The sequence below is a fragment of the Sphingomonas sp. GW821-FHT10F11 genome (assembly GCF_058809095.1).
On sequence record NZ_JBXASH010000003.1, the window covers coordinates 229,419 to 286,689 of the forward strand.

General features: G+C 64.3%; 51 protein-coding genes and 1 tRNA gene (2 of these 52 only partly in view). 37 read left to right on the plus strand and 15 right to left on the minus strand.

What is annotated here, in order from left to right; translation table 11 throughout:
- Positions 1-288, minus strand: the 5' portion of a protein-coding gene (locus tag AC1RT8_RS11520) for a LacI family DNA-binding transcriptional regulator (protein ID WP_493075784.1). 735 nt of this gene lie to the left of the window's left edge; 288 of the gene's 1,023 nt are visible here — the first part of the coding sequence; the start codon lies at positions 286-288; its stop codon lies off the left edge, out of view.
- A gap of 202 nt (positions 289-490) precedes the next feature.
- Here AC1RT8_RS11520 and AC1RT8_RS11525 point away from each other — a divergent pair, with 202 nt between their 5' ends.
- Positions 491-2,827, plus strand: a complete 2,337-nt coding sequence (locus AC1RT8_RS11525; protein WP_493075785.1) for a GH92 family glycosyl hydrolase — start codon at positions 491-493, stop codon at positions 2,825-2,827.
- A 49-nt stretch (positions 2,828-2,876) separates the two neighbouring features.
- Positions 2,877-3,704, plus strand: a complete 828-nt coding sequence (locus AC1RT8_RS11530) for an arylamine N-acetyltransferase family protein (RefSeq protein ID WP_493075786.1) — start codon at positions 2,877-2,879, stop codon at positions 3,702-3,704.
- Between the two features lie 214 nt (positions 3,705-3,918).
- Here AC1RT8_RS11530 and AC1RT8_RS11535 read toward each other — a convergent pair whose 3' ends face one another.
- Positions 3,919-5,628: an ATP-binding cassette domain-containing protein gene (locus AC1RT8_RS11535; RefSeq protein ID WP_493075787.1), complete on the minus strand. Its 1,710-nt coding sequence runs from the start codon at positions 5,626-5,628 to the stop codon at positions 3,919-3,921.
- Positions 5,629-5,746: 118 nt separating this feature from the next.
- On the opposite strand from AC1RT8_RS11535, the gene AC1RT8_RS11540 reads away from it, so the two are divergent.
- Positions 5,747-6,586, plus strand: coding sequence for an HpcH/HpaI aldolase/citrate lyase family protein (locus AC1RT8_RS11540; RefSeq protein WP_493075788.1), 840 nt, complete (start codon positions 5,747-5,749; stop codon positions 6,584-6,586).
- On the opposite strand, the gene AC1RT8_RS11545 is transcribed toward AC1RT8_RS11540, so the two are convergent.
- The 3 genes from AC1RT8_RS11545 to AC1RT8_RS11555 are packed head-to-tail and all read right to left on the minus strand — an operon-like array spanning position 6,583 to position 9,215.
- Positions 6,583-7,938, minus strand: a complete 1,356-nt coding sequence (locus AC1RT8_RS11545) for an Nramp family divalent metal transporter (protein ID WP_493075789.1) — start codon at positions 7,936-7,938, stop codon at positions 6,583-6,585. The two genes, AC1RT8_RS11540 and AC1RT8_RS11545, sit on opposite strands and share 4 nt — an antisense overlap.
- 60 nt (positions 7,939-7,998) lie before the next feature.
- A complete protein-coding gene (locus AC1RT8_RS11550) occupies positions 7,999-8,868 on the minus strand; it encodes an S-methyl-5'-thioadenosine phosphorylase (protein WP_493075790.1) in 870 nt (289 codons plus the stop codon).
- Positions 8,865-9,215 (minus strand): hypothetical protein, encoded by a 351-nt coding sequence (locus AC1RT8_RS11555; protein ID WP_493075791.1) that lies wholly within the window; start codon positions 9,213-9,215, stop codon positions 8,865-8,867. Before AC1RT8_RS11555 ends, AC1RT8_RS11550 begins: the two co-directional genes overlap by 4 nt.
- A gap of 131 nt (positions 9,216-9,346) precedes the next feature.
- Between AC1RT8_RS11555 and AC1RT8_RS11560 the strand changes: the two genes are divergently transcribed.
- Positions 9,347-9,763 carry a DUF2147 domain-containing protein gene (locus AC1RT8_RS11560; RefSeq protein ID WP_493075792.1) on the plus strand — a complete coding sequence of 139 codons (417 nt, stop codon included), beginning with the start codon at positions 9,347-9,349 and terminating at the stop codon, positions 9,761-9,763.
- A 28-nt stretch (positions 9,764-9,791) separates the two neighbouring features.
- Here AC1RT8_RS11560 and AC1RT8_RS11565 read toward each other — a convergent pair whose 3' ends face one another.
- Entirely contained in the window at positions 9,792-10,415 is a 624-nt protein-coding gene (locus AC1RT8_RS11565) for a DNA-3-methyladenine glycosylase family protein (protein WP_493075793.1), read from the minus strand.
- A gap of 66 nt (positions 10,416-10,481) precedes the next feature.
- On the opposite strand from AC1RT8_RS11565, the gene AC1RT8_RS11570 reads away from it, so the two are divergent.
- On the plus strand, positions 10,482-10,799 hold the full coding sequence (locus tag AC1RT8_RS11570; protein ID WP_493075794.1) for a 2Fe-2S iron-sulfur cluster-binding protein: 318 nt from the start codon (positions 10,482-10,484) through the stop codon (positions 10,797-10,799).
- Positions 10,800-10,843: 44 nt separating this feature from the next.
- On the opposite strand, the gene AC1RT8_RS11575 is transcribed toward AC1RT8_RS11570, so the two are convergent.
- From AC1RT8_RS11575 to AC1RT8_RS11585, 3 genes are read right to left on the minus strand one after another with little or no spacing between them, the layout of a single operon-like run.
- Entirely contained in the window at positions 10,844-11,620 is a 777-nt protein-coding gene (locus tag AC1RT8_RS11575) for a hypothetical protein (RefSeq protein ID WP_493075795.1), read from the minus strand.
- 14 nt (positions 11,621-11,634) lie between these two features.
- On the minus strand, positions 11,635-12,381 hold the full coding sequence (gene rlmB / locus AC1RT8_RS11580; protein WP_493075796.1) for a 23S rRNA (guanosine(2251)-2'-O)-methyltransferase RlmB: 747 nt from the start codon (positions 12,379-12,381) through the stop codon (positions 11,635-11,637).
- Positions 12,381-13,991 carry a M20/M25/M40 family metallo-hydrolase gene (locus AC1RT8_RS11585; RefSeq protein WP_493075797.1) on the minus strand — a complete coding sequence of 537 codons (1,611 nt, stop codon included), beginning with the start codon at positions 13,989-13,991 and terminating at the stop codon, positions 12,381-12,383. Before AC1RT8_RS11585 ends, rlmB begins: the two co-directional genes overlap by 1 nt.
- 145 nt (positions 13,992-14,136) lie before the next feature.
- Here AC1RT8_RS11585 and AC1RT8_RS11590 point away from each other — a divergent pair.
- The 28 genes from AC1RT8_RS11590 to AC1RT8_RS11725 all read left to right on the plus strand — a co-directional run bounded on the left by AC1RT8_RS11590 (position 14,137) and on the right by AC1RT8_RS11725 (position 46,460).
- Positions 14,137-14,222, plus strand: a tRNA-Tyr gene (locus tag AC1RT8_RS11590).
- Positions 14,223-14,527: 305 nt separating this feature from the next.
- Positions 14,528-28,273, plus strand: a complete 13,746-nt coding sequence (locus tag AC1RT8_RS11595) for a LysM peptidoglycan-binding domain-containing protein (RefSeq protein WP_493075798.1) — start codon at positions 14,528-14,530, stop codon at positions 28,271-28,273.
- Between the two features lie 306 nt (positions 28,274-28,579).
- Complete coding sequence (locus AC1RT8_RS11600; protein WP_493075799.1) at positions 28,580-28,843, plus strand: RNA 2'-phosphotransferase; 264 nt, start codon at positions 28,580-28,582, stop codon at positions 28,841-28,843.
- 47 nt (positions 28,844-28,890) lie between these two features.
- Positions 28,891-29,535, plus strand: coding sequence for a transposase (locus AC1RT8_RS11605; protein WP_493075800.1), 645 nt, complete (start codon positions 28,891-28,893; stop codon positions 29,533-29,535).
- Between the two features lie 90 nt (positions 29,536-29,625).
- Positions 29,626-30,009, plus strand: a complete 384-nt coding sequence (locus AC1RT8_RS11610; RefSeq protein WP_493075801.1) for a hypothetical protein — start codon at positions 29,626-29,628, stop codon at positions 30,007-30,009.
- 1,319 nt (positions 30,010-31,328) lie between these two features.
- Positions 31,329-32,039 (plus strand): flagellar hook-basal body protein, encoded by a 711-nt coding sequence (locus AC1RT8_RS11615; protein WP_493075802.1) that lies wholly within the window; start codon positions 31,329-31,331, stop codon positions 32,037-32,039.
- A complete protein-coding gene (locus AC1RT8_RS11620; RefSeq protein ID WP_493075803.1) occupies positions 32,036-32,809 on the plus strand; it encodes a flagellar hook-basal body protein in 774 nt (257 codons plus the stop codon). Before AC1RT8_RS11615 ends, AC1RT8_RS11620 begins: the two co-directional genes overlap by 4 nt.
- 13 nt (positions 32,810-32,822) lie before the next feature.
- Positions 32,823-33,263 carry a hypothetical protein gene (locus tag AC1RT8_RS11625; protein WP_493075804.1) on the plus strand — a complete coding sequence of 147 codons (441 nt, stop codon included), beginning with the start codon at positions 32,823-32,825 and terminating at the stop codon, positions 33,261-33,263.
- A complete protein-coding gene (locus AC1RT8_RS11630) occupies positions 33,260-33,835 on the plus strand; it encodes a flagellar basal body L-ring protein FlgH (protein WP_493075805.1) in 576 nt (191 codons plus the stop codon). The genes AC1RT8_RS11625 and AC1RT8_RS11630 overlap by 4 nt, the downstream gene beginning before the upstream one ends.
- A 5-nt stretch (positions 33,836-33,840) precedes the next feature.
- On the plus strand, positions 33,841-34,959 hold the full coding sequence (flgI, locus tag AC1RT8_RS11635) for a flagellar basal body P-ring protein FlgI (RefSeq protein WP_493075806.1): 1,119 nt from the start codon (positions 33,841-33,843) through the stop codon (positions 34,957-34,959).
- Between the two features lie 12 nt (positions 34,960-34,971).
- Positions 34,972-35,319 carry a flagellar basal body rod protein FlgB gene (locus AC1RT8_RS11640; protein ID WP_493075807.1) on the plus strand — a complete coding sequence of 116 codons (348 nt, stop codon included), beginning with the start codon at positions 34,972-34,974 and terminating at the stop codon, positions 35,317-35,319.
- Complete coding sequence (flgC, locus tag AC1RT8_RS11645; protein ID WP_493075808.1) at positions 35,316-35,750, plus strand: flagellar basal body rod protein FlgC; 435 nt, start codon at positions 35,316-35,318, stop codon at positions 35,748-35,750. The genes AC1RT8_RS11640 and flgC overlap by 4 nt, the downstream gene beginning before the upstream one ends.
- Positions 35,747-36,055, plus strand: a complete 309-nt coding sequence (gene fliE, locus AC1RT8_RS11650) for a flagellar hook-basal body complex protein FliE (protein WP_372852683.1) — start codon at positions 35,747-35,749, stop codon at positions 36,053-36,055. The genes flgC and fliE overlap by 4 nt, the downstream gene beginning before the upstream one ends.
- 6 nt (positions 36,056-36,061) lie before the next feature.
- Complete coding sequence (fliF, locus tag AC1RT8_RS11655) at positions 36,062-37,327, plus strand: flagellar basal-body MS-ring/collar protein FliF (RefSeq protein ID WP_493075809.1); 1,266 nt, start codon at positions 36,062-36,064, stop codon at positions 37,325-37,327.
- The gene (locus tag AC1RT8_RS11660) at positions 37,314-37,697 is read left to right on the plus strand and encodes a hypothetical protein (protein WP_493075810.1); all 384 of its coding nucleotides are present in this window, start codon (positions 37,314-37,316) and stop codon (positions 37,695-37,697) included. The genes fliF and AC1RT8_RS11660 overlap by 14 nt, the downstream gene beginning before the upstream one ends.
- Positions 37,694-38,377 (plus strand): FliH/SctL family protein, encoded by a 684-nt coding sequence (locus AC1RT8_RS11665; protein ID WP_493075811.1) that lies wholly within the window; start codon positions 37,694-37,696, stop codon positions 38,375-38,377. The genes AC1RT8_RS11660 and AC1RT8_RS11665 overlap by 4 nt, the downstream gene beginning before the upstream one ends.
- Positions 38,374-39,711, plus strand: a complete 1,338-nt coding sequence (locus tag AC1RT8_RS11670; protein WP_493075812.1) for a FliI/YscN family ATPase — start codon at positions 38,374-38,376, stop codon at positions 39,709-39,711. Before AC1RT8_RS11665 ends, AC1RT8_RS11670 begins: the two co-directional genes overlap by 4 nt.
- Positions 39,704-40,153 (plus strand): hypothetical protein, encoded by a 450-nt coding sequence (locus AC1RT8_RS11675; protein WP_493075813.1) that lies wholly within the window; start codon positions 39,704-39,706, stop codon positions 40,151-40,153. The genes AC1RT8_RS11670 and AC1RT8_RS11675 overlap by 8 nt, the downstream gene beginning before the upstream one ends.
- Positions 40,150-40,983: a hypothetical protein gene (locus tag AC1RT8_RS11680; protein WP_493075814.1), complete on the plus strand. Its 834-nt coding sequence runs from the start codon at positions 40,150-40,152 to the stop codon at positions 40,981-40,983. Before AC1RT8_RS11675 ends, AC1RT8_RS11680 begins: the two co-directional genes overlap by 4 nt.
- The gene (locus AC1RT8_RS11685) at positions 40,974-41,420 is read left to right on the plus strand and encodes a flagellar hook assembly protein FlgD (protein WP_493075815.1); all 447 of its coding nucleotides are present in this window, start codon (positions 40,974-40,976) and stop codon (positions 41,418-41,420) included. Before AC1RT8_RS11680 ends, AC1RT8_RS11685 begins: the two co-directional genes overlap by 10 nt.
- Positions 41,420-42,598 carry a flagellar basal-body rod protein FlgF gene (gene flgF / locus AC1RT8_RS11690; RefSeq protein WP_493075816.1) on the plus strand — a complete coding sequence of 393 codons (1,179 nt, stop codon included), beginning with the start codon at positions 41,420-41,422 and terminating at the stop codon, positions 42,596-42,598. The genes AC1RT8_RS11685 and flgF overlap by 1 nt, the downstream gene beginning before the upstream one ends.
- 25 nt (positions 42,599-42,623) lie before the next feature.
- The gene (locus AC1RT8_RS11695; RefSeq protein ID WP_493075817.1) at positions 42,624-43,409 is read left to right on the plus strand and encodes a FliM/FliN family flagellar motor C-terminal domain-containing protein; all 786 of its coding nucleotides are present in this window, start codon (positions 42,624-42,626) and stop codon (positions 43,407-43,409) included.
- 9 nt (positions 43,410-43,418) lie between these two features.
- Entirely contained in the window at positions 43,419-43,715 is a 297-nt protein-coding gene (locus tag AC1RT8_RS11700) for a FliM/FliN family flagellar motor switch protein (RefSeq protein ID WP_493075818.1), read from the plus strand.
- Positions 43,715-44,092, plus strand: a complete 378-nt coding sequence (locus AC1RT8_RS11705) for a hypothetical protein (RefSeq protein WP_493075819.1) — start codon at positions 43,715-43,717, stop codon at positions 44,090-44,092. The genes AC1RT8_RS11700 and AC1RT8_RS11705 overlap by 1 nt, the downstream gene beginning before the upstream one ends.
- Positions 44,093-44,190: 98 nt before the next feature.
- The gene (fliP, locus tag AC1RT8_RS11710) at positions 44,191-44,802 is read left to right on the plus strand and encodes a flagellar type III secretion system pore protein FliP (protein ID WP_493075820.1); all 612 of its coding nucleotides are present in this window, start codon (positions 44,191-44,193) and stop codon (positions 44,800-44,802) included.
- 35 nt (positions 44,803-44,837) lie between these two features.
- On the plus strand, positions 44,838-45,533 hold the full coding sequence (locus AC1RT8_RS11715; RefSeq protein WP_493075821.1) for a sigma-70 family RNA polymerase sigma factor: 696 nt from the start codon (positions 44,838-44,840) through the stop codon (positions 45,531-45,533).
- A gap of 4 nt (positions 45,534-45,537) precedes the next feature.
- The gene (locus AC1RT8_RS11720) at positions 45,538-46,104 is read left to right on the plus strand and encodes a tetratricopeptide repeat protein (protein ID WP_493075822.1); all 567 of its coding nucleotides are present in this window, start codon (positions 45,538-45,540) and stop codon (positions 46,102-46,104) included.
- Between the two features lie 131 nt (positions 46,105-46,235).
- A complete protein-coding gene (locus AC1RT8_RS11725) occupies positions 46,236-46,460 on the plus strand; it encodes a hypothetical protein (RefSeq protein ID WP_493075823.1) in 225 nt (74 codons plus the stop codon).
- Here AC1RT8_RS11725 and AC1RT8_RS11730 read toward each other — a convergent pair.
- Entirely contained in the window at positions 46,453-47,187 is a 735-nt protein-coding gene (locus AC1RT8_RS11730) for a tetratricopeptide repeat protein (RefSeq protein ID WP_493075824.1), read from the minus strand. The two genes, AC1RT8_RS11725 and AC1RT8_RS11730, sit on opposite strands and share 8 nt — an antisense overlap.
- Here AC1RT8_RS11730 and AC1RT8_RS11735 point away from each other — a divergent pair.
- A complete protein-coding gene (locus AC1RT8_RS11735) occupies positions 47,173-47,550 on the plus strand; it encodes a hypothetical protein (protein ID WP_493075825.1) in 378 nt (125 codons plus the stop codon). The two genes, AC1RT8_RS11730 and AC1RT8_RS11735, sit on opposite strands and share 15 nt — an antisense overlap.
- Positions 47,551-47,626: 76 nt before the next feature.
- Here AC1RT8_RS11735 and AC1RT8_RS11740 read toward each other — a convergent pair whose 3' ends face one another.
- From AC1RT8_RS11740 to AC1RT8_RS11755, 4 genes are read right to left on the minus strand one after another with little or no spacing between them, the layout of a single operon-like run.
- Entirely contained in the window at positions 47,627-49,657 is a 2,031-nt protein-coding gene (locus tag AC1RT8_RS11740; RefSeq protein ID WP_493075826.1) for an FHIPEP family type III secretion protein, read from the minus strand.
- Positions 49,654-50,742, minus strand: a complete 1,089-nt coding sequence (locus AC1RT8_RS11745; RefSeq protein WP_493075827.1) for an EscU/YscU/HrcU family type III secretion system export apparatus switch protein — start codon at positions 50,740-50,742, stop codon at positions 49,654-49,656. The genes AC1RT8_RS11740 and AC1RT8_RS11745 overlap by 4 nt, the downstream gene beginning before the upstream one ends.
- Positions 50,743-50,745: 3 nt before the next feature.
- Positions 50,746-51,501 carry a flagellar biosynthetic protein FliR gene (locus tag AC1RT8_RS11750; RefSeq protein ID WP_493075828.1) on the minus strand — a complete coding sequence of 252 codons (756 nt, stop codon included), beginning with the start codon at positions 51,499-51,501 and terminating at the stop codon, positions 50,746-50,748.
- 9 nt (positions 51,502-51,510) lie between these two features.
- Positions 51,511-51,780: a flagellar biosynthetic protein FliQ gene (locus tag AC1RT8_RS11755; RefSeq protein ID WP_493075829.1), complete on the minus strand. Its 270-nt coding sequence runs from the start codon at positions 51,778-51,780 to the stop codon at positions 51,511-51,513.
- A gap of 607 nt (positions 51,781-52,387) precedes the next feature.
- Here AC1RT8_RS11755 and AC1RT8_RS11760 point away from each other — a divergent pair.
- The 3 genes from AC1RT8_RS11760 to AC1RT8_RS11770 all read left to right on the plus strand — a co-directional run bounded on the left by AC1RT8_RS11760 (position 52,388) and on the right by AC1RT8_RS11770 (position 56,488).
- On the plus strand, positions 52,388-53,191 hold the full coding sequence (locus AC1RT8_RS11760) for a sulfite exporter TauE/SafE family protein (protein ID WP_493075830.1): 804 nt from the start codon (positions 52,388-52,390) through the stop codon (positions 53,189-53,191).
- 171 nt (positions 53,192-53,362) lie between these two features.
- Positions 53,363-54,763, plus strand: a complete 1,401-nt coding sequence (locus AC1RT8_RS11765; RefSeq protein WP_493075831.1) for a sugar porter family MFS transporter — start codon at positions 53,363-53,365, stop codon at positions 54,761-54,763.
- Positions 54,764-54,793: 30 nt separating this feature from the next.
- Complete coding sequence (locus AC1RT8_RS11770) at positions 54,794-56,488, plus strand: sodium:solute symporter family transporter (protein ID WP_493075832.1); 1,695 nt, start codon at positions 54,794-54,796, stop codon at positions 56,486-56,488.
- 8 nt (positions 56,489-56,496) lie between these two features.
- Here AC1RT8_RS11770 and AC1RT8_RS11775 read toward each other — a convergent pair whose 3' ends face one another.
- A protein-coding gene (locus AC1RT8_RS11775; protein ID WP_493075833.1) for an aldo/keto reductase crosses the window boundary here: on the minus strand, positions 56,497-57,271 show its 3' portion. 179 nt of this gene lie beyond the right edge of the window; only the last 775 of its 954 coding nucleotides appear in the window; its start codon lies off the right edge, out of view — the gene reads right to left on this strand; its stop codon occupies positions 56,497-56,499.

Genomic DNA, 57,271 nt, shown 5'->3' on the forward strand with positions numbered 1-57,271 from the left:
CCGGTATTTCTCGCCCTGCAACCGGTCGAGCGCGCCCTGCTGCAGCTCGACGACATAGTTGGGGCTGGGGTTTTCGTAGAGCAGGCCGAGCAGATAGGAGCGGCGACCGACCAGGCCCTGCGCGACGACATTGGGATGGTAATGCAGCGCGGTCGCGACCTTCATCACCCGCTCGCGGGTCTTCGGCGTCACATTGGGCGCATCGTTGAACACGCGCGAAACGGTCTTGATCGACACATCCGCCTCACGGGCCACATCGATAATGGTTGCGCGCCGCCCGAGATCCATATCTGCCCCGCTAGCATGGGAATTATCGCCGCGGTAGCCCGCGCGACAGGGCGCGGTACAGCGAGCAGGCCCTATACTGCCTTCCGGAACGGGCGCGAAACAAGGGATTTTGTGAGGAAGGGGCGAATTATGACAACGTTGACCTATATTTTCGACGAGGAGGGTGCTTCACCGCTCCCGGGTCCTGTGGTCTAACGCGCCGATGAATCGCCTCATGGTCATCGCCGCCCTGTGCCTCGGCACCGCGGCCAGCCTCGCCACCGCGCAGACGGTGCCGGTTTCGTCCACCGGACCGATCGAGTCGGTCGATCCCTTCATCGGCACTGGAGGGGAGGGGCACACTTTCCCGGGCGCGGTCGCGCCGTTCGGCATGGTCCAGCTGAGCCCGGACACCGAGATCAGGCCGTTCAAGCAAAGCTACAAATGGGCGGCGGGCTATCGCCATGAGGATTCGTCGATCCTCGGTTTCTCGCACACCCATTTCTCCGGCGCGGGACACAGCGATCTCGGCGACATTCTGGTCAGCCCGGTCGTCGGCGACACGGTGTCGCTCGAACCCGGTGATCCGGCGAAACCCGGTTCCGGTTATCGCTCGCATTTCAGCCATGCGAGCGAGGTTGCGACGCCCGGCTATTATGCGGTGACGCTCGACGATCCCGGCGTCCGTGCCGAACTCACCGCCGGTACGCGGGTCGGCGTGCATCGCTACGGCTTTCCCATGGGCAAGCCGGCGCATCTGGTCGTCGATCTCCGCTCGAGCATCTATAATTATCCCGGCAAGATCCTCTGGTCGACGGTTCGCGTCCGGCCGGACGGCACGATCACCGGCATGCGCGAGACGCGGGGATGGGCGCCTGCGCGGAAACTGTTCTTCGCCATGCGCTTCTCCGTGCCGCTGACCGGCCATGCTTTCGTCAGCCGCGAGGAGGATGTGCCGTACAAGGGCTTCCAGGGCCCCGGCCGCGGCGATGATTCGGTGCAGCAACTGGCCGGCAGGGCGCTCGTCGCCCGGCTCGATTTCGGTGTGCTGGCCAAACCGCTCGAGGTCCATGTCGCGATCTCCGGCGTGGACGAGGCGGGCGCGCTCGCCAATCTCGCCAGCGAACCCGGCAGCTTCGACACGGTCCGCGCCCAGACCCGCGCGGCGTGGGAGAAGGCGCTCGGCGCGGTGGTCATCGACGCGCCGGTGCCGATGAAGAAGACCGTCTATACCGCGCTATATCACACGCTCGTCGCGCCGAGCGTCTATGGCGATGCCGATGGCCGTTATCGCGGGCCCGACGATCAGGTCCATCAGGCGACCGGCTTCACCTATCATTCGACCTTTTCGCTCTGGGACACGTTCCGCGCCGAGCACCCCCTGCTGACCCTGATCCAGCCCGAGAAGCGCAACAGCGATTTCGTCAATTCGCTGATCGCCAGCCGGCAGGACAGCCCGTTCGGCATCCTCCCCGTCTGGCAGTTCAACGGCCGCGAGACCTGGACGATGATCGGTTATCACGCGGTGCCCGTCATCGCCGATGCCTATTTGAAGGGCATCAAGGGCTTCGATGCGAAGGCAGCGCTCGATGCGATGGTCGCGAGCGCCGACTATGCGCCCTATGGCGGCCTCGGCGACTATATGAAGCTGGGCTATGTGCCGATCGACCATGAGCCCGAAGCGGCCTCGAAGACGGTCGAATATGCCTATGACGACTGGACGATCGCGCGGATGGCGCGCGCGATGGGGCGCAAGGACGTGGCCGACCGCTTCGACAGGCGCGCGCTCAACTGGCGCAACAGCTTCGACGTGAAGACCGGCTTCCTGCGTGCCCGCAAGGCCGACGGCAGCTACCGCGAACCGTTCGATCCGACCGCGATCAACTATGGCAGCGACTATACCGAGGGGAATGCCTGGCAATATAGCTGGTTCGCGCCGCAGGACCAGGGCGGCCTGATCCGCGTGCTGGGGGGCGACGCGGCGACGGTGAAGAAGCTCGACGCAATGTTCGACTTCGACAATTCGAAAGTCGATTACAGCCATGCCGAGGATATCGCCGGCCTGATCGGCCAGTACATCCATGGCAATGAGCCGAGCCATCACGTCGCCTATCTCTACAGCTATGCCGGGGCACCGTGGCGCACCCAGGAACGCCTGAAGCAGATCGTCGACAGCCAGTACAAGCCGACGCCCGACGGCCTGTCGGGCAATGACGATCTCGGCCAGATGTCGGCCTGGCTCGTCTTCACTGCGCTCGGTTTCTATCCGGTCGCGCCGGGCACGGGCGAATATGTCATCGGCCGTCCGTTCGTGGACCGCGCGGTGCTCAACCTGCCGAACGGCAAACGCTTCACCATCCGCGCCGACGGGCTGTCGGATACCAACCGCTATGTCGGCCAGGTCCTGCTCAACGGCAAACCGCTGCCCCGCGGCTTCATCCGCCACAGTGAGATCATCGCCGGCGGCGAGCTTCGTTTCGTGATGCAGGCGACGCCCAACGCAGGCTGGGCGACGGCGGAAAAGGACCGGCCCTATTCGATGACCGGTTATTCGAAATGACCTTCTCCCCTCTCTTTCGGGGAGGGGAGAAAGCAAGTAGGCGCCCCGCATGTTCGACCTGGATTCCTATCTCGCCCGCATCGCCCTCAACGAACGGCCGCTCGCCGATGCCGAGGGCCTGGCCGTGCTCCAGCGCGCCCACCGCCTCGCCATTCCGTTCGAGAATCTCGATGTCATCCTCGGCCGCGGCATCCGCATCGACAGCACGTCGGTCTTCGCCAAGCTGGTGACCGCCAGACGTGGCGGTTATTGCTTCGAGCATAACCGCCTGTTCCTCGACGCGCTGGCCGCGCTCGCCTTCGAAGCGCGTCCGCTGCTCGCCCGTGTCTGGCTCGCCGCGACCGACACGCCGCCGCTCACCCATAGCTTCAGTCTGGTGACGATCGACGATCAGGAATGGATCGCCGACACCGGCTTCGGCGGCAGCTACACGCCAATCATGCCGCTGATCGACGGTGCGACGGCGGATGCCCCGGACGGCGCCCGCTTCCGGCTTGAGCGCGATCCGCTACACGGCTGGATGCTGCTGCGCGACGGCCATTCCGGCAACTCCGACGGGCGCGGCGCCGGCGAGGGGTTCCAGCCGCAATACAGCTTCACCCTCGGCCAGGTCTGGGATGCCGATCTGGAGCTGAGCAACCGCTGGACCTCGACCGCGCCGGAGAGTCGCTTCATGCAGGTGCGCATTGTCAGCATCGTGCTGCCGCGCGGCTTTGCCGGCCTCACCGACCGCTTGTACCGCCGCCGCGCGGGCGACGAGGAGACGATCGCGGAAATCGTCGATCCGCGCGTCTATCGCATGCGGCTGAGCCTGATGTTCGGCATCGACTTCACCGTCGAGGAAGTCGCGGCGCTTGAGCTGTTCCCGGAGGCATAGGGCAACGGTAAGGGCTTGATTCAATCTCGCAGCAGTTTGTCGCAACATGCTGCCGGACGGGTTCATTGAACCAGTCCAGCTCTTTCTCAGTTGTTGGACGATGATTTTCCCTGATCCAGCGGAAGAATTCCCTGTTAATTTCCCTGTTAACGCGCAGGAACAGGGAATTTTGGGGCCGGCCCAGTGCGCGCGACTCGAACGGGCTGTTGGATCACTATCCCGAGATTCGCCCCAGCTCGACCATGATCACCCGGTCGCACCGCACCAGGCTCTCGGCGCGGTGCGAGATCATCACGATGGTCGGCCGCGGGTCGAGCGCAGCGAGCCTTTCGAGCAACGCCGCCTCGCCTGCCGCATCGATCGCATTGGCCGCTTCGTCGAGTATCAGCAGGCGCGGGTCGCGGAGCAGGGCGCGGGCGATCGCCAGCCGCTGGCGCTCGCCGCCCGACAGCGCGATACCGCGCTCACCCACGATCGACTCGAGGCCCTCGGGCAGCCGCGTCACGATCTCCTCGGCGCCCGCCAGGCGCAGCGCCTCCCATAGCCGGGCGTCATCGATCCCCGCCGTGCCCCAGGTCAGGTTGCGGCGCACCGTGTCGTTGAACAGGAATCCTTCCTGCGGGACATAGGCAAGGCTCTCGCGCCAGCCCGCCTGTCGCGCTGCGTCGAGCGGCTCGCCGCCGACCAGCATCCGCCCCGTCTGCGGTTCCTGCAAGGTGGTGAGCAGCTCGACCAGAGTCGTCTTGCCCGCCCCGGACGGTCCGGTGATGCCGACGAAGGCGCCATGCTCGATTTTGAGATCGGCCGGATGCAGCCCGCCGCCACCGGGATGGAGGAACGAGGCGCCCTGCAGCTCGATCGCGCCCGGCGGCGGCACGACCGGGGTCGGGGCAGGGGTCGCACTGGCGTCCAGGTCCTGCTCGAGCTTGCGGATCGCCTCGAAGGCGGGGAGGCCGAAAAAGAAGTTCTGCACCGATTGCTGGATCACCATCGCCGGCCCGCTCATCCGTGCGAAGATTAGCACCAGGGTGATCAGCACCGCGGGCGGGATCGCCGCCGCATAGCCGGTCAGCACCACGACCGCGCCCATCAGCGCGGATCCGATCGCGAAGAACTGCCGGCTGCGCGCCTGACGCTGGATGAATTCGAGCTGGCGCGCCCGGACCGAATGCTGGATCACCGCGAATTCGTCGGCGAAACCGTGTTGCGCATTCTGCGCGGTCGCCGCCTTCAGCCCCCCGAGAAAGCCAGCCGCGCTGCCCATCATGCGGTGATTGGCATCGACCAGCCCAAGGCCGAGATTGCGGATATGCTCCTGCGCGAGCAGGACCACCGTGCCGCCGACCAGGAAGATCGCCCCGATGGTCAGCGCGAGTGCAGGTGCCAGCACAAACGCCAGCGCGCCCTGCACCAACAGCATCACCAGCGCGATGCCGCCCTGGATCAGGAATTGCGCGCCGGTTCCGATGCGGTTGACCTCGACGCTGACCAGGCTGGTGACCCGCGCATGGCTGAGCGCGGCGATCCGGCTCCACGGGGCGGCGGCCAGCGACCGGATGATGCGGTTGCGCTCGTGCTGGGCGAAGTCGCCCTGCAGCCGCCCGAGCTGCATGTCGCGCGTATAGAGTATGACCGCGCGGAGCAGGGACAGGGCAACGAACGCCGCGATCAGTGCCGCGAGCCTGCCCAAGGGGCTGTGCACGCCGAGGCTGTCGAAGATGGCGCGCGTCGGCAGATAACCGCTGTCCGGGCTGACCACCGCCTCGACGATCGGGATCAGCAGCACCAGCCCCATGCCGTCGAGAATTGCCGACAACCCGACCAGCGCAGCCGCGATCCAGCCGCGCGTGCCCGCGAAGCGCACAAAGGCCGCGAAGAAAAGGGCGGCCTGCCGCCAGAGCGCTTTCATCGAGGCGAACGTCATCACCGACCCTTTCCCACGCGCGCGGCCCGCCGTCGAGAAGCTGCGTGCAATCGAGCCGGGACTTGCATCCGGCGCACGAACTTCCTGTAAGCGGGCAAACAATTCGCAGGAGCCACCGATGATCGCCCGCCCCTATCGCAGCGCCCTGTTCATGCCCGCCTCGAACGCGCGCGCGGTGGAGAAGGCGCGCAGCCTCGATTGCGACGTCGTGATCCTGGATCTGGAGGATTCGGTCGCGCCCGAACTGAAGGCGGCGGCGCGCGACCAGGCCGTTGCCGCGGCGGCGGCCAGTGGGTTCGGGGACCGGGCGCTGTTCGTCCGCGTCAATGCGCTCGATACGCCCTGGGGTGCCGACGATTGCCGCGCGGTGGCGGGTGCCGGCTTCGAGGCGGTGGTGCTGCCCAAGGTCTCGCATCCGGCCGATCTCGAAGCCGCCAGCGCGCTGCTTGACGGGCTGCCGCTCTGGGCGATGATCGAAACCTGCGCTGGCATCCTCGATCTGCCGGCGATCGTCGCGTCGGCATCCGCCACCAGGCTCGAAGGATTGCTCGCCGGCACCAACGATCTCGCCAAGGAGATGCGCTGCACCCTCGGGCCCGGGCGCACCCCGCTGCTCGGCCATCTCGCGATGATCGTCACCGCGGCGCGTGCCGCGGGCCTGGTGGCGCTGGACGGCGTGTGCAACGTGATCGAGGATGGCCCGGTGCTCGTTGCCGAATGCGCTCAGGGGGCGCTGTTCGGCTTTGACGGCAAGTCGCTGATCCACCCCGCCCAGATCGCCGCCGCCAACCGCGCTTATGGTCCGACGCCGGAGCTGATCGCCTGGGCCGACCGCATCATCACCGCCTTCGCGCTGCCCGAGAATGCCGGCAAGGGCGTGATCCGCGTCGATGGCGAGATGGTCGAGCTGCTGCACCTCGAACAGGCGCGGCGCATCGCGGCGATGGTGCGGCTTTAGAAGAAGAAGCCGGTCAACAGCTTCACGTTCAGGCCGATCACCGTCGCTGCGATCACCCAGGCGGCGATCTTCAGCCACAGGGGATTGGCCAGCGCCCCCATCTGGCGCTTGTCGCTGGTGAAGGTGACCAGCGGGACGATGGCGAAGGGCAGCTGCAGGCTCAGCACCACCTGGCTCAACACCAGCAGCTTGGTTGCGCCCGAATCGCCGGCGATGGCGACCACGATCACCGCCGGCACGATTGCCAGCAGCCGCGTCACCATCCGCCGCAGCCAGATCGGCAGCTTGAGGTCGAGAAAGCCCTCGGCGACGATCTGCCCGGCAAGCGTGCCCGTCACGGTCGAATTCTGCCCCGAGGCGAGCAGTGCCACCGCGAACAATACGCTCGCCGCGCCCGCGCCGAGCATCGGCGTGAGCAGCTTATAGGCCTCGCCGATCTCCGCCACGTCGGTGCGCCCGGCCGTGTGGAAGGCCGCGGCGGCGAGGATCAGGATCGAGGCGTTGATGAACAGCGCCAGGGTCAGGGCGACGGTGCTGTCGATCGTCGCATGCTTCACCGCGTCGCGCTTGCCCGCCTCGTCCTGGGCGAAGCGGCGGGTCTGCACGATCGAACTGTGCAGATAGAGATTGTGCGGCATCACCGTCGCGCCGAGGATGCCGATCGCGATATAGAGCATCGCCGGGTTGGTGACGATCTGGGTCGAGGGGACGAGCCCGCCCATGATCGCGGCGACGCTCGGCTGTGCCATCGCCAGCTCATAGGCGAAACAGCCCGCGATCACGATCAGCAGCGCGACGATGAACGCTTCGAGCTTGCGGAAACCGAAGCGCTGCAGCGCCAGGATCAGCAGCACGTCGAACGCGGTCAGGCACACGCCCGCGACCAGCGGCAGGCCGAACAGCAATTGCAACGCGATGGCGGTGCCGAGCACCTCGGCCAGGTCGCAGGCGATGATCGCCAGCTCGCACAGCACCCACAGGCAGAAATTGACCACCGGGTTATAATTGGCCCGGCACGCCTGGGCGAGATCATGCCCGGTGACGATGCCCAGCTTGGCCGACAGCGACTGGAGCACCATCGCCATGATATTCGACAGCAGGATGACCGAGAGCAGGGTGTAGCCGAACGCCGATCCACCCGCGAGGTCGGTCGCCCAGTTGCCCGGGTCCATATAGCCGACCGCGACCATATAGCCCGGCCCGGCGAATGCGGCGGTCTTGCGCCAGAAACCGCCCTTGCCCAGCGGTACCGCGATGGTGCGATAGCTTTCGGACAGCGACGGGCGCTGCGGCCGCATGTCGTTCATGCCGTCATATCCGGACGCGGTGGTGGCTGAAGGCGGCGGCGACATGCGGTATCCTCTCGTATGCGCGCCATGCCGTCAATTGCCGGCGCCGCATTCGGTTGTGCCTTAGCCGAGGACCCGGCCCGCGACAGCATCGAGTTTCGCCAGCATCGCCGGATCGCGCGCCTCAGGCGCGGTGATCAGCGCATAGTCGAGCACGGTGTCGAGCGAGGAGGGCGTGCGCTCCGCCGGCAGCGCGGTGATGAACTCGAGCACTGCCTTGCGCGCGATCGTGCCATTGGCCGACATCTGTTTGATCACCTCGCTCACCTCGACGAACGCGGCTTCCTCGCGCCAGCAATCATAATCGGTGACCATGCCGATCAGCGCGTAAGGCAACTCGGCCTCGCGGGCGAGCTTGGCCTCGGGCATGGCGGTCATGCCGATCACGTCGGCGCCCCATTGGCGGTAGAGCAGGCTTTCCGCACGGCTGGAGAATTGCGGCCCCTCCATCGCCAGATAGGTCGCGCCCTTGGCGATCAATCCGCCGGCCGCATGCACAGCCTCGGCCGCGAAGGCGGAGAGGCGCGGGCAGACCGGCTCGGCCATCGAGACATGGGCGACCATGCCGGTGCCGAAGAAGCTGGAGGTGCGCGCGACCGTGCGGTCGATGAACTGGTCAACCACCACAAAATGCCCCGGCGGCAATTCCTCGCGCAGCGACCCAATCGAGGAGATGGCGAGGATATCGGTGCAGCCGCTGCGCTTCAGCGCATCGATATTCGCGCGGAAGTTGAGTTCCGACGGCGGGATGCGGTGGCCGCGGCCATGGCGCGGCAGGAACACCAGCTCCACATCGCCGATCGATCCGAACAGAAGATCGTCCGACGGATCGCCCCAGGGAGTCGAAACGCGGCCCCATTCCGGATTCTCCAGCGCGTCGATCGCATAGAGACCCGAGCCGCCGATGATCCCGATCTTCCACTTGCCGCTCATTCACTACTCCCGTTTGCCGCCAGGCGGTCGAGCCATGCCTGGGCCTGTTTCGGTTCGCCCACCGCATCGGCCTTTACCGGCCCGCGTGACGCGAGGAATTCCTGGTGGAGGGCGAAGGGCTCGATCGACAATTGCGCGCGCAGCCCGTCGATCTCGTCGCCCAGATCGATGAGTTCGTCGATCAGTGGCGCCGCTTTGGCGCGGGCCGCCTTGTCCTGGGTGTGACCGAACAGCCCCCACCGCCCGGCGGCCGTCAGGCGCAAGGCCGTGACCAGGGCCGCGCGATATTCCGCCTCGATCTCGGTTCGCCGCTCGTCGAGGCGGGCAAGGCGGTCGGCTTTGGCCATCGCGACTCCCCCTAGATAGGATCGGGCGTGCGTCAACCGCGGACAGGGCTGTGGGCTGAATCATCTTGCCCTCCAGAATGCACGCCTTATCGATACCGCGCGGGACACTGGTTCCCGCTCGGGAGCCGTACATGCGTTTTGTCTTCGTCTTTCTGCTGTCGTTTGCGATTCCAGCCATCGCCCAGGCGGCGGACCAGATCACCGGCGACTGGGTATCGCAGGACGGCAAGGGTGTCGTCACGATCGCGCCGTGCGGCAAGGCGCTGTGCGGGCACATCAGCCGCCTGACGGAAAAGGCGAGGGTGGAAGGTCCGACGACGGACAGCAACAATCCCGATCCGGCGTTGCGCGCCCGGTCGCTGGTCGGCGTGCAGGTGCTGTTCGGCTTCACCGCGCAGAGCGACGGAAAGTGGCAGGGCAAGATCTATTACCCGTTCCAGGGCAAGACCTACCGCGCCTATATCAGCCGCAACCCCGACAGGAGCCTGAAGGTCCAGGGGTGCTGGCTGATCATCTGCCGCACGGTGCAATGGCCCGCCGCGAGCTGACCCTTCCCGCTATCGTTGAACAGGCCGGTCAGATCACTTTCATGTCGGCGGCATAATGGTGCCAGGCGAAGATCGCCGCGGCGCCGCGGTGCGGTCGCCATGCTTCCGCCACCTCACGGGTCAGCTTTTCGTTCGGCCGTTCGGCATGGCCCAGGATGCGGCCGATCTCGATCTGCACCGCCAGGTCGCCCGCCGGCCAGATGTCGGGGCGTCCTTCGGCGAACAGCAGATAGACCTCGGCTGACCAGCGGCCGATGCCCTTGATCCGGACCAAGGCGGCGACCGCCTCCTCGTCGTCGGCCGGCAGATTGTCGAGGTCGAGCCGCCCGCTCGTCAGCTCGTCGGCCAGGCTGCGCGCATAGCTGGCCTTTTGCCGCGACAGGCCGGCTTCGCGGAGCTGCTCGTCGCTGGCGCGCATGATATTGCCGGGGTCGTCCAGGCTGCCGACGATCCCCTCCAACTTGCGCCAGACCGACTCGGCCGCCTTGGTACTGACCTGCTGCCCGACGATCGTGCGCAGCAAGGTGGCATAGCCGCGCGCGCGGATTCGCGGCGGCGGATAGCCCGCGCGGTCGATCGCCATGGCGAAGCGCGGCTCGCTCGCGGCAAGCATATCGAGTGCCGCGCGCAGCTGTTCGGCGCTCAGGCCCATATTGTCGTCCCTTGATTAGCGGCGCCCGGGGCGGCATGGCGACGCCGAACCCTTGAGGAGGAATGAATGCCCAAGCTTATCGTCGTGACCCGTGAAGGGGAAGAACGTGAGATCATGGGCGAAACCGGGCTTTCGGTGATGGAGGCGATTCGTGACGCCGGGATCGACGAGGTTCTGGCGCTGTGCGGCGGCTGCTGCAGCTGCGCCACCTGCCATGTCCATGTCGACCCGGAATTTGCTGCCAAACTGCCGAAGATGAGCGAAGACGAGAATGATCTGCTCGATTCGTCGTCCGACCGCGACGACCGCTCGCGCCTGTCGTGCCAGATCGAGCTGACCGATGCGCTGGACGGGCTGAAGGTCACGATCGCGGCGGAGGATTGATCTTCTTCAAGCCCCTCCCCTGAAGGGGAGGGGCTTAGTTTAGGTCACTTCGCCGCCGCCAGCCTCAGCACCGCGCTCGGCGCGTCCTTGGTCAGCGGCGTCGCCTTCCAGGTAATCGTCTTGCGCCCGCCGGCGGCCGCGACGGCGCCTTCCTCGTTGTTCTGGCTGATGATCTCGGCATTGGTATCGAGCGTGAAGACGCCGTCGAGCTGGCTCGATGCCTTGTCCATGCCCGGCATGCCCATGCTGCTGCTGCTCTTGCTGCTGTCATTGGCGAAGGCGGGCGCCTTCATCCGCACCGTGCCGTTGGCGCGCAGCTCGATCGCGATGAACGGGAACATCAGCTCCGCATCGACATTGTACGGCCACATGAAAGCATGATCGAGCGTGCCCGAGATGGCATAGTCGATGCTGAACTTGCCGTCGCCGAGATAGGTCACCTTGCGGTATCCCGCCTCCTTCGACAGCGTCTCGGCGATCGTCCGGTTCTTGGCGTCGGCCGCGGCTTTCTTGGCGGCGGCCTTCTTGCCGTCCTCGGCCTTGCTGTCCCCATCCTTCTCCTGGAAGGCGAGCTTCTGCAATGTCGCTTCGCCGTCGCCGCCGGTCGGGGCCGTCGGCGTCTCGGACGAGGAGTCGCCCAGGCCCTTCATCATGTCGTCGCCGATATCGAGCGCGAGCACTTCGCCGACATAGGTGAAGGTGAAGTGCCGATCGGCGTCGATGCGCAGGGTCGAGACGAACTTGCCCGGTGTCAGCACGCAGCTCGCCAGCGCGAACGGCATCAGCAGGACGAGCGCCAGGCGAGAGAGGCGTGCGATCATTGGAACCCCCGGGTTCAGCCCCGTGTCGTCACCGCGTAAAGCGCGATTGCCGCCGCGTTGGACACGTTCAGGCTCTCCACCTTAGGCGAGATCGGCAGGCGCGCAAGCTCGTCGCAATGCGCCGCGGTGTTCTGGCGCATGCCCTCGCCCTCGGCGCCGAGCACCAGCGCGACGCGCGTCTCGCCCATCGCCTCGGCCAGGGTCTGGGTTGCCTCGCCGGTCAGGCCGACGCGCCAGAAACCGGCTTCGGCGATCTCCTCCAGCGCGCGGGCGAGGTTCACCACGCGCACCCAGGGCACGATCTCGAGCGCGCCCGAGGCCGAGCGGGCGATCGTGCCCGATTCGGGCGGTGCGTGACGGTCTGGCGTGACGATGCCGAGCGCGTCGAACGCCGCCGCCGAACGCAGGATCGCGCCGACATTGTGCGGATCGGTCACCTGATCGAGCACCACCAGCGGCCGCCGGTCGTCGCGGCCTTGTTCGAGCAGGTCGCCCAGCCAGATATCCTCGAGCGGATCGACTTCCGCCACCAGGCCCTGATGCGGCGCATCGCCGGGCACCAGCCGCGCGAGATCGGCGACATCGGCGAAGACGATCGGGATCACCGGCGGAATGTCGAGCGAGGCCAGCGCCTCGCGCGTCGCCCACAGCTTGCGCACGACGCGCTCGGGGTTGGCGAGCGCGGCCGTCACCGCATGCCGCCCCCAGAAACGGGGGCGGCCTGCGGGGGCCTGGGATGGGCGGTGTCCTTTGCGGGCCATCAGTCGTCGTCGACGTTGTAGGCGAAGGGATCGGTCACGACCGGCTCGGTCGGCAACGGGGGTCGTGGCAGCGCCTTGTCGGCATTGGCGGCGTTGGCGAGGAACGAGGCGAGGATGATCGACCCCTGGCGCATATCGTCGCCCTTCAGATGGTCAAAGGTGTCGATGCTGGTGTGGTGAACGCGGCTGCCATAATCGAGCGGGTCCTGGATGAACTGGAAGCCGGGCACGCCGACCGCCTGCATGAAGACATGGTCGGTGCCGCCGGTCTTGCGGATCACCACATCCTTCGCCCCCATGCCCGAGAAGGGCGCGAGCCAGTCGCGGAAGATCGGCGCGACCGCCTGGTTGTTCTCGACATAGATGCCGCGGATCTTGCCCGATCCGTTGTCGAGGTTGAAATAGGCGGCGAGATCGCCCCAGCCGGCCTTGGGCGTGATCGGCCAGCGGTTCGACCAGCTATAATAGCTCTTCATGCCGGTCAGGACGGGGTCGCTCGGCTTGCCGCGGGTGGCGAGATGCTGCTCGACATAAGCGCGGCTGCCGAGCAGGCCCTGCTCCTCGCCGGTCCACAAGGCGAAGCGGATCGTGCGCTTCGGGCGGATGCCGCTCGCGGAAAGGATCCGCGCCGCCTCCATGATCATCGCGGTGCCGGCGCCGTTATCGGCAGCGCCGTCGCCCGCGACCCAGCTGTCGAGATGCGCGCCGGCCATGACATAACCCGCCTTTGGGTCAGTGCCGGGGATCTCGGCGAAGATGTTGTAGGCCTTGCTGTCGCTGTCGTCGAAGCGGACGTCGCTGTTGATCTCGACCGTTGGCGCGGTGCCGATCTTGGCGAGCCGGGCGAGGCGGCGATAATCCTCGGCGGCGATCTCGACGCCCGGCACTTCCTGAGTCTCGCCGACGCCGAACAGATAGCCTTCGCCGTGCACCAGCTTGTAGTCGAGCCGCGACATGGTGGCATAAGCGACCGCGCCCTCGGCCTTCAGAAAGGCGTCGAGCTTCTTGGCATAATCGAGCCGCTTCAGCCGGCGGTCGGCAGTCTCGGGATCATAGGTCGGCTGCTGATATTGATCGAGCTTGGCCAGTTCCTCGGCGGTGTAGCGCTTGAACGCTGCCTCGCCCGGCTCGCCACCAGTGTTGGGCTGCGTGATCATGACGATCTTGCCCTTCAGCTTGCCGCGCCATTTGTCGAAATCGCGCTCCTTCGCCATCGGGGCGACGAAGACGGGGGCGCTGATCGTGCCGTTGGTCGAGGGGGTCCAGGCTATCGGGATCGCGGTCAGCACGATCGGGCGCGGGGTGAGCATGCGCACGCTCGAGCTGTTGATCCACCAGCCGCGGCCGAACTCATAGCCTTCCTTGTGGACGTTCTTCAGGCCCCATTCGCTGAACTTCGCCTGGGTCCAGGTCTCGGCCTGGCGCATCGAGGGCGAGTTGGTCAGGCGCGCGCCGATCACGTCGGACAGATGCTCGGCGGTCAGCATCACCTGGCTGCGAGTCGTGCCCTCGTCGATGATCCGATTCACCTGGCCGCGGTCGACTGCCTGCGGAAAGGCGGGAGAGGCGATGGCGAGCATGGCGGTGGCGAGCAGGAGCGAACGACGCATTGGAACCCCCGGAGACGTTGAAAGATTGTTGCGAGGCCTATTCGTCGCCGTCGCCCCGCGCAAGGCCCCGCCCATAAGGTCTTTCGGGCGTTGACAGCATGGGTTTCGGTCGGCATGGGACCGCCTCGCTTTTGAGCGGCCCAGTGGACAGGTGGCCGAGTGGTTAAAGGCAGCAGACTGTAAATCTGCCCGTGCAAGCGTACGCTGGTTCGAATCCAGCCCTGTCCACCATTCTCCCAGGCGGGGGTTCCCGCACTAGCCAAAAACCGCTAAAACCCAGGTACCCCGCGCGGAGTTGGCCATCCGGACCTATCCGTCGCTGCCTAGGCAGTACGCAGCAGCACGGCGTTTGAGGCACTCCGCGCGAGATTTACTACATGCCGCCTGCTTCAAGGCGTTGGGTCGACCGCCTGCGCGGCGGGGCAATGCCCTATCCAAAAAGAGCTAAACTATCGGACGGATCTCCTGATCACCCTTCATCGAGCCTCGCGGAGGTGCCGCGTTCGATGGGGCTGCGTGTGACGGATGGGGGCGACATGGTTTCGATTTTCACAGGGCTCGGCGCTGGTTTCGAGCGTGGATCGGCTACAACTCTGGGATCCTCGGGCCTGCTCGGATCGGGCTCGCTGGGGCGCAACAACGAGCAGGTCTCGCTGAACGCGGCGACCGGTAACCTGCTGATTGGCCAGCGCGACGAGTTCCTGGTGGGGCTGGGGCCGGATTCGCCGATTGGGCGGACGTACAACAGCCTGGAGGATGTTGGGGACGGCGACAACAACGACCATTGGCGCCAGGGCACCACGCGCGGCATTCACGGCCTGACCGGCACGCTCAATGCGGTGGGGAGCACGATCAAGCGCACCTCGGGTGACGGGTCCGACGTCACCTATATTTGGAACGCTACCGCGTCCGCCTATGTCGCGACCGATGGCGACGGCGCTTATGACAAGCTGAGTTATGCGAGCGGGGTGTGGACCTGGACTGACGGCGCCAGCCAGTTCACCGAGAAATACGCAGCGCACGGCGTCTACGGCCTCACTGGCACCGTCAACACGACCGGCAGCACGATCACGCGTATCAAGGCGGACGGCACCAGCAGCATCTACACCTGGGACACTGGAACGTCCAAATATATCATCGACTCAGGTACCGCCAGCGCCGACAACCTGACCTATGCGGGTGGCGTCTGGACGTGGTCGAACAGCGGCGCTCCACTCACCCAATATTATTATAACAACGGCGCCAACTGGCGGATCACCGAGTTGGCCAACACGATCGGTCAGAAGCTCACTTTCACTTATGCCGGCGCAGTCCTGGACAGGGTGACGACGCAGGACGGCAGCTACGAGCAATATAGCTGGTCGGGCGGCCATATCAGTCAGATCGTGACCAGCTACACCAATCTGGCCACGGGTGCTGCGAACCAGACGCTTACCCGGACTCGCTATGGCTATGACGCATACAACCGGCTGACGACGGTAACGGTCGATCTGTCGCCCGGTGACAATGTCATCGCCGACGGCAAGACCTACGTGACGACCTACACCTACAAGTCGGCTACGGCCGGAACCCTTGGCTTCACCCAAGTTGCAACGATCGCCCAGACCGACGGTTCGTCGATCTCTGTCGACTATGACGGGGCGGGCCGAGTCATCAAGCTTACGCAGGCGGTCACGGGCAGCGTCACGCGCGAAACGTCGATCGTGTACGGCGCCGGCTCGACGACGATCACCGATCCTCTGATGCAGGTGACCACGCTCGAGTACAATGCCGACGGGTCGCTGAAAAAGGTCACCGCGCCCCCGGCTTATAGTGGCGCGGCGGCGCAGGTGGTGCAGTTCAGCTATGACGGTAGCGGCAATGTCCTGACGACGACCGATGCGCTCGGTGTCGCTTCCACCTTCACGTACGACGCGTCGGGAAACATGCTGACCTCGACCGATCGCCTCGGCAATGTCGTCACGCGCACCTACGGCGCGAAGAACGAACTGTTCACGGAGACGCGTGCGGGCTCGGATGCCAGCGGGGCGAGCGTTAGCCACACCGCCCGCTATGCGTACGACTCGAATAGTCTCCTGCGATATGCGGTTTCGGCAGAGGGGGAGGTGACCGAATATCGCTACGATTCGCTTGGGCGGCAGGTGTCGCAGCTCGTCTATACCGATCAAAAATTTGGTCTTTCGGGATATACAAGCACCCAGCCCGTCTCGGAGGCATCCCTCAACGCGTGGGTGATGGCGTTGGCGGATCGCAGCACGGTGGATCGCGCGGATACCGCATATAATCTGCGGGGAGATCCAACCAGCACTACCAGCTATGGTGTCCTGTCAATGGGCGGAACCGTTCCAGGAGACGTCTCCGCAATCCAGGCTGGAACCGGCACGACCGCAAGCCCTCAACCGAGTGGCCTGACCCGGATTACCAAAACAAGCGGCACTACCGCGTTTGACGCCGATGCCTCATCAACCATGGGCGCAAGCGGGGATTTCGTCCTCCAGATAAAGCCAAATCAGACCAACGCCAATCTCATGGTCGGGGTGTCGCAAAACCCGAGCAGCTCGACATCGAACGCTAGCCTTCAATACGCCTTCTATTTCCAGGGCTTCAACGTAAACAGCGCAGATAGCGGCAACGCGCTTCTGCTCAGTCCGTCATTTGCCGTTGGCGATACGTTCTGGCTGGTCCGAACCGGGACCACCATCAATTATTACAAGGGGGCGACGCTGGATGCGGCGATCGCCGCAGGCAGCCTTCGCACGGTCGCGGGGGCGACGGGTACCTTCTATTTCGACTGCACGGTGCAATCGAGTGGTGCGTCCTTCGACGTCGCGTTCATGTCTGATCCCGCTGGAATCCAGGCTGGAACCGGCACGACCGCAAGCCCTCAACCGAGTGGCCTGACCCGGATTACCAAAACAAGCGGCACTACCGCGTTTGACGCCGATGCCTCATCAACCATGGGCGCAAGCGGGGATTTCGTCCTCCAGATAAAGCCAAATCAGACCAACGCCAATCTCATGGTCGGGGTGTCGCAAAACCCGAGCAGCTCGACATCGAACGCTAGCCTTCAATACGCCTTCTATTTCCAGGGCTTCAACGTAAACAGCGCAGATAGCGGCAACGCGCTTCTGCTCAGTCCGTCATTTGCCGTTGGCGATACGTTCTGGCTGGTCCGAACCGGGACCACCATCAATTATTACAAGGGGGCGACGCTGGATGCGGCGATCGCCGCAGGCAGCCTTCGCACGGTCGCGGGGGCGACGGGTACCTTCTATTTCGACTGCACGGTGCAATCGAGTGGTGCGTCCTTCGACGTCGCGTTCACAGCAATCGATGCGAGTACCGATACCGGCCGCACCGCCTATGTCTACGACCAGGCCGGGCAGCTGCTCAGCCGGACGACCACGGGACTCAACACCGAAACCTTCGTCTATGACGGCCTGGGACGGCTCACGGCATCGACCGACCTGAACGGCAACACGACCAGCGTCGTCTTCAACGATTCCGCGATGCAGACGGTCGTGACGCTTACCAACGGCTATGTCCAGACATCGGTCTACAACAAGGCCGGCGAGCTGGTTTCCTTCACCGATTCTGGCAGCAACGTCACCGGTGGTACGGGCTATCGTGCCCATGATCAGCGCGGCCAGCTGCGGATCACGACGGACGCGACCAACCACAACAACTATGTGGTCTATGACAAGACTGGCAGGAAGGTGGCCGATGTCGATCACTACGGGAACCTGATCGAATATCGCTACGACGCGAATGACCGGCTGGTCGCGACGATCCGCTATTCCACCGCGATCACCTCAACCCAGCTCACGACGCTGCAGAATCCTCTGTCGAATATCGAGATGTCGACGCTCCGGCCAGCTGCGACTACGGCGGATCTGTGGACCTGGACGGTCTACGACGCGGAGGGGCGCGTCGTGGAGGCGATCAACGGCGATGGTGGCGTCACCACCTATCAATATGACGGGGAGAGCCGCCTGGTCGGAACGGTCAACTACTATAACAAGCTGACCTCGACCCAGATCACGACCATCAAGGCGACACCGCCGACGAGCGCGGTGCTGCCGACAGCGAACTCTGCGAACGACAGTGTCGCGCGCAACTTCTACGACAAATCCGGCCGGTTGATCGGCGTTCTGGATGGTGAGGGCTATCTCAGCCGGATCACCTACGACGCCGCCGGCCGCAAGGTCGTCGAGACGGCGTTTGCGACGATCACCACGGCTGGCTTGCGCGCTACAGGTATTTTCAACGACCTTGTCTCGTCGGTCACCGCTACTGTCAATCCGGCGGACCGCACCATGCGCTACGTCTATGACGGGCAGGGATATCTTCGTTTCCAGATCGATGGCCTGAATCAGGTCACCGAATATGTCTATGATTCCGGTGTCGCCGGCGGCGCGATCGGCGTCGTCCGGCAGACGATCCAATATGCGGGCACGATCGGTGCGCTCAGCGATTACAAGCTCGCGACCGTCAAGGCGGCTGTGGCGGCGCTTGCGAGCAATCCCGACAATCGCAAGAGCTGGGCCGTCTACGACACATCGAACCGGCTGGCCTATGCGATCGACGCCACCGGCGCGGTCACCGGATTCAGCTACGACAATCTCGGCCGGGTCACCAAGAGCGTCCGGTTCGCCACCACGCGGTCGACCGCGACCCTGCCCGATCTTGCGACGATGGCCTCCTGGCAGACCGCCAATGCCAGCGCCACCGCTGACCGCATCACCCGCAACTATTACACGGCGCGTGGCGAACTCCGCTACTCAGTCGATGCGGAAGGGTATGTCACCCGGTTCGATTATGACGCGGAGGGCCGGGGGACCGGCGCGGTGCGTTGGGACACGGCCGTCACGGCCACCGACAGCACCACGATTGCCAATATCGCGACCCTTGCGACCGGCACCTATGCCACCACCGCGACCAGCTATGATATGGACGGCCGCGTCGCCACCCGGACGGACGGTGAAGGCGTCATCACCGGCTATGTCTACAATACGAACGGCACGCTGCTCTGGACCACGGTTGCGACCGGGACGAGCGACGAAGCCAAGACGGTCTATGAATATGACAATGCCGGGCGCGTCGTCACCCGGTACGACGCCTATGGCACGGCCGAGGTCGCGATCACGCGCTTCACCTATGACGGGCTGGGCAATGTCCTGACCGTCACCGATCCGGCCGCTGCCGTCACCACCCGCACCTATGATCGGCTGGGGCAGGTGCTGACCGAGACGAACCCGCTCTCCGGCGCGGTCGCCTACCAGTACAACGCGTTCGGCGAGGCGGTGAAGGCCACCGACGAGCGCGGCAGCGTCAGCTACAGCTATTACGACACGCTCGGCCGCGTCACGCTCAGCTATGATGCCGGGCAGTACGGCACGCAGAGCAGCTACACGGTGTTTGGTGAACTCGCCTCGGTCAAGCGCTGGTACAACAAGGCGAACAATGCCGGCAGCGTCACCACGACGACGCAACCGACCTTCACCGCGGACGCCGCGCGCGATGCGACGACGAGCTTCCTCTATGACAAGGTCGGCCGCCTCCTCGGCTCGACCGACGCGCTGGGTGCGGTCGTCAGCTATACGCTCAATGCGTTCGGCGACATCGTGACCGAGGTCGATCCGCTCGAGACCGGCCCGGCAACCACGATCCAGACCACCCGCACCTATGACCGGCGCGGCCTGCTGAAGACTCAGGTGGTGGATTCGGTTGGCGGGGGCAAGGCGCTCACCACGACCTATGGCTATGATGCGTTCGGCCGGGTCGTCTCGCTGACCAATCCCGCGAGCCAGGTCACGACCAGCAGCTATGACCGCAACGGGCGGCTCAAGACCGTGGTCGACGCGCTCAGCCACACCACGACCTACAGCTACGACAAGCGCGGCAACCTGGCGGCCGTCCAGGACGTGATGAGCCAGATCACGCGCTATACCTATGATGGCAACGACCGGCTGATCTACACGGTCGACGCACTCGGCGGCATCACCCGGAACAGCTATGACGCCGATGGCCGGGTGATCCTGAGCCAGTCCTATGCGAGCCCGATCTCGCTCGCCGGACTCGCGACCGTCACCACCACCGCCGCGATTACCGCTGCCCTTGCTGCGCGCGTCGCCCCCTTGAGCAACGACCAGCTGACCCGCTCGGTCTATGACGCGAACGGCCAGCTTCGCTTCAGCGTCGATGCCGCGAACTTCCTGACCGAGTTCGTCTATGACGCCGCCGGCAACGCCATCCGCAGCATCGCCTATTCCACCGCGATCGCCTCGGCGCCGACATACACCATGGCGACCATCGCCACTCAGATCGCCGGGATGAGCGCCCCGGCACTCGCCGCCTCGCCGATCACCCGCAACGTCTACACTGCCGATAATCAGCGCAGCTTCACGATCGACGCGCTCGGCAATGTCACCGCCTATAGCTACGACGCCCAAGGCAATGTCGTGAAGCAGCAGCGTGTGGCGGCGAACTACGCCACCGCCGGTGACCCCACCGATGCCGCGATGGCGACGTGGCTCGCCAGCAACGGCAACACGACCAACGACCGGATCTCGCGCGCGGTCTACGACAAGAACGGCCAGTTGCGCTTCGACGTCGATGCCGAAGGCTATGTCACCCAATATAGCTACAACGCCGCCGGCAGCCTGCGCACCAAGACCCGTTATGCCGACCGCTTCAACGGCACCGGCGGGTTCGCAGCGTTCACCGACACTACGACACTGGCGCAGGCGATCACCAATGTCGCCGCGACCCCGACCGCCCCTGCGGCGGTAACCGAGTTCAAATATGACAGCGCGGGCCGGCTGACCGAGACGATCGACCCCGAAGGCACGCGCACCGTCATGACGCTCAACCAGCTCGGCCAGGCGCTGAGCACGGCGGTCGCCTATGGCACGGCCGACGAGAGCGTCACGACCAACACCTATGACGCGCTCGGCCGCGTGCTCACCGAGACGCGCGGCTATGGCCAGAGCGAGGCGGCAACAACGACCTATCGGTATGATTCGCTCGGCCGGGTGCTCGGCATGCTCGGCGGTAACGGCAGCGCAGCGCTGGTCGCGCTGGGCGGCAGTCCGACCCAGACGCAGATCGACACTGTCTACGCGACATACGGGACGATCTACACCTATGATGCCGTCGGCAATGTCCTGACGACCACTGTGGCACTTACCGCCTCCACCACGGCGACGACCACCAACAGCTACGACGCGTTCGGCAACCTGGTGAAGATCGTCGATCCGCGCGGCAATAGCGGCTATTTCTATTACGACGCGCACAACCAGCTGGTCCTGCAGGTCGATCCGGAAGGCTATGCCACCGCGACCAGCTACACCTTTACCGGCCAGACGGCGTCGGTCACCCGCTACGCGGTCAAGCCGACCGGTACGCCGGCGATCGGTGCGCCGCCCACCATCGTGTCCACGCCCGCGTCGGACGCGGTCTCGACCTTCACCTATGACAAGCTCGACCGCGTGCTGACGACGGCCCAGGTCATCGATACCACGCCGTCGCACAACATCACCGAGGGCTATGGCTACAACGCCTTTGGCGACCGGACCAGCGTCACCAACAAGCTTGGCGGGCTCACCACCAACAGCTTCGACAAGCGCGGCCTGCTGCTGAGCGAGGTCATCCAGGTCGCGGCGGGCAGCACGATCACCAACACCTATGCGTACGACGCGCGCGGCAACCTGACCCAGATGGTCGAAGCGAGCGGCACGGCCAAGCCGCGCACCACCGGCTATGCCTATGACAAGCTCGACCGGCTGACGACGACCACGCATGACCAGGTCACGGTCAGCACGAGCGACCTGTCCTCGACGTCGCTTGTCACGCCGGTCGACGTCCTGACCTATGATCGTCGCGGCAACGTCATCAAGTCGGTGACCGCTCAGGTCGGCGGCAGCGGCGGGGCCGTGACCTGGGCCTATTATGACGATGCCGACCGCAAGATCGCCGAGATCGACCCGCTCGGCACGATGAGCAAATGGACCTATGACGCCAACGGCAACACGCTCACCGCCACCGTCTATGGCGACGCGGTGACGCCGACCGGTCCGGGCGGGACACCGCCGGCGCCGGTCTCCCCGACCAACGCCCGCACCACGACCTATGCCTATGACAGGAACAACCGGCTGGCCACGACGACCGGTCCGGCGATCAAGATGGGCAGCTATAACGGCACCAGCTATGTCGTCACGACCGATGCCGCCGTCGCGACCAACGAATATGACGCCGCCGGCAACATCGTCACCCAGACCGACGGGCGCGGCAACAAGACCTGGTCCTTCTACAACAAGCTCGGCCAGCAACTCGCCCAGGTCGATCAGGAGAATTACCTGACGACCTGGGTGCGCGATGCGAACGGCAACGTTACCAGCGAGACACGCTACGCCAACAAGATCACCGGCGCCTTCACGACGACGAGCACCGTTGCCGCGCTCCAGACACTCGCCGGCACCAACGCAACGTCTGACCGCACCACGACCTTCACCTATGATCTCGCCGCACGCCGGTTGACCGAGACGCGCGTCGGCGTCGTCACCCTGGCCAACACCAGCGGGACGCCGACGACCTCGCTGCAGGACTCCCAGATCGTCTATACCTATAACGGCCTCGGTGAAGTGCTGACCAAGCGCGAGGCGAACGGCGACACGACGACCTATGGCTATGACGCGATCGGCCGCACCCTCACCCAGACCGATCCCAGCTACAATAATCAGAGCGCGCAGGCAGTCGCCCGGCTGACCACCTATACCTATGACGGCCTGAACAATGTCCTGAGCGTCACCGTCAGCGATGCGCTTGGCCATTCCGGCGGCGAACAGCATGGCACCACCTATGTTTATGATATCGGCGGGCGCCTCGCGTCGGTAACCGATGCGCTGGGGAAAACCCGCAGCTATGCCTATGACGCTGCCGGTCGCACCCTCGGCGAAAGCTATACCCGCACGCCGGGAAGCGGCGCCGCGTTCAACGAGACGATCAACTATCGCTATGATGCGGCCGGGCGGCTGACGTACCAGACCCTCGCGCACAAGGCGGTCGGCGCCTCCACCTGGATCTTCGACGCCGACACCAACCAGATCCAGTACAATGCCTATGGCGATGTCACCGCGCGCGGCATGAACGGCCAGTGGCAGGAAACCTATGATTATGATGCGGCCGGCCATGTCTGGCGGTCGAACTCGGGCGACGGCAGCGCGCGCATCTATCTCTACGACAAGGGCGGCAACGCGACCCTGACGATCGCCTCGTCGGGCGGCGTCAACCTCGCGACCTACACGCTCGATGCCGCGCTCAATCTCGTCACCAATAACGGCGCGTCGGCGGCGGGCAGCATCGCCGTGACGGGTGCGGTCGTCACGCTCGACGTGTTCGACAAGCGCAACCAGGATATCGACACGCGCGAATCGTTCCGCGAGACCAACCCCAACGCATCCAACCCGGCGATCTATGACACGGCGCTGATCCGTCACCAGCGCGGCTACAACGCATTCGGCGAGGTGGCGAGCGAAACGGACGCGCGCGGCAACGTCACCAACTACACCTACAATACCATGGGCCGGGTCATCAAAAAGGAGAACCCGACCGTCAGCGTCACCGCTGAGAATGGCGGGATCAGCTCGGTCCGCCCGACCGAGGACAATTATTACGATATCTCCGGTCGCCTGGTGGCGGTGAAGGACGCGAACGACCACACCAGCCGGCGCGTGCTGCTCGCCGGGACCGGCTATGGCGGCAATGCCGCGCTGGTCGTCACGGATACTCACGCGGACGGCTGGAGCGCCCTTACCGCCTATGACGTGTTCGGCAATGCACGCACCCTGACCGACGAGTTCGGCAATGCCGAGACGCACACCTATGATCTGAATCGCAACCTGCTCACCGTCGCGCATCGCGGCGGCCTGCTCACCGACTATTATGGCTATGACGAACTCGGCCAGCGCACCCGGCACTGGAACAGCCAGTTCAATACGAACCCCGCCAGCCCGACGATCCTCGACCTGACCAATTATGACGGACAGGGCCGGGTCATCTCCCAGGTCATCTCGTCCGGCTCGCCGGACGCGGCAACGACCACCTATGGCTATGCATGGGTCGCGAACGGCGGCGCTGGTTATTGGACCAAGACTACTGTCAACACCGCCGGCCTCACCGCGACCGAGAATGACGATTATTTCGGGCATGTCCTCGCCCGGACCGATTTCGGCGGGCATGTCTTCAGCTATGTCTATGACTATGCCGGCCGCCTGACGGCGCAGACCAACAATGCCGGCGCGAACATCGCCTATAGCTATTACAATAGCGGCCGTCTGGCGAAGATCGTGACGGGCACCGACAACGGCTATTCGAGCGAAACAGCGACCTCGCTCTACTCCTACGACGTGGACGGCAACCGCACGCGTGAGAACCATGCCGTCACCGGCTATTGGTATGATTATTACGACGGCATCGCTTATGCCTATACCACCTCCCACCAGGATGCGACGGTCGTCTGGGATGCGATGAACCGGATGGTGAGCTTCACCGATAGCGGCGCCAGCGGCAGCGCACCCGCCTCGATCGTCTATGAATATGACGCGGTCGGCAATGTCCGGCACATGGGTGCAAGCTATCGCGCGCTCGATGCGCAGGGCAACGTCGCCGGGACCGCGACGACCCAGGATTACTGGTACCGCTATGACAGCATGGACCGGTTCGTCACCACCATGGGCACTTTCACCGGCACCCGCGGCACGACCGGCGCGATCACGCGCGGTGCGACCGGCATCGACATCACTTACGACCAGGCCGGCAGACGGGCGACCGCGACCGGCACGACGACGCTGAACTGGTCGGGCTGGCAGGCCCATGGGAAGGGCGATACCTCCTATTACTGGTACGCCGACGAAGAGGGTGAATGGGGCGATCCGGTCGACACGATCTGGCTTCCATATTCGACGACATTCCAGGGCACCTATCAGGATACGTACACCTACCGGGCCGACGGTCAGTTGATGGGTGTCACGACCGCGACGCAGGTCGGCCACGGATCGGGCTCGTCGGTCGTCGGCGGCGAGATGAGCGGGGCGGGCACGACCGGCACCTATGTCCGCGACGCGATGGGCCGGACGACCAGCTATACCGCGCCCAATTACAGTTCGACCTCGACCTATGATTATCTGAACGCGCTGACCAGCCAGACCACCGACACGGTGCGCTCGGACGGCAGCTATCACTCCGTCACGACCTATGATTACCGCGCGGAGACCTATGCGGGCTCGGGCGTCTGGACCGGCGCCTATCAGGGCGGCTCGCTCGTCCATAGCCGCACCACCACCACCAAGGGCGGCGTATCGCAGCCGACCACCGACACCAAGACGACATTGGTCTGGTGGGACAGCGCCCAGGCGAGCCATGTCACCTTCACCCCCAATATCGCCAGCCCGGGCACGACCAACAATTCCAGCTATTATTACGACGATGCCGGCCATCTCCAGTCGGTCTATATCCAGGACGGACGCAGCCGGACGGTGAGCTTCGTCAACAATGCCGAGGGGCAGATCCTCTCGCGCGACGAATCGGACAGCCTGGGCACCGGCGATCCGCGGCAGCTGCATTATTATTTCAACGGCCAGCGTATCGGCGACATCTCGAACAACGGCTCCTCGAGCGTCGATTATGTCGCCGCCAATGCCCAGCGCACCGGCGTGCCGGGCACCGGCCCGTTCGCGGGCGGCTCGGCGACCAGCGTGCCCTACGCCGATTTCGACCAGAGCTATGATCCGATCAACGGGCTCGACTATGCACAGGCGGCGAGCCGCTACTCGGTCAACACGGGCGACACGCTGTCGAGCATCGCGACCCAGCTCTGGGGCGATGCGAGCCTGTGGTACAAGCTGGCCCAGGCCAATGGCCTGACCGGCTCCGAGACGCTCATCGCCGGCATGAGCCTGATCGTGCCGGCCGGCGTCCGCTCGAGCAGCAACAGCGACTCGACCTTCCGGCCCTACGATCCGAGCGTCGCCCAGGGCGATCTGTCGCCGACCGCGCCCTCCGCGCCGAAGAAGAACAAGAATTGCGGCGTGTTCGGGATGATCCTGCTGATTGTCATTGCCATAGCGGTAACGGCCGTGACGGCGGGGGCTGCAGCGGCGGCGACAACGCCGGGGATGACGCTTCTTCAGGGAATGTCTGTAGCCCTTGGGGGCACGGTCACTGTCGGTGCTGGGGCGGCGGCGGTCACGGTAAGTGCCACGACTTTTGGCCTGGCGGCGTTTGGCGCTATCGGGGCAGTCGCCGGTTCGATCGTCAGCCAGGGCATTGGCGTCGCCACTGGCATTCAGGACAAGTTTAGCTGGAAAGGAGTCGCACTCGCCGGAATCAGCGGGGCGATTGGTGGCGCATCCAGCTTGATTAAAGGGATCAATGGAATCTCCGCTGTAACCGGCAAGGCTACCACCGGACTCGGTTCGGTGACTTCCGCGATCGGTAGAGCCGTGGTGGGGAATGTCGCCACGCAGGGGGTTGCGGTCGCGACCCGCTTGCAAAGGAACTTCGACTGGGCCGGGGTCGCAGTCGCCGGAGTAGTTGGCGGTACTATCAATATTGTCAGTCGCTCCCTAACATCCGGTGGCGCGGTAGCAAGCACGAACGCTCCCCACGATGTCAGATATTACGCGAACCAAACCATTTCTGGTGCAGCCGGCGCAATAGCGGGTGGCGCGACGCGCAGCCTGATAAACGGCACCGATTTTGGGGATAACGTCATGGCCGCCTTGCCGGACGTGATCGGTTCCACGATCGGCAATGTGATAATCGACAGCATAAGTAGCGCGGCACAGCTCACAAATTTGGCACGGGCTCGCACACAAGCCGAACGCGATATTCTTGGCACCAGTGTGTCGGCACCCGCTGGCACGCTGCCCGACGGAAAAGTGGCCTCGGCGGACGCGGTTCGATCCCGCCTTACCGATGATGATTTCTGGGCATCGAGGTTCGATAGCAACCGGGCAGACTTCAAGGCAGCGATGAGGACCGGGCAAGCGCCGCAACTCAATCTCGATTCGTTGTTCGATGGCGTCCTGGTAGACGGCCCCGCGCGCCTTATCCCAGCGAGTTTTACATCCTTGGTCAGCGAAAAATGGGCTGAGTTCGCTACCTGGGTTGGCAGGCAGAAGGTTCCGGGCAGCGACTACACTATTGTCGAAACCTATCATGCCGCTGTTCGGAGGGTAGAGGCGGAATTTTCGTATGTAACGGAAGAGGGCCGCGATATCGTGGTCACCGCCATGCGCACGGCCAGGGCCGTTGGCGACGGGATCCGACACGGATATGACGCGCTCACCGCCAGTATCGCTGAAGCGACGAGCGACGAAAATATCGGCCGTGAGACGATCAAGACTCTTGGACATTTTTTTGGAGGTCCGATTGGCGAATCGCTCGCTGATCGTTATGTTCCGAGGCGCGTCGCAAAGGGCGTCGGAGGAGCGCTCAAATCTGACATCGCGGACGCGATCCACTCTCTGAACGGTGCGAATGATCTCATGCGGGGCAATATATTTTCGCCCGACGCTCAAGCGTTCTCTGCAAGCACGATAGGAATCGCAAAATATGTAGGGGAGCGCGGAGGAAGTCCCACACGAATCGGTTTCGATATGGGCGTTTCGCTCAGCGAGCGCACTGATGCATGGGTTGACGCCTATAACCGCGCCGACGCAGGTCAGCGTCAGGAAATGCTGGGCAGGGTCGGGGGCCATGGCCTGTTTGCTGTGGCCACAACGGCGGCCGGAGGTTTGGGAGAGTTCGCGGTTGGTCGCAGGGTTGTCGCTGGTATCGATGCTGTTGCCGCAGAGAGCGCAGGCGTGCGCGGGCTCGGGTTGACCGAGCTTGATCCGATGACCATTCGCTTTTCGCAGACCACCGTAAAACAACAGGGTGCGACGCTACCGGCGCTTGTCGAGAGCATGCAGAAGAATGGGTTTCTGGTTGAACCAGATAGGCTCCTTGACGTCGTGCGCATGCCCGATGGAGCTCTAACTACACTGGACAACACGCGAATTTTGGCCGCTCAGCGGGCTGGCGTGAACGTCCAGGCTCGGGTATTCGACTTCTCTGATCCACTTCCTAACGATGTGGATTTCGTGTCGCGTTTCGTAGGTCGACGTGGTGAAATTCCTCAGACCTATGGGGATGCAGTGATGAACAGAATCGGGAACCAAAGCTCTTCTTTCCGAAACAGATATCCGTATGGATCTCCTTTTACTGGATCAGCTCACTAATGAACGACGCATTTATACCGGAAGAGCAGCTACCGAGCTGGTTTTCTTATCCAGGAGAATTTATTAGTGCGGTAGAAGCTGGCGTGTGTGACGTGGGGCCTTGGCAAATTTTAAGCGGGACATGGCTAATTGTCCGGCTTGAAGGCCTAAAAAAGAGGTTCCCTGATCGAGATTTGGTGCCGTTTGCTCGCCGTCTCGATAGTGATGATGTTGCTTGTTGGGAGCGCACATCGCCCGGCTCAGTTCAGATCATACACGACTTCGCTGCCCCGGGGTGGGAGGAACGCGAACGCTATCCGTCGTTCAATGAATGGCTGGAGGCTGCCAGATCGGAGGCAGGAGAGTTGGAGAATTAGAGCATTGCAGTATGGCGAACTTAGTCGGGCGGTCTCTCATGCCCTTCGCCACGAGCCGTGGCTTTACGAATTGGAGCTGGACGATGCCGGTTGGGTATCCGTTAGCGCTCTTATCGTCGCCCTTCGTTCCGAGAATCCGGCTTGGTCCGGGCTAGCGGAAGCAGATCTTGAGCAGATGATCGAGCGGTCGGAGGTTACGGTGACAGTTTACTAATTATCCGACATTCGCTACCGTGGCATATGGCGCGCTTGGCAAGAGTTGTGATCCCCGGTGTTCCGCACCACATCACGCAGCGCGGCAATCGGCGCGGCCAGACCTTCTTCGAAGACGCGGACTACGCGCTCTACCGCGATCTGCTCGGCGAGGCGGCGGGCAAGGCCGGGGCTGAGGTCTGGGCCTATTGCCTGATGCCCAACCATGTCCATGTCATCCTGACGCCGTCGGACCCGGATGGCCTGCGCCGGACCTTCGCAGAATTGCATCGCCGCTACACCGGCATCATCAACGCCCGGCATCGCTGGACCGGGCATTTGTGGCAGGGCCGGTTCGGGTCGGTCGCGATGGACGATGCCTATCTGGCCAATGCCGCCCGCTATGTGGCGATGAACCCCGTTCGCGCCGGCCTGGTCGAAAGGGCGGAGGACTGGCGATGGTCGAGCGTCGCCGCCCATCTGGCGGGTAGGGACGATGGTGTCGTCAAGGTGCGCCCGGTGCTCGATCGTACGGGAGACTTCCGCGCCTTTCTCGGGGAGGATGAGGATGCCGCAGCTTATGCCGCGTTGCGCCAGTCCGAGACCACCGGCAGGCCGCTGGGTGGTTCGGCCTGGATCGAGACGATCGAGCGGCAAACCGGCAGAACCCTCGCGCCGCAACGGCGAGGGCCAAAGCCGAAAGCTGCTAATTAGTAAACTGTCACCGTAATAGGACAGCGTCCGTATTGTTGGTGATGGCTTTGACCTAATTCGCAAATACAAATAATGCCTAAGGACCTATCTATGAGTAGAAGCATCGATATATTCTTTAATGCACCTACGAATTTTGAAGTGATTGTGGATCTTCTCCGTAGCAATGTCGGGATCAATCTGGATGATGACTCAGATGAATGGACAAAGAGATTTAGGTGTTTCTCTTTCGGGGTAGCGATCACATTTTTTCCGGATCACGATATGGTAAATGATAGAAACTTGATGTTTGAAGATTATAAATTCCACATAGGACTTGATCTTGTCTATAGGACTAATGATTCAAATCTTGATTGGGAATATTTGCTCGTTGTTTCTAAGTACGTTCTTAAAGTTCTAAAAATGGAGTTTGATGCCAATGGAATGTTGATAGATAACATGCAATCTTTAATTCCTATCGATGGGGAGTTGCGGTGACGATAACGGAATTACGGTGACAGAATTAGTGTTACGGTGTTACGGTGACAGTTTACTAATTAGCCGATGTTCGCTACCGGGGTATATGGCGCGCTTGGCAAGGGTTGTGATCCCCGGTGTTTCGCACCACATCACGCAACGCGGCAATCGGCGGGGCCAGACCTTCTTCGAAGACGCGGACTACGCGCTTTACCGTGACCTGCTCGGTAACGGTGACACGTGCAACAACCCCTTTATCGCGAAGTTTAGGCTGATATCAGAGTCGTTGAAGGCGGCGAGCCTGTCACCAGGCAGCGCCTCTCACCGGCGATTCAACGACTCTTCGCGCTGAAATATCCTGCTTTCCCCGGCGCGGCATGCCGGTGGAGCGGAGGGCCCTGATGGCAATACAGTTTTTCGGGTGCGACTATTCGTCAGTAAAGCCGATAGAAGAACCGATAGGGGTCGCGAAATCATGCAAGTGTCCGCGCAATGCCCGGGCGCGATCTGTTCGCGCCGCGCTTCTTGCGCTTCCAACATCTGTAGTAGGTTTTAGGCCAGGCGCCGCGCAAGCCGCAAGTAGCGCTCGATTCCGCCCCTCTCGCAAGTGGGTCGCGAAATTCCGCGAATACTGGGCAGTGCCGCGCAGTATCCAACAGCATTACTTCCCCCGCGAATGCGGCCCGATCGGGATAGCTACGCCACCACGCCGACGGGATCCGTTGCCGCGGCCATGGCACCGAATCTGCACGGGATCTTGTACAATGTCAGGCGCGCCTCGGCCGCGCCCCGTCTCCACAATTGGCATAAGGATCTGAGATAACATATAAATACACCGCGCCACGGGTGCCGGCTCGAAAATGTCAGCTACCCTCATGACATTTCCAATGGCGTCGCCGTGTCGCGCTTGATTCAACCGCGCGGGCCGTTCGCTATAAGCCTTCATGCGCATCCGCCCGGGTGCGCCGCTGTTTCTCATCGCTGTCTATCTTTCGCGACCGATCGGCGGCGAGCCGCCATTGCGGTGGGTACCAGGCCAGGTGCGACAACCCGCCTTAAACGCGCCACCTCCCGGGGACGACTCTCCGGACATTCGCGCCACGCCCATATTGTCAGGTTCGGTCCGCTAACCGCATCGGACCGCATCGATTCGCGCACGGTTGCCCGCCCCTTACCCCTCCGTTTCGCGATACCTCCAAATCGGATGTAATTTTTTTCCGCCTTTGCAATGGCCTAATTCCGCGATTCGACCGTCAAATCCTGCCCTTACGTAAACGTTACCCCGCTTGACCGATCCGGCCCCTTCTGTCCCATAACGGGACATCAGCATCGGGGGGAATATGTCGGGACTCATCGAGTCGGCGACGGCGATCTTGAGCGCGTCCGAAAGGCGCCTTGAGGTGGTTTCGTCTAATATATCAAATGTTTCTACTCCCGGATACAAGCGTCAGGTGAGCTTTGCCGACCTGGTCGCCAATGGCGGCAGGGACGCGGTCGGCGCGCTGGTGATGCGGGTTCGGGCCGATCTCGCCCAGGGCAAGGTGAGCAACACCGGCAACCCGCTCGACCTCGCGATCGGCAGCGACGGCTTCTTCCAGCTGCGCAACGGCGACGACCTCGTCTATTCGCGCCAGGGCCAGTTCAAGCTCGCGGCCGGCGGCACCGTGGTGACGCCGCAGGGCTATGCGCTGCAGCAGGCCGGTGGCGGCGATCTCGTGCTGGATGGAACGGGGGTGGAGATCCTCGCCGACGGCACCGTGCTCGATGGCGAGCGCCCGGTCGGCCGGATCGGCGTGTTCTCGCCGTCCGACGGGGCGGCGGTGCAGCCGCTCGACGGATCGCTGTTCCGTTTCGGGGGCAATGTCGGCGAGGAAGTGGCGGAGCCGCATCTGCGCCAGGGCATGATCGAGGCGTCGAACGTCTCGGTCGGCGACGAGATGGTAACGATGATGGCGTCGCTGCGCCAGGCCGAGACCGGCGCCCGTCTGGTGCAGACCTATGACGACCTGCTGGGCCGCGCGATCACCGCGTTCGGGCAGGGCGGCCGATGAACGGGGCCTTCTATATCGGATCGGTCGGCCTGCAATCGCAGCAGCGCGCGCTCGATATCATCGCCAGCAACATGGCGAACATCAACACGCCCTCGTTCAAACGTTCGGAGATCCGTTTCTCCGAGGTGCTGGCGCGCCGCGCCGATACGGACACGCCGAGCATCGATATTGCCGATGCGGCGTTCGACGGCGGTGGTGTGATGGTCGATTCCACCGCGATGGTGAACGAGGTCGGGCCGATCCAGACGACCGGCCATGCGATGGATCTCGCGATCGACGGTAATGGCTTTATCGAGCTGATGGGGCCGTCCGGTCAGACATTGTTGTGGCGTGGCGGCACGTTGAAGGTCGGCGAGGACGGCCTGCTCGCGGCGGCCAACGGCCTTGCGCTCAAGGCGTCGATCACCGTGCCCGACGACGCGACGTCCATGACCATCGGATCGGACGGTATGGTCCGCGCGGTGACCGGCGATGGCGCCACGCCGGTCGAGCTCGGCCAGATCGGCCTGGTGAAGATCGACGACGCGACGACGCTGACCCGGCTCGACGGCGGCCTGTACCGCGCGGCCGAGGGGGCCCGCCTGGCCGATGCGCAGGCGGGCGAAGACGGCACCGGCATGCTCGTCCAGGGCGGGATCGAAGGATCGAATGTCGAGATGACGACCGAGATGGTCCAGCTCATGCTGGTCCAGCGCGCGTACGGCGCGAATGCCCAGATCCTGCAGGCGGCCGACCAGATGATGGCGATCGCCAACGGGTTGCGGCGGTAACGACGTGATCGTGATGGCCGCCTTGCTGACGCTGACGTCTGCCGCGCCCGTGTCGGTGCCCGATCGCGCCGCGACACCGCAGCGCGGGGTCGGCCAGCCGGGCTGTCATGTGCTGACCCGCCCGGTGCCGCATGGCGCGACGATCGAGCCTGATGCGGTCGAGCCCGTGCCGTGCCGCGATCAGGTGCCGGTGCGGCTTGCCTTTGATCGCTCGACCGCGCTTGCGGTCGCCGTGGAGGATCTCGATGCCGGCGCCTATCTCGGCCGCACGGTGATTCGCGCCACCGGCATCCGCAAGGGCGCCACGCTGAGGCTCGTTTCCACCGCAGGCCCGGTGCGCATTGAACGGAGCGTGATCGCGATTCAGCCCAGCCGGGGCGGCAGGGTGTTCGTCCGCGACGAGGACGGGCAGGTCTATTCCGCCCGCCTGGCCGACATCGGGACCGGACGATGATCGCGCGCGCCATGCTGGTTGCAGTTGTCGCCCTTTTTGTGGCGCAGGCCGCGCAGGCCGAGGACCTGTACAAGCCGAACGGCTGGGCCGCGATGAGCACCGATCGCAGGGCGACTCAGGTCGGCGATGCGCTGACCGTCGTCGTCTATCAGTCGGCCGAGGCGACCAATTCCGCCAAGAGCGATTCGAGCAAGAGCACCAATCTGAGCGGCGGCCTCACTGCCGGATCGATCAATGAATCCGGTGCCCTGCGTGTCGGCGGCAACTATACCGGCGGCGGGCAGGTCCAGCGCAGCGAACGCTTCGTCACGCAGATCACCGTCGTCGTCGAAGAGATCCTGCCCAATGGCGACCTGCGCATCGCCGGCCGGCAGCGCATGCACGTCAACGGCGAGACCAGCGATATCGGGGTGCGCGGCCGTGTCCGTCAGGCCGACATCACCAGCGACAACCAGATATTGTCCAGCCGCGTCGCCGATGCCCAGATCGACTATGACGGGCGAGGCTTCGTGTCGCGCAGCGCGAAGCCCGGGATCATCAACCGCGTCTTCCGCTTCCTCGGACTGGGCTGATGCACATGCCGGTGTTTGTACGTGCGTTGATAGCGTTTGCGTTGCTCTCCAGCCTGGTGGCGCCGGCCTCGGCACAGGACGTGACCTTGCGCGGCCTGGGCCGCTTCGATGGCTGGCGGGAGAATGCGCTGATCGGCTACGGCCTGGTGACGGGGCTCGCCGGGTCGGGCGATACGCGGCGTAGCGCCGTGACGCGTCAGGCGCTGCGCAACGTGCTGAGCCGTCTCGGCACCACGGTTTCCGACGATCAGATCAGCAGCCGCAACGTCGCTGTGGTGATGGTGATCGCGACCCTGCCGGCCTCCGCCAATGTCGGCGACCGGATCGACGCGACCATCTCGTCGATCGGCGACGCGCGCAGCCTTGCGGGCGGCACCTTGCTGATGACGCCGATGCTCGGACCGGATCAGCGCCCCTATGCGCTGGCGCAGGGCGCCCTGGTCGCTGGCGGCTACAGCTTCGAAAGCGAGCTCAACCAGCAGCAGCGCAACTATCCGACCACCGCGCTGCTGCAGGGCGGCGCGACGGTCGAAACCGCGGTCGATGCGCATATCCTCAAGACCGACGGGCAATTGTCCTTCCTGCTCAGCGACCCGGGCTTCGGGACGGCGCAGCGTATCGCCGACGCGATCAACAACCGGTTCGGCGCCGGCTCGGCGACCGCGAAGAGCGCCGACGAAGTGAAGGTTCGCTACGCAGGCGATCCGGCTCAGCTCACGACCTTCCTCGCGCAGATCGAGGCGATCTCGGTCCGGCCGGACAGTGCGCCACGTGTTGTGGTGAACGAGCGCACCGGCACGATCGTTGCAGGCGGCGACGTGCAGATATCGAGCGTCGCGATCTCGCAAGGTGACATCAAGATCACGATCAAGGCGGAGAACATCGCGTCGCAACCCGGCTATTTCTCGGGTTTCGCCAGCGATGTGCGCAGTCTGGTCGTCACCAATACCAAACTGGATGTCGAGGACGGCGTCGGCGACACGGTCGTCCGCTTCCCGAACACCACGGTTGCGGATCTGGTCCAGGGCCTGTCGCGCGCTCACGTCAATACCCGCCGGATGATCAGCATCCTGCAGGCCATCAAGACCGCCGGCGCGCTGCACGCCGATATCATTGTACAATAGGGAGCGGATTAGGTGGACGCGATCTCCTCGGTCATCATCAACAAGGCGCTGGACGGCCTTGCGCTTCGCGCGGAAGCGACGGCGCAGAATATCGCCAACGCAAATGGCAGGAATTACCGGCCGATGCAGGTCAGCTTTGAGGCGAGCCTCCGGGCGGCGGCCGCCAAAGGCTCCGAAGCAGTTCGCAACCTGCCCCTGTCGATCACCGCAGCGACCCAATCCGCGTTCGGCGACGAGCCGAGACTGGACCTGGAACTCGCGACGGCGGCCGGGACGGCATCGCGCTATTCCGCGCTGCTCAATCTGCTCGGCCGCGAAATGCAGATCGAGCGGATCGCGATCCAGGGTGGGCAGCAATGACGATGAGCCCCATGCAGATCAGCCGCACCGGCCTTGATGTCGAATGGCAACGGCTGCAGGTCATTGCCCAGAATCTGGCGAACCTGAACACCAGCAAGACGGTATCCGGCGCGCCGTTCCAGGCGATGCGGCTGATATCGGGCGCGAAGATGAGCTTCGCCGACATGATCGCGAAGGGGCCGGCAGCCGAAGGACCGGAAGGCGTCGCGGTGCTTGGTCTGGAGCCGATCGAGAACGGCGTTCGCCGGGTCTATGATCCCACCGACCCCGAGGCGGACAAGGGTGGCTTCGTCAGCCACCCGTCGATCGATCACGCGAGCGAGATGACGCTGCTGATCAGGACCTCGCGCGCTTATGAGGCAAATCTGACGGCGATGAACATTGCCGGACAGATGTTTGCCCAGGCGCTGCAACTGGGCCGGCAATCATGAGCGCGATCGCCGCGATCGGCGCGGTGACGGGTGATCCCGTCATCCTGCAGCTGGGCGTTGCCCCGCCGGTACAAGCGGCCCAGTCCAGCGGCTTTGGCGACATCCTCGCGGCCGGCATGAAGCAGGTCGAGGCAAAGCTCTCCACCGCCGACAGCCTCGTCCGCCAGTTCGCGCTGGATGACACGATACCCGTCCACCAGGTCACCTATGCGCTCGAGGAAGCGCGGATGTCGGTCGAACTGGCGATGCAGGTGCGCTCGCGGCTGGTCGAGGGCTATCGCGAACTCATGAACATGCAGCTCTGACGATTCATGGCAGATCAGGCGACTCCTCGCTCGGGTATTTTCGCAAGCCAGCGGCGCGTGTTCGTCGTGCTGTTTGTCGCGTTGTGCCTTGCCTTGCTCGCGGGATATTATCTGTTCCTGCGTACTGACTATGCGGTGCTCTATACCGACATGAAGCCGGCCGATGCGTCGGCGATCGTCGCCGAGCTGGATGCCAAGGGCATTTCCCACCGATTGGCCGACAACGGCGCTACGATCCTGGTACCGTCGAACCAGGCTGACAATGTCAGGCTCGCGGTGGCGGGCTCGGATATTCCCCTGAAGGGTTCGGTCGGCTTCGAGCTGTTCAACAAATCGGACATGGGACTCACCGACTTCGCGCAGAAGATCAATTACCAGCGCGCGTTGCAGGGTGAGCTGGCACGGACCATCATGATGATGGACGGGATCGAAACCGCACGCATCCATCTGGCGATTCCGGAGCGATCACTGTTTCGTGGCAATCGCTCGACGCCTAAGGCAGCCGTCGAGGTGCTCACGAAGCTCGGGCAACCGCTCACGCCCGACCGGGTGGCAGGCATCCAGCAGCTGGTCGCGTCGGCGGTGCCCGACCTTCCGCTCGGCGACGTTGTCGTGCTTGATGGTGACGGGCGTATCATCAGCCAAGCGCCCGCGACGCAAGCGATACCGACTGCGGAGGTTGAGGAGCAGACCGCCGCACAGAACTATTACAGTGCGCGCGCCAAGGCAGCGCTCGCAAAGTTGATGCCCGGCCTGCAATTCAACGTGCGGACCCTGGCGCTCGATCAGGGCACTGGAGCCGGCTCCGCAGAAAGCCCTGCGTCGGGCGAGGGCGGTGCCCCGATGGATGGGCAACGCAATTTCCAGCTACGCGTCACCGTTCTGACGCTCACGACCTTGAACGCCGAAGATCAGGCCATGGCGCGGAGCGCGGTCGCCGTGGCAACAGGCCTGAACGAGCAGCGCGGCGACAGTCTTGTCTTCGAGGTTGGTCCGACGACGGCGCCAGCACCGGCGCCGGCGATCGCGGCGGTTCCAGCGGTGCCGACCGATCTGAGGCGGAACGAGACTTCGAGCGCTTCAATGCCGGCGGAACTCAAGAAGGAGTTCTCCTGGTGGATGTTGGCGCTTGCTCTGTTGTTGGCAGGCCTCACGGCCGTACTGGTCGTGCGTGCGCGCCATCCCGGAATATCGGCGCACGAACGAGATGCCTTTGTCAGCCGGGTCAGACGGCAGCTTGGCTTGGCGGAAGTCGACGATGCCCGGCTCTGATTCGATCGAAAGCCTTGTGCTCGAACTGGAAGCGATGACCCCGCGTGCGCGGGCCGCGATCCTGCGGTCGCTCAGCGCGGTCGAAAGGCAGATGCTCGCAAGCCGAGGCGGCGATAGCCTTGGCGCGTCGGAGTCGATCGAAGCGGATCGATTCTCTCCCTGGCTCGCTCTGCTCATCGAGCAAACGCGGGCCGGACCGAACGACGGCGAGGCAGGTCGCCTGACGACCACAACGCGGCAGGCATTGCTGCGCAGTGCCGATGGGGTCTTCGGCAACGATCGTCCGCGCAGCCCAGACCAGGGCGCCACCGGGCGCTCCCTGTTCGACGCGATGGGCGGGTTCCTGTCGCCGCGAAGGGTGAGGCCATGACCGGGCTCATCAAGGCTGCGTCCGCGGGCGCCCTCGTTCGGTCGCTGGCTACCGCCGCGCCGCGCCGCGCCGGTGGCGAAGGTCCGGTTGCACCGGCCCGTTCGCAAACCGAACTCGCGCTCGATGAGGCCCATGACGAGATATCAAGGCTTCAGACGGCGCTGATCGAGGCGCGCGCGCTTGCCGAGCGTGCACAGAAGGAAGCGCGAGAGGCGGGCCGGAAAGAAGGCCTTCGCGAGGCCGAAGAGGATATGGCGCGTCGGCTCGCCCTGATCGAGAAGGGGGTCGAAAGGGCCGAGGCCGCCTGGCACGAAAGGCTCGGGGAGTTCGATGCGCTGGCCGCCATGCTGGCGCGTTCGGCCCTAGCCAAGGTCGTTGGCGAAAGTGCCGATCTCGCGGATTTCGTGACCCGCGCCATTGCCTTGCGCGTGCGCGCTTTGCGCAGCGGGAGCATCGTCGGCATTCGGGTGAGCGCGCACGATTTTCCGGACGCCGATGCGCTGGACGCGCTTCGGGCAGGCGCGGGCATCCGCTCGATCGATGTCGTTGCCGACCCCGCGTTCTACGCGGGCGACTGCAGGCTCGATCTGCAGCTCGGCCATATCGACCTGGGCATCCGGCCGCAGTGGCGCGAGCTGGATCGTTTCTTCGAGACGCTGGCCACGGACCCTGCCGCATGAAGCAGCACATGTTCCTGCACCGGCTCGAGCAAGCTGATTTCGCGCCCGCTTATGGTCATGTGCGGAAGGTCGCGGCGGGTGTCGTCGAAGCGACGGGGCCCATCGCGGCGCCAGGCGATCTTTGCGATATCGAATGCGAGCGGGAGAATGGTCAGGGCGCCCGTTGGATGCCGGCGGAGATCGTGGCGGTCGACGAACGACGTATCGTGCTCATCCCGCTTGAGTCCGGCGCGGTGATCAGGCCGGACGCGAAGGTCGTCGCCCGGTCACGTCACCGCCGGGTGCCGGTCGGAGACGGGTTTGCGGGGCGTGCGGTGGATGCACTGGGGCGGCCCATCGATGGCGGTGCCGAGATCCCCGCCGCCGCAGCCATGCTACTTGACGGAACGGTGCCGAAGCCGATGGAGCGGGCCGATCCCTCCCGCATTCTCGAGACCGGATTGCGGGCGATCGACGGGCTCCTGACGCTTGGCGTTGGCCAGCGCATCGGCGTCTTTGCGGCGAGCGGCGTCGGCAAGACGAGCCTGATGGAGCAGATGGCGACCCAGATCGCAAGCGACCGTTGCATCATATGCCTGGTCGGCGAGCGCGGCCGCGAGGTGGAAGCGATGTGGAGTCTGCTTTCGGCACGCCCGGACGCGCCGCGCTTCACCCTTGTGGCGGCGACGTCGGACGAGAGCGCTGCGCTGCGCGTACGCTCCGTGCAATATGCGCTGTGCCTTGCCGATTATTGGCGGGCGCGGGGCGAGCATGTCGTGCTGATGGTGGATTCGGTCACGCGCATGGCCATGGCACTGCGCGAGATCGGGCTGGCGGCCGGTGCCCCCCCCACGGTCCGGGCCTATACGCCCAATGTCTTTGCCGCGCTGCCGCGTATCGTCGAGCGGTGCGGGGCCGTGCGAAGCGGCGGCGCGATCACCGCGGTGATGACCGTGCTGAGCGAAACCGACGATGTCGACGATCCGATCGTCGAGCTCATGAAATCGCTGCTTGACGGACATATCGTGCTGTCGCGCAGCCTTGCCGAACAGGGCCATTTCCCGGCGATCGATATCGCGCGCAGCATCAGCCGCCAGTCGGAACGGCTCGTGTCGGGCGACCAGGCGATGGCAATGCGCGAGGCGACCGGCATGCTCGCCGCCTATGACGAGGCGCGCGTCATGATCGAAAGCGGTGTCTACAAGGGCGGCACCAACCCAGCGGTCGATCGCGCGATTTCGGCGAGGGCGGCACTCGGGAGTTTCCTGCGCCAGGCCCGGCGCGACCATAGCCGGCCGGACGAGACGGTTCAGCGGCTGCGGGGCCTTGTGGATGGCGTACGCGTCAATGCGTAGGCGCAACGATCCGCGGCAGATCGTCAAACTGGTCGAGGTCCAGCGCGTCCGGCGGGCGGCCGCCGATGCGGCGCTCGCCGCAGCGCGCGACGGCGCATCGGAGGCACGGACAAGGGAAGGGGCGGCGCGCGAAGGGGTATCCGCCGCGCAGGACGACTGGTTCGCGTTCCTCGCCCGCCCGGGCTTCGCGCCCGACTATGCGCGGGCCCTGGCTGCCCGTCTGGTGGCGCGCGAAGCCATCGCCGACCAAGCCGTCGAGGACCACCGTGCCGCTGAGAGTGCGCATCTGCGTTGCCAAGACGATTGGCGCCTGTCGGAGGCACGAGTGAAGCTGACCGAAGCCAGTCTTGATCGTGCCCGGCGCGATGCGAGCCGGGATCGCGAGGAGAAACGTCTTGGGGAGCTTTCCGACCGCGTTAGCTATGTCTGGGTGTCGCGATGACGGTCGTGCTGAACCCTTTCCTGCCTCGGCCGATGCCCGCGTCGCCGCCGGTCCCGCCCCCGTCGGCCCCCGGCAATCGCGTCGCTCCGACACGCTTCGGTGACCTGCTGAGGGATTTGCACGCCCAGAGCAAGCCATCGGCGTTTCTCGGGGACGCTGTCTCGCACGAGCCTGGCGACCAGCCTCAGGCGAATGTCGGCGCCGACATCTTCAACGAGCATGGGCTTTTCCAGGGGGCGACATCGGATGCCGCTCAGGGGCTTCCTGAACGCGACCAGGTTGCTGCCGATGCAGGGGCCGCCATTGACGCTGCATCATCGGTCGCGGGTCCATCGGTTGCCGGGCTCGATGCTCTGCCGGTATCGACGCTAGCGCAGGAGACAGCGGATATTCGCGCGGCCGGGCCATGTCCTCTTGGTCAATCGGACATCGCGGTTTCCGGGCAGGGCCAGGTGACAGGTAGGGCCGCGCCGGCGGCTCGGGGGCTTATGGCACGCGCCGCCGACGGAGCGGCCGTGGTGGCCCAGCCACAATTTGCTGAAGGCAATGGTGGTGCGCAGGCACGCATCGTGGCGTCACGGTCGCGGTTGTGGGCGCTGCTTTCCCGTCAGGGCGCACGCGAGGGGGCAGGGTCCAATCCGCAGCTATCGGTCCAGGAGGTGGAACAGGGCCTGCGCGTGGTTGCGCGGCTGGACGAACTCGGCCGGTCGGAACGCGTGCGGCTGCGGGACAGGATCGCGGGTCTGTTGTCCCGCCACGGTTTCGTCGGGCGCGACATCGAAGTGAATGGTTACGGCCCGACAGAAGAGGATCCCCAGACATGCAGGTAGGTGCCATTTCGCCGGATACATCGGCGACGGCGGCGGCCGGAACAGGATCGCAGGAGACGGCGACATCGGCGTTCGGGCTCGGCTTCGATGCGTTGCTGAAGATCATCCTGACTCAGCTGACCTATCAGGATCCGCTGAAGCCGATGGACAATTTCCAGTTCGTCTCCCAGCTCGCGCAGTTCTCGCAGATCCAGATCGGCCAGACGACCAATGAGCGGCTAGCGACACTGGTCACCGCCCAGGCCAATACGCAGGCGACGGGCCTGCTCGGCCGCGAGGTCGATATCAGCGCCGGATCAAGCATCGTGACGGGCAAGGTCACGGCGATCGCCTTCGACAATGGCAGCCCGTTGCTCACCATCGAGACCGGCGACGACCGCACGATCAGTGGCATATCGCTGGGCAGCATCTCGCAAATTCGCGAAGGAGAACAATGATGTTTGGGTCGATCTATATTGGGCTCAGCGGGCTCAATGCGTATTCGCGCGGGTTGAAGCAGGTCAGCAACAATGTCGCCAACCTGAACTCGCAAGGGTTCAAGTCCTCGACGGTCTCCTTCACCGATCTGTTCGGGACCAGGCAGAATGGTGGTCTTTCCTATTCGGCCGGCCAGGGATCCTCGGGACACGGCGTCAGGATGGGCGACACCGTGTTCGACATGAGCTCGGGCGAGCTGCGCCAGACGGATCGGGACCTCGATCTTGCCATCGACGGCAGCGGCTTTCTGATGCTCATGCGCGGGGATGAGATCGCCTATACGCGCACCGGCAGCTTCGAAGTCGACCAGGAGGGCTATATCGTCCTGTCGGGATCCGACTATCGCCTCGCGACACTCGATTCAGCTGGCCGGCCGGTCAGCCTGTCGATCGATCAATTGGGCACCAATCCGCCAAAGGCGACCACCAAGATCGTCCTCGCGAACAATCTCTCGGCGGATTCGACCATCCCCCAGCTCGTCAGCAACATCAAGGTCGTCGACCTGGAGGGCGGCCAGCATGTCTGGCAGGCCAAGTTCGAACGGGTGGCGAACAGCGCCGGTCAATGGACGGTCACCGTAACCGATGAGAAGGGCGCTCAGGTCGGGGGCAGTCCCAAGACATTCACGATCGTCAATGGCGCCATCGATCCGACGACCCCCGTGCTGGATTTCACCACCTCAGGATGGACCGTGTCCTTAGACATGACCGGCATCGGTTCCTATGCGGGCGGCAATACGTCCACCCTGAGCGCGGCCTCCGTGGATGGATATGCGGTCGGCACCATCACCTCCCTGTCGGTCAACAAGGATGGCGAGCTCGAGATCGGCTACTCGAACGCGCAGAAGAAGCAGCTGGGTGCGGTCGCCGTCGCCGATTTCCGCGATCCCCAGGCGTTGGAGCAGCGGAGCGGTGGTCTGTTCTCCGATACGGGCGGGGCAGGGCGCCAGCTGCTGGCCAGCACCGATCCGCGCGTCGGCCTGGTTAAATCGCGCACGCTCGAAGCGTCGAACGTCGATCTGTCGCGCGAATTCGGCGATCTGATCCTGATCCAGCGTGGCTTCCAGGCATCGTCGCAGATCATCAGCGTGACCAACGACATGATCCAGCAACTGTTCGGCATCCGGGGCCAGGGCTGACGTCAGCCAGATCGAGGATTAAGTGTTGCGTCTGTATCGATCCTGGCTGCCCGATGCGGCATTGGAAGGCTGCGCCGTTGAGCAGTTGCTCGCCGACCTGACGCGGCAATGGTCGGCCAAATGGTTCGCCCGTCAGAATATGCGACCGCTCGGGACGATTGCCCCTCTGGCGCCGCTCGCGGCGAGCGCTGACGGAGTTGGCTGGCTGGTCCTGGAGGAGGATCTGGCGATCGCTGTTCCCGACGCGTCGCGCATCGCGATCGCTTCCGCGATGCTGGGCAGGCCAATCGATGAAGCGACGCTGACGGATGCGGATCGTCAGACAGTCGGCGATCTCGCCTCTGCGTGTCTCGACGATCTGTGCCGGCGCCTTGCGGAAATGTTTCGCCTGCCGGGCGACACGCGTTGGAGTCAGCCGGATTCGGGATTGTTGCCCTCGATCGATCGGCCAAGAGGATGCAGCATCGGTGTCAATGGAAAAGATCCACCCCTTCGCCTCGTCATCGGCACCGATCTTCTCATTGCATCAATCAAGTCCGCGCTGATCCCCCCGTTTCCCGGCAGCCCACTGCAATCGATCGCCTCTGGCCTCGCTGCCCAATCCATAGCGGTCGCAGCGCTGCTTGGGCGCTGCCAACTCACGCTTGCCGATATGGCCGAACTCAGCGCTGGTGACGTGCTCGTGCTCGACCGCGATACGAACTCGTCCCTGCCGCTTGCGATCGATGGCCAGACCCAGGGCGGGCGGTGTTCGGTCGAGCAATCGAACGACCGTCTTCAGCTCAAGCTTCTCGAACTCCCAATCAGGTAACCGCCACACGTGACCGATCAGAAAATCAAGCCAGGTATTGCGCCCGCCACTGCCCAGAACGCGCCGGTTCGTAGAATCAATACGAAGCTCATCGATGCCGTCGAGGTGACGCTGGACGGTTTTCTCGGCAGCGCGAGAATGACGGTGGCGGAGTTGAGCGCGCTCAAGGAGGGTGGCGTCATCACCCTTGACGCAGCGCTCAACGCGCCTGTCGAGCTGCGTCTCAACGGTGTTGCCGTGGCGCGCGGCGAGCTGGTCGCGGTTGGCGACAAGTTCGCAGTGCGGCTGACCGAAATCTCTTCTTGATGCCGTTCGCCGCTGCTCTTTTGGCGGTCGCCAGCGTCGCGCAGCCCCATGCGGCGCGGCTGGGCGGTGGCGGGGCGATTGATGTCTCGCTCGGCCGGATCGTCATCTCCTTCGTGATCTGCATCATCATCGCGGCCCTCGCGATCCTCCTGATTCGCCAGCGCAGCGGCAGGATCGATCTCGCTGGCTTCTTCGCCAGGATGGAGCCGCGCGCGAGAGAGATTCAGATCGTCGAGACGCGCCGGTTGAGCCCACATGCCGATATCTGCCTGGTCCGCCAGGGCGGCCGCGAATATCTCCTGGTCCTTCAACCGGGCGGTACGCAGGTTCTGCGCGATCAGGCCGTTCCCCGTCGGGATGACGTGCCATGCGCCTGACGCGACGTGCCGTCTGCGCGAGTGCGGCGGCCATACCTCTTCTCGTCAGCTCACCGGCCTGGGCGACGACACCAGGCCTCGGCCTATCTTCGGACGTCGTGCGCACAGCGCTGATCCTGACTCTCCTGGCGGTGATCCCGTCGATCCTGATCTGCATGACCAGCTTCGTACGGATCGTGGTCGTGCTGTCGATGGTGCGGCACGCCTTCGGCATGCCCGAAACCCCGCCCAATCCCGTGCTCGTCAGCCTGGCGCTTTTCATGACGGCGTTCGTCATGTCGCCTGCGCTCACTGCCGTGAATTCGACCGCGATCCAGCCCTTGCTCGCCAACCGGATCGGGGTCGAGGAAGCGATGAAGAAGGGGTCGGCGCCGCTGCGCGATTTCATGCTTGCCCAGACTCGCGATGCGGACATCGAGGCGATCTACGCGATCGCGCACGCCACGCCACCCGACCGTCCCGAGCAGGTCGAGATCATGAAGCTCGCGCCCGCATTCATGCTCAACGAGCTTCGTGTCTCGTTCACGATCGGCTTCGTGATCTTGCTGCCCTTCCTGCTGATCGACCTGGTGGTCTCGGCCATCCTCCTGTCGCTCGGCATGATGATGGTGCCGCCGGCGACGATTTCGCTGCCGATCAAATTGCTGATGTTCGTCCTGATCGACGGCTGGAGCCTGGTGCTGCAAGGGGTTCTCGGAAGCTTCCGGTGATGCAGGCGAGGGACCCAACCGGACTGGACCTTGTGGTGGACCCGGTACGGGCCGAAGCGTCGTTGTGGCGGCGGTTCCGGTTCGAGGACGACCTGAAATGCCGGGAGACCTTGTTCAACCGCTATTTCGCGCTCGCGCGAGCCATTGCCGGCCGGCTGTTCCGGCAGCGCATGACGAAGAGGCTCGATCGCGGTGATTTCGACCAGTTCGCCTGCGAGGGCCTGCTGCACGCGATCGACCGGTACGATCCCCTTCGCGGTGTCCCATTCGGGGCCTATGCCCGCCGGCGGATCAGCGGCAACATCGCCGATGGTATCGCGACCCTGAGCGAGGTCGATGCGCAACTCAGCCACCGGCACCGCGTGGAACAAGAGAGGCTTCGCTCCATCGGCAGATCCGGGTCCGATGCGCTTGCCGCCCTGTCGGAGCTTGCGGTCGGCCTTGCGATAGGTCTCATGCTCGAAGGCACAGGCCTCATCAATGGCGCCGATACCATCGATACGCGCCCGAGCGCCTATGACAGCCTGGCCTGGCGCGAAACGCAGACGCTGCTGGTGAACGAGGTCGCGCGATTGCCCGAGAGCGAAGCGATCGTGGTTCGCCAGCATTATGATCATGGGCTACCTTTTGCGCAGGTTGCCCAGTTGATGGGCGTAAGCCGGGGCAGGGTGTCGCAATTGCACCGCGCCGCGCTTGAGCGGTTGCGCAAGCGCTTAAGGACAAGGGGATGAAGCAATGACGACCGGCCTGTGCGACGATGCCGACCTGGAAGATCTGATGGCGGCGATCCAGTCCGACGATCGTGACGAAATCCTTCGCGTGGATCGGCTGATCGGTTCCTATCCGGAAGACCCGCGGCTCCATTTCCTGCGGGGATCGCTCCTTGCCTCGATCGGTAGGCCGATCGAAGCACTTTCCTCGCTGAAGAAAGCGGTGGATCTGGCGCCGGATTTCGCGATTGCTCGGTTCCAGCTCGGATTCTTCCAGCTCACATCGGGGGAAGCAGTCGATGCCCTGACCACCTGGGGCCCCATCGTGCTATTGCCGGAAGGTCACTATCTTCGCTTCTTCGTCGGGGGGCTGACCCATCTCATCCGCGACGAATTTCCGGAGACGATCGCGCGTCTCGCGGAAGGCATTGCGGCCAATGACGAAAACCCGGCGCTCAACCGCGATATGCAATTGATCATCGACCAGGTGGCCGCGATTCAGCGCGATGGGCCTGCGGACGGCGATGGCGAGCCGACCGCATCGGCGACCAGCTTCCTGCTCGACCAGTTCGCCGGTCGCCGGCCGAACTAAGCAGTATGACACGCGTCTCCAGCGCCGACCATGTTCTCCTGCTGCTACAGGAGCAACTCAGCAAGCTCGGCAAGGAAAGATCGAGGCGCCGCGCGCCGGGCTCAGCTGTCCAGGGCGCAACGCCCGAACCCATGGCACGACTGCGCGCGATGGCGGCGCGAGACGGGCTTTCGGACGAGGATCTGCGGCGTGCGCTGGTCAGGACTTTGTTGGTCCGGCAGCTGGGCGAAGCGCTGGGAAACGATCCGGCCTTCGAGGCGATCGCCGGCGATGTGCTGCGGATGATCAGCGAATCGCCCGAAGGTCCCGCCCTGCTCGATCAGGCGATGCGGCAGCTATCGGAACCCTCTAGTTGAGTCCCATTCCCATCTTCGCCAGGGCCTGACCGATTGTGCGGCCGCTGCCGTCGATCGGCGTGCGTGCGGCATGCTCGAAGATTCGCCGCGCGGTCTCATGGTTACCGCTGCTGGCCGCAAGCAGGGACTTTGCAAGCGCCGCAGAATAGCATTGCCGGTCGAGCCTGAGCGCGACGTCGCTTTTCCGGCGCGCCTCGTCCAGGTCGCCGGCGAGCAGGTCGAGCACCGCGAGCGATCCGTGCGTTTCAGCGAATGTCGGATCGAGTTCGAGTGCATGGTCGAAACGAGCGCGGCTCGTCACCTGGTCGCCGTTGACGAAATAGGCCCATCCGGCCGCGATCCAGGATCCGAGATGATCCCCGAACATCTCGGCACCCTTGTCGATATCGGCGGCCGCGGTGCCCGACTGCCCGGTCATCAGCTTCGAGAGACCGCGTCCGATCCAGGCACGAGGGAGATTGGGATTGCCGTCGATCGCCCGCTCGAAGATATCGAGCGCATCGGTCGCATGGTCGTCACCGAGCGCGAGCGTTCCCAGCGTCGTCAGGGCATCGGGATGATCGCCGGCTCTTGCCGCGCACGCTGCGGCCAACTGCTCGTCGTCAATGTCGAGAGCCAGGACCGAGACAGCCGCCATAAGCCCGCGATGATCGGGGAAGAGTTCGACATAATGTCGGGCGACAGTACCGGCGGCCTCGAATTCGCCGAGCTGATGCAGCAGCTGCACGCGAAGCTCAGCTGCCTGTGGCAGGGCGCGAGCCGCATCATCATCGAGCACCTCAAGCGCTGCCTCGAACTCTTTCAGATTGGCTCTAGCCCAGGCAAGATTGAAGCGGACACCAGGATCGTGCGCGCCTGTTTCGAACAAGGCGCCAAAAGCCGCAGCCGCCTTGTCGAACGCACGCGCCTGCAACGCCGCGATGCCGGCAAGATTGATCTCGCGTGGCGGAAGCGGGGCGATGTCGGCGTAGCGGGCAAGGAGCTCTTCCGCGATATCGGGCCGGCGATCGTCGAGCGCGGCTTCGGCCGTGTCGGCGAGGAGCATCAGATTGCCGGGGTCGGTTTCAAGCATGGCCAGGAGGCTCGTTAACCGGCTCTCCATCGTCGCGTTCACCTGGGTCATCCTGGTCCTTTCGTGACCGCTTTCGATATCGTGTTGTGCCATGTCAGGTCTCGATGCGCACGACATCGAATGAGCGCAGGTTGATGCGCATCGGTATCTCGTTCACGGACAGCACCGACAATTTTGGAATGCTGCGCCTGGTAAAGGCTTTCAAGTGGCGGCGCAGGTCAGGGCCGCACAGCAGAACGGGTGCGCGGCCATCATGATGCATCGCCTCCACCATCGAGGATAATTTGCGGATCAGCTGCTCGGCGAGGCGCGGTTCGACCAGCATCGATCCTGACGCGCCACCCTGGTTGATATTGGTCGAGATCTGGTTCTCGATCCGCGGATCAAGGCTGAGCACTGCGAGATCGGCGTGCTTGCCGCGCAGCTGGTGGCAGATCGCGTAGCTGAGGCGCTGCCTTATCAGCTCGGTCAGTTCCGCCGGGTCCTTCTGCGTCCGGGCCAGATCAAGGAGATGCTCAAGCATCAGGTCGAAGTTCGCGACCGAAACCCCTTCCGCCAGCAGATTCTGCACGACCCGCTGCACGTCCGCTATGGCGAGACCGTTGGGGATCAGTTCCTCGACCAGCCCCGGTTGCAGCGCGCGCGCCTCCTCGAGCATCTTGACGACCACCGCGCGGGTGACCAGCGTCGACATCTCGCTCCGGACGATCTCGCCGAAATGCGTGACCAGGACGGTGACCGGATCGATCACGCGAAGGCCCATGTCCCGCGCGTACGCTTCCTGCCCTGGCTCGATCCAGGATGCGGGCAGCCCGAAAGCGGGGTCCCGTGTCTCGATGCCTTCCACCCTCTTCCCGGTCTCGTCCTGGCGGATCGCCAGCATCCGGTCCGGATGAACCTCGGCGATCGCAAATCGCGACCCGAATAGCCGGATCTCATATTCGAGCGCACCAAGCGCGGATCCATCCGTCACCCGGACGGCCGGGAACCCGATGCCATAATCCTGCTCGTGCAGGCGGCGCAGGCTTGCGATCCGGTCCATGATGATCGGTTCCTGGCTTTTCCAGGCTTCCCCCAGGTCGGCGCCGAGCCGAATCTCCAGCGGAGGGGCGTGGCTGGTGGCGCCCATTTGCGCACCCGCCGCTTCCTCGATCAGTTGTTCGGTCGCGGCGGCGGCTGTCGCGCGCCGCGCGCGGTGCCAGCCGAACAACGAGAGCGCGATGATCACGATGATCGGCCATTTGGGCATTCCCGGCAGCAGCAGCAGGACCATCAAGACGCCGGCGACGATCAGCGGGATTCGGGGCACCGAGGCAAGCTGGCGAAACACCTCGGTACTGAGCTCGCGGTCGGCCGACGAGCGGGTCACGATGATGCCGGTCGCGATCGAGATGATGAGCGCCGGCAGCTGGGTTGCGATGCCGTCGCCGATCGTCAGGAGCGTGAAATGGGACAGCGCTTCATCCCAGGCCATTCCCATCTGGACGACGCCAACGATCCAGCCCGCGATGATGTTGATCAGCAGGATGATGATCCCGGCGATGGCATCGCCTTTCACGAATTTGCTGGCACCGTCCATCGCACCGTAGAAGCTCGCTTCCTTCTCCAGTTCCTCGCGGCGCCGGACTGCCTCCTTCTGGTCGATCAGGCCCATGTTGAGATCGGCGTCGATGCTCATCTGCGCGCCGGGCATCGAGTCGAGCGTGAAGCGGGCCGCGACTTCGGAGACGCGCTGCGCACCCGAGGTCACCACCACATATTGGACGACGACCAGGATCAGGAAGACCACCAGCCCGATCACGAAATTGCCCTGGACCGCAAATGTCCCGATCGACGCGATGACGTCGCCCGCACTGCCGCCGGTCAGGATCAGACGCGTCGCCGCGACGTTGAGAGAGAGCCTGTACAGGGTCGCGACCAGCAGCAAGGACGGGAAGGTCGAGAATTCCACCGGCTTGCCGACATAGAAGGTCAGCAGCAGGATCGTCAGGCCCAGGCCGAAATTGGTGATGATCGCCAGGTCGAGCATCGCCGGCGGGATGGGCGAGAAGAGGATGACCAGGATGAGGACCATCGCCGTCACCAGCGCGAGGTCCTTGTTGTTGCGCAGAATCCGGTTGATCATTCGACGTCCTTGTCGGTGCGGTCGGCGGCACCTGAGCGCAGTTTGAAATAGAGTTCGGCCACGGCGTGATAATGGTCTTCGCCGATTTCTCGCCCGGGTTCGCAGTCCGCATAAAGAGCGCGCGCGAGCACCGGGCTTTCGAAGATGGGAATGCCCAGGTTGAAGGCGCGGCGCTTCAGCAACTGGGCGTGCAGGTTGCGCCCTTTGGCGCGCACCACCGGAGCGTTGCCGCCGGATCCGTCATAAGCAAGCGCCACCGCGACATGTTCGGGATTGACCACCAGCATGTCCGACCCCGGCAGTGCGCCAAGCCCCGCAGAGCGTTTGACGAACTCGGCATGCAATTGCTTGCGCTTGCGCTTGAGGCGCGGATCGCCCTCGCGCTCCTTGCTCTCTCTCGTCACTTCGCGGCGGCTCATGCGCATCTGCTTGCGAAATTCGCCGCGCGTCAGGGTCTGGTCGAGGATCGCAAAGAAGAAGGCGAGTACCACGAAGACCCAGAGCATGCGCATGCCGGCGGTCCGCATCGCCTGCGCGAGGCTGCCCGCATCGGTGATGGCGCTGCCGGCGCCCGAGATGGCCGCCCGGACGAGCAGCACGGCAACGACCGAATAGACGGTCATCTTCAGGACGCTCTTGAGGGCTTCCTTCAGGAGCCGCATGGAAAACAGGCGCTTGATGCCCTTTGCCGGGTTGATCCGGCTGAAATCCGGCTTGAGCGGTTGCGTGCTGAACACGAAGCCGCGAAGCTGGATAATTTCTAGAAGGCCGACGATCGCGAGGATCGTCCCGCCGAACAACAATATCGGCTGCAGGGTGGGCCAATAGGTGGTCGCGGCCAGGCCGACCGCCTCGTGGGGGTCGCCGGCGCTCCGGATGCCGCCGGCCAGCGCGCGGTGCATCATCTGCGCGAGGCGGCTTACCGTCTCTTCACCCGCGATCGTCAGAAAACCGGCCAGGCCGAGCAGGCCGGCAAAGAAGCTGAGGTCGACCCCGCGCGCGACCGAGCCCTTTTCGCGGGCGCGCTGCAGCTTGAACGGCGTCGCCTCTTCGCTCTTGTTCTGTTCGGGGCTTGCCTCGGCCATGGTTCAGATCAGGCGCGGCGCGGTTTCGAGCGCGTAGCGCAGCATGCGCAGGAACAACGACCCTGACAGCGCCAGTGCGATCGGAAGGATGGCCAGCATGACCATCGCCTTTACCTGGAAGCCCATCAGCATGACGTTCATCTGCGGGAGTGTGCGGGACATGAAGGCGATCGCCAAGTCGCAGAGGAAGAGGACAAGCATGACCAGCCCGCCAAGGCCGAAGGCCATCACGAAGACGGCGGAGATATAGCTGCTCAGGACAGTGATATCGCCGCCAAGGGTGGCATGTCCCAGCGGGACCTGTTCGAGCGACGCCGACCAGATCGCCAGCAGGTCGGCGGGCCCCTCGGTGGCGAAGAAGATCGCGCCCGCCGCATAGGCGAACAACGTCCCGACGAGCGGCAGCTGAGTCCGGGTCGTGGGATCGATCAGCATCGCCATGCCGAAGCCGGCCTGGACGTCGATCGTCCGTCCGGCGGTGAGAAGGGCAGCGAAGGCGAGCTGAAGCGAGAGCGATAGGGCGATCCCCAGCAGGAGTTCGCCGATCATGGTCAGGAATATCCCGTTCGTGCGGTAGTCCGCCTGCCAGGTCTCGCCGGGATGAGATGAAACCAGCCAACCCGCAAGCCCGATGGCAAGAAAGACACGAACGAGTGCCGGCACGCGAATGAGCGTGAACGGCGGCGAAAACCCCAGGGTCGGTGCGATGCGCAGGCTGACCAGCAGGATTGCAATCGCCTTGTCAGTCAGTTCCCCCATCGGCGGTTATCAGCCCCCGAGCGAAGGAATGACGGAATATAGCGAGGTCGCGAATTGAGTGACGCGTCCCATCATCCAGGGACCGATCGCAATGAGGAGGAACGCGGCCACGAGGATTTTGGGCACGTAGCTGAGAGTGATTTCCTGAAGCTGTGTCGTCACCTGAAAGACGCTGATCAACAAGCCAACGAGAAGGGTTGCGATGAGGACAGGGCCAGCCACGAGGAGGCTCGCCCACAGCATCTCGTTTAACAAACTCAACGCTCGGTCGGCGCCCATTCTATCCCCCGGGATCAGGCATCGCGCCGAACGTCGGGAACGATTCGCCGACGTCTCCGCCTGTCCCAAATTTAGACAGGTGAGCAGAACAGGCAATGTATTTCGTTACATAGGCCGGGCGGATACATCCATTTTGGTTGCTTTTTTGCGGATGCCACAGCGAATGACGTCGGGCTCATGGGTGCCAACGTCAAGGCCGTTGCGCGTCCATCAGATACTACCCGTGGCAATGTCTCCAAGCCTCCTTGTAGGGAATGAGCATGAACGCGGTGGACTCTCGGTCGTCGCAAGACTGCGGCCAGCTGGTTATAGGCCAGTGTCGTTGTGATCGTGGTTGCGGCGCCACAGGTCAGCCGGCGTGACCATTCCTTCCCGTCCGGGATTCCGGCGGTATTCGAAAAGTCGCTGAAGCCAAGCTATCCGTGGGAGCGGTCGTCCGGACCTGTGCTTCTTCGTCCGCCCCAGGCCTCCTCATTCAGGGGCTCCCCCGTTTCGAATATCGGCAGGGTGATCCTTACGGGTTCTCGAAATGAACCCCATGGAAGGCAGGAGAAAATCTACCTCGCGCGTGCGCCCGATTGGGGCAAGTCTTCCCCGACATGCGAGGATGGTGACGGGAAGAGCGCCGATGATGGTCGAGATCAATCCGCTCTATTCGATCGCAGGTCTCGCGGTCGGATTCCTGGTCGGCCTCACAGGGGTCGGGGGCGGATCGCTGATGACGCCGCTGCTCGTCCTGGCGTTCGGTTTTCATCCCGTGACCGCGGTCGGCACCGACCTGCTCTATGCGTCGGCGACCAAGACCGTCGGCACCGCGGTGCATGGGTTCAACCGGACGGTGGACTGGAAGGTGGTCCGCCGGCTTGCGATTGGCAGCGTGCCGGCCACTCTCGTGACTCTCCTCGCCCTTGCCTATGTGGGCACGAAACTCGACGGAACCGAGCATGTGATCACGGTGATGCTCGGTCTGGCGCTGATCGCGACCGCGATAGCGATGGCGTTCCGTCGCCAGATCCTCGCTCGTTATGCGGGCGTGCTGGAAGCGACGCCCGACCGCCGGATCATGCGCCTGACCATCATGCTCGGGGCTGTGCTCGGCGTGCTGGTTTCGCTGTCGTCGGTCGGCGCGGGTGCGCTCGGCATGACCGCGCTGCTGATCCTGTATCCGAAGCTGCCCACCAATCGCCTGGTCGGTTCCGATATCGCGCATGCGGTTCCGCTGACGTTGATCGCCGGAATGGGTCACTGGGCAATGGGTTCGGTGGATTTCGGCCTGTTGCTCTCGCTGCTGATCGGCTCGGTGCCGGGGATCATCGTCGGAAGCCTGGTTTCGGCGCGGGTACCGGACGGGGTATCGCGCACCGTGCTTGCCGGGGCACTCGCGATCGTGGGCGGCAAACTGATCTTCTAGGCATTGCGGGTCAGGATACTGATCGCGCCAGGGTCCGGCCGGGCCGGGAGGAAAATCGTCAGAACGGGCACCCATTGCTTGCGATTGTGCTTGAAGAACGCCAAGCTATAATACAGGATAGGCAAATAACGCACGATATCTGGGGGAATAATGCCGACATCTCAGGCTATCGTGCACGCTGACTCGACCGAATCGGGCGGCGGATCGGCCTTTCTCTGGTTCGTGGCGGGCGTCTCGGCGCTTGGCGGCCTGTTGTTCGGCTATGACTGGGTCGTCATCGGAGGCGCCAAGCCCTTTTACGAAGCCTATTTCGGCGTGGTCGAACCCCAGCTCCAGGCATGGGCGATGAGCTGCGCGCTGGTCGGCTGCCTGGTCGGCGCGGTGGGGTCGGGCGCGCTCAGCGAAGCGCTTGGCCGACGTCGCGCGCTGCTCGTCGCGGCGCTGCTGTTCGCCGTTTCGGCGATTGGCACGGGCCGCGCGATGAGCTTCGACGGGTTCGTCGTATGGCGCGTCGTCGGCGGCCTCGCCATCGGCATGGCCTCGGTCCTGTCGCCCGTTTACATCGCCGAGATCGCGCCCGCCGAGATTCGCGGCAAGCTGGTCTGCCTCAACGAACTGACCATCGTGCTCGGCATCGTCGGTGCGCAGACGGTCAACTGGCTCATCGCCGACCCGATTGCAGCGGGTGCGACGATGGACAGCATCCGCGCCAGCTGGAACGGCCAGACCGCCTGGCGCCATATGTTCGAAGCCGCGGTCGTCCCGGCGACATTGTTCTTCCTCGGGGCGCTGGTCATTCCCGAAAGCCCGCGCTGGCTCGCTGGCAAGGGGCGCTGGGCCGATGCCGAAGCGGTGCTCGCGCGCTTCGGCGGCAGCGCGCGGGCGAAGATCGTCGTGGAGGAAATGCGCGCCGGCTTCGCCGCGGCCCCGTCGCGCGACGTCTGGGGCACGATCCGCCAGCCGCGCACCCGTCGGGCGCTCGCCATCGGCATCACGCTCGCTGTCCTGCAGCAATGGTGCGGGATCAACGTGATCTTCAACTATGCGCAGGAGGTGTTCACGGCGGCCGGCTATGCGCTCTCGGCGATCCTGTTCAACATCGTCGTCACCGGTGTCGTCATGTGCATCTTCACCTTCATCGCGATCGGCACGGTCGATCGGTGGGGCCGCCGGCCGCTCATGCTGATCGGCTGTGCCGGGCTTGCCGCAATCTATCTCGTGCTCGGCGCGCTCTATTTCGGCCATTTCCAGGGCTGGCCGCTGCTGCTGCTCGTGGTCGCGGCGATCGGCGTCTACGCCATGACGCTCGCCCCGATCACCTGGGTCATCCTTTCCGAGATCTTCCCCAATGAGGCGCGGGGGGCGTCGGTCGCGATCTGCACCACCGCGCTCTGGGCAGCATGCTTCGTGCTGACCTATACCTTTCCATTGCTCAATGCGTCGGTCGGAACCGCGGTCACTTTCTGGATCTATGCCGGCATTTGCGCTGGCGGCTTCGTCTTCGTGCTGCGCAATCTGCCGGAGACCAAGGGGCAGAGTCTGGAAGAAATCGAGCAGGGTTGGGACCGCTGAGTCCCCTCGCATCATTTCCATGAGGCACGCATGACACTCAACTGGCTCGATCTCGCCGTCATGGCAGTCTATCTGATCGGCATCACCGCGTTCGGAATCATCGTCGGATACCGGCGCAACAGCAGCGCGCAGCAATATTTCCTCGCCAGCCGGTCGCTCAACTGGTTCACGGTGGGCGCCGCCGTCTTCACCTCGAACATCTCGACCTTGCATCTGGTGGGCCTGGCCGCCGGCGGGGCGAAGGACGGCCTGGTCATCGGCAATTTCGAATGGATGGCGTCGTTCACGCTCATCCTGCTCGCCCTGATCTTCGCGCCCTTCTATATCCGGTCGGGCGCCCAGACCCTGCCCGAGTTCATGGAGCGGCGCTATGGTCCGTCGGCCCGCACCTTCCTCGCGGTGATCGGCCTGCTCGGCGCGCTGCTGGTGCATATCGGCATCAGCCTGTTCGCCGCGGCGAAGCTGTTCGAGAGCTTTCTCGGCCTGCCGATGTTCCCCATCATCGTCACGCTGTCGCTGTTCACCGTCGTCTATACGGCATTGGGCGGGCTGCGCGCGGTCGTGCTGACCGAGAGCATCCAGGTCTGCCTGCTGCTCGGCGGCGCCATCCTGATCACCGCGCTCGGCATCCACGCCTTGCCGGGCATCGGGGTGCACGACGTCGCCGCCTTTCGCGAGGCGGCCTCGCCCGAGCGATTGAGCATGCTGCAGCCGGTCCATGACAATGCGGGCAATCTCAACGGATTTTCATGGCTCGCCGTGCTGCTCGGTTATCCGATCCTCGGCATCTGGTACTGGTGCGCCGACCAGACCCATGTCCAGCGCGTGCTCGGCGCGCGCGATCTGCGCGCCGGCCAGAACGGCGCGCTGTTCGCCGGCTTCCTCAAGATCACGCCGGTGTTCCTGATGGTCCTTCCCGGCATCATCGGCTTCGTGCTGTGGCGCCACGGCGCGTTCCAGTTGCCGGTGGTTGTGGGCACCGGCCAGCCGGATTTCAATGCGATGCTGCCCGCGCTCATCAATCATCTGGTGCCGGTCGGCCTGCGCGGCCTGCTCGCCGCCTGCATGGCGGCGGCGCTGATGAGCTGCATGGCCGCGGCGCTCAACAGCTGCGCCACGCTCGTCTCGCTCGACATCGTCCGCCGGATCAGGCCGGGGACGAGCGAGCAGAAACTCGTTCGGATCGGTCGCATCGCGACAGCGGTGATCATGCTGCTCGCGATGGCCTGGTCGACCCAGGGCGATCAGTTCGGCACCATCTTCGAGGCGATCAACAAGATCCCGATGACCTTCGCGCCGGCCGTAACCACCGTGTTCCTCCTCGGCATCCTGTGGCCGCGCGGCAATAACCAGGGCGCGATGGCGACCCTGTTCATCGGCACCGCGATCGGCCTCGCCTATTTCGTCATCGATCTCCCTTCGGTCGGGCGCGGGCTGCTCGGCCTTGCGCCGGGGGAGGCGTTCGGCGGCCTGATCAGCGATCCGCATCATGGGGTCGGCATCCCGTTCATGCTCGTCGGGCCGTTGCTCGCGGCGTTATGCGTGGCCATCTATGTCGGGGTCAGCCTCGCGACGCCGCCCATGGATGCGGCACGGGTCGCCGCCGTGTCATGGGATCATCCGCTCGCCTTCCTGCGCGGGCCGGTCCAGGGGCCGACGGATCCGCGCATCGTCTCCGGGTTGCTCTTTGCGACGGTCGCCCTGCTCTACATCTTCCTGCACTGAGCGGCGCGTCAGGACGGGGTCGGAGCCCCCGGTGCAAGGAAACCCGCGGCCCGCAGGTCGCGCCACAGGGCGCCCGGAATGTCGGCCCCTGTCCATCCGGTCATATCGGCTGCCTGCGCCGGCGTCGCCAGCCCGGCAACGACGCTTGCGACGGCGGGATGGGCAAGCGGAAACTGTAGCGCGGCCGCGGGCAAGGCGATCGCATGTGCGGAGCACGCTGCCCGCAATGCCTGGGCCCGGGCGATGGCCGGCGCGGGTGCCGCCCCATAATCATAATGCAGCGTGACGCCGTGCGGGGCCTCGACCAGCAGGCCCGAATTATACGGCCCGCCGATGATCACCTTCACGCCCTCGCGCGCGCAACGGTCGAGCAGGGGCAGTGCCCCCTGTTCGAGCAAGGTGTAGCGCCCGGCGAGGAGAATCATGTCAAGCGGCACTGCATCCAGCAGTCGCTCGCAAATCGCGACTTCGTTGACGCCGATGCCGATGGCGTCGATCCGTCCGGCCTGTTTGAGGCGGCGCATCGCGGGATAGCCGCCTCCAAGGAAGTCGCCGAGATGCCGCTCGGCCTCGGCGCCATGGGTAAGGGCGCCGAGATCGTGCGCGAGCAGCAGGTCGACCCGCGCCAGGCCGAGCCGCGCCAGGCTCGCCTCGTGCGATGCGAGGACGGCATCCTCGCGATAGTCGAAGACCGGCTCATAGGGATCGGCATCGACAAAGCCGTGCCGCGTGCCGCCCGCCGCGGTCGGGGCCAGCAACCGGCCGACCTTGGTCGACACGATC

Excerpts from the sequence above, each read along its gene's own strand:
- flgC (WP_493075808.1), top strand. The coding sequence starts at position 35,316 with ATGACGATGAGCCCCATGCAGATCAGCCGCACCGGCCTTGATGTCGAA.
- AC1RT8_RS11550 (WP_493075790.1), bottom strand. The coding sequence starts at position 8,868 with ATGAGCGGCAAGTGGAAGATCGGGATCATCGGCGGCTCGGGTCTCTAT.
- AC1RT8_RS11525 (WP_493075785.1), top strand. The coding sequence starts at position 491 with ATGAATCGCCTCATGGTCATCGCCGCCCTGTGCCTCGGCACCGCGGCC.
- AC1RT8_RS11770 (WP_493075832.1), top strand. The coding sequence starts at position 54,794 with ATGACACTCAACTGGCTCGATCTCGCCGTCATGGCAGTCTATCTGATC.
- AC1RT8_RS11555 (WP_493075791.1), bottom strand. The coding sequence starts at position 9,215 with ATGGCCAAAGCCGACCGCCTTGCCCGCCTCGACGAGCGGCGAACCGAG.
- AC1RT8_RS11535 (WP_493075787.1), bottom strand. The coding sequence starts at position 5,628 with ATGACGTTCGCCTCGATGAAAGCGCTCTGGCGGCAGGCCGCCCTTTTC.
- fliF (WP_493075809.1), top strand. The coding sequence starts at position 36,062 with ATGGCAGATCAGGCGACTCCTCGCTCGGGTATTTTCGCAAGCCAGCGG.
- flgI (WP_493075806.1), top strand. The coding sequence starts at position 33,841 with ATGCCGGTGTTTGTACGTGCGTTGATAGCGTTTGCGTTGCTCTCCAGC.
- AC1RT8_RS11750 (WP_493075828.1), bottom strand. The coding sequence starts at position 51,501 with ATGGGGGAACTGACTGACAAGGCGATTGCAATCCTGCTGGTCAGCCTG.
- rlmB (WP_493075796.1), bottom strand. The coding sequence starts at position 12,381 with ATGGCCCGCAAAGGACACCGCCCATCCCAGGCCCCCGCAGGCCGCCCC.
- AC1RT8_RS11725 (WP_493075823.1), top strand. The coding sequence starts at position 46,236 with ATGGCACGACTGCGCGCGATGGCGGCGCGAGACGGGCTTTCGGACGAG.
- AC1RT8_RS11675 (WP_493075813.1), top strand. The coding sequence starts at position 39,704 with ATGCGTAGGCGCAACGATCCGCGGCAGATCGTCAAACTGGTCGAGGTC.
- AC1RT8_RS11670 (WP_493075812.1), top strand. The coding sequence starts at position 38,374 with ATGAAGCAGCACATGTTCCTGCACCGGCTCGAGCAAGCTGATTTCGCG.
- AC1RT8_RS11620 (WP_493075803.1), top strand. The coding sequence starts at position 32,036 with ATGAACGGGGCCTTCTATATCGGATCGGTCGGCCTGCAATCGCAGCAG.
- AC1RT8_RS11540 (WP_493075788.1), top strand. The coding sequence starts at position 5,747 with ATGATCGCCCGCCCCTATCGCAGCGCCCTGTTCATGCCCGCCTCGAAC.
- AC1RT8_RS11625 (WP_493075804.1), top strand. The coding sequence starts at position 32,823 with ATGGCCGCCTTGCTGACGCTGACGTCTGCCGCGCCCGTGTCGGTGCCC.
- AC1RT8_RS11740 (WP_493075826.1), bottom strand. The coding sequence starts at position 49,657 with ATGATCAACCGGATTCTGCGCAACAACAAGGACCTCGCGCTGGTGACG.
- AC1RT8_RS11680 (WP_493075814.1), top strand. The coding sequence starts at position 40,150 with ATGACGGTCGTGCTGAACCCTTTCCTGCCTCGGCCGATGCCCGCGTCG.
- AC1RT8_RS11545 (WP_493075789.1), bottom strand. The coding sequence starts at position 7,938 with ATGTCGCCGCCGCCTTCAGCCACCACCGCGTCCGGATATGACGGCATG.
- AC1RT8_RS11615 (WP_493075802.1), top strand. The coding sequence starts at position 31,329 with ATGTCGGGACTCATCGAGTCGGCGACGGCGATCTTGAGCGCGTCCGAA.
- AC1RT8_RS11665 (WP_493075811.1), top strand. The coding sequence starts at position 37,694 with ATGACCGGGCTCATCAAGGCTGCGTCCGCGGGCGCCCTCGTTCGGTCG.
- AC1RT8_RS11595 (WP_493075798.1), top strand. The coding sequence starts at position 14,528 with ATGGTTTCGATTTTCACAGGGCTCGGCGCTGGTTTCGAGCGTGGATCG.
- AC1RT8_RS11705 (WP_493075819.1), top strand. The coding sequence starts at position 43,715 with ATGCCGTTCGCCGCTGCTCTTTTGGCGGTCGCCAGCGTCGCGCAGCCC.
- AC1RT8_RS11610 (WP_493075801.1), top strand. The coding sequence starts at position 29,626 with ATGAGTAGAAGCATCGATATATTCTTTAATGCACCTACGAATTTTGAA.
- AC1RT8_RS11685 (WP_493075815.1), top strand. The coding sequence starts at position 40,974 with ATGCAGGTAGGTGCCATTTCGCCGGATACATCGGCGACGGCGGCGGCC.
- AC1RT8_RS11530 (WP_493075786.1), top strand. The coding sequence starts at position 2,877 with ATGTTCGACCTGGATTCCTATCTCGCCCGCATCGCCCTCAACGAACGG.
- AC1RT8_RS11585 (WP_493075797.1), bottom strand. The coding sequence starts at position 13,991 with ATGCGTCGTTCGCTCCTGCTCGCCACCGCCATGCTCGCCATCGCCTCT.
- AC1RT8_RS11755 (WP_493075829.1), bottom strand. The coding sequence starts at position 51,780 with ATGGGCGCCGACCGAGCGTTGAGTTTGTTAAACGAGATGCTGTGGGCG.
- AC1RT8_RS11735 (WP_493075825.1), top strand. The coding sequence starts at position 47,173 with ATGCAGCAGCTGCACGCGAAGCTCAGCTGCCTGTGGCAGGGCGCGAGC.
- AC1RT8_RS11560 (WP_493075792.1), top strand. The coding sequence starts at position 9,347 with ATGCGTTTTGTCTTCGTCTTTCTGCTGTCGTTTGCGATTCCAGCCATC.
- AC1RT8_RS11760 (WP_493075830.1), top strand. The coding sequence starts at position 52,388 with ATGGTGACGGGAAGAGCGCCGATGATGGTCGAGATCAATCCGCTCTAT.
- flgF (WP_493075816.1), top strand. The coding sequence starts at position 41,420 with ATGTTTGGGTCGATCTATATTGGGCTCAGCGGGCTCAATGCGTATTCG.
- AC1RT8_RS11565 (WP_493075793.1), bottom strand. The coding sequence starts at position 10,415 with ATGGGCCTGAGCGCCGAACAGCTGCGCGCGGCACTCGATATGCTTGCC.
- AC1RT8_RS11630 (WP_493075805.1), top strand. The coding sequence starts at position 33,260 with ATGATCGCGCGCGCCATGCTGGTTGCAGTTGTCGCCCTTTTTGTGGCG.
- AC1RT8_RS11720 (WP_493075822.1), top strand. The coding sequence starts at position 45,538 with ATGACGACCGGCCTGTGCGACGATGCCGACCTGGAAGATCTGATGGCG.
- AC1RT8_RS11575 (WP_493075795.1), bottom strand. The coding sequence starts at position 11,620 with ATGATCGCACGCCTCTCTCGCCTGGCGCTCGTCCTGCTGATGCCGTTC.
- AC1RT8_RS11660 (WP_493075810.1), top strand. The coding sequence starts at position 37,314 with ATGCCCGGCTCTGATTCGATCGAAAGCCTTGTGCTCGAACTGGAAGCG.
- AC1RT8_RS11600 (WP_493075799.1), top strand. The coding sequence starts at position 28,580 with ATGAATGGCTGGAGGCTGCCAGATCGGAGGCAGGAGAGTTGGAGAATT.
- AC1RT8_RS11745 (WP_493075827.1), bottom strand. The coding sequence starts at position 50,742 with ATGGCCGAGGCAAGCCCCGAACAGAACAAGAGCGAAGAGGCGACGCCG.
- AC1RT8_RS11570 (WP_493075794.1), top strand. The coding sequence starts at position 10,482 with ATGCCCAAGCTTATCGTCGTGACCCGTGAAGGGGAAGAACGTGAGATC.
- fliE (WP_372852683.1), top strand. The coding sequence starts at position 35,747 with ATGAGCGCGATCGCCGCGATCGGCGCGGTGACGGGTGATCCCGTCATC.